Raw genomic sequence first — 56693 nt, forward strand, 5'->3', positions numbered from 1 at the left:
CCCCTCCTGCAGGCGCTGCCCCACGGCGACGGTCACCCCGTCCTCGTCCTGCCCGGCCTCCTGGCCGACGACAGTTCCACCCGCACGCTGCGGGCGACCCTGCGCCGGCTGGACTACCGGGTGCACGGCTGGCGGCTGGGTCGCAACATCGGCCCGACGCCGACCTGCGTCGACGGCCTGGGCCGGCGGCTGGACGACCTCGCCGACCGCTACGGCCGCCCGGTCAGCCTGATCGGCTGGTCGCTGGGCGGGATCTTCGCCCGGGAGCTCAGCCGGGCGACGCCCGACTCGGTCCGCCAGGTGATCACCCTCGGCAGCCCGTTCCGGCTCACCTGCGAGTCGCAGACCCGCGCCGCGAAGGTGTTCGCCCGCTTCTCCCACCTGCACGTGGACTCCGTGTCGTTCCCGCTGGAGAGCGAGTGCACGCCGCTGCCGGTGCCGGCCACCTCGATCTACTCCCACGCCGACGGGATCGTGCACTGGCAGACCTGCCTGGAGACTCCCGGTCCGCGGGCGGAGAACATCGCCGTGCACGCCAGCCACCTCGGCCTGGGACATCACCCCGCGGCCATCTACGCCGTCGCCGACCGGCTCGCCCAGCCGGAGGGCACGTGGTCGCCGTTCTCCGCCCCGCCGGTCCTGCGCCCGGTCTTCCCCCGGCCCGACGTGCCCGCGCCGACCGACCCCCTGGCCGTCACCGCCGCCTGACCTACTTGAGGTAGATCTCCTGCACGATCGAGGCGACGTGCCGGCCCTCGCTGTCGTAGGCGGAGCCGAGCGCGACGCCCCGGCCGTGCGCCGTGGACAGCGGCTGCGAGGTCAGCACGAACCACTCGTCGGCGCGCAGCGGCCGGTGGAACCACATCGTGTGGTTGACGCTCGTCGTCGCGACCGTGCCCGGCCCGCCCTCGCCGTCCGGTCCGCCGGCGTGCAGCCCGGCGGCCGTGATCGCGACCGTGGGCACCGCCATGTCGGAGACCAGCGTCAGGACCGCCGCGTGCCAGACCGGGTCGGCCGGCAGCGGATCGCCCGCCCGGTACCAGGCCTGGACGTCGGTGGACGTCGTGCCGTTGGCACTGCCGGTGGCGTCGACGAACTCGATCCCGAAGCCGCCGTCGCGGTGGACCCGAAGGTCGCCGCTGCCGACCGCGTCGGCCGGGAAGCGGAGCTCTACCGGCCGGTGGAACTCCTGCCCCGCCTCGCGGGTCCGCTGGAACGAGGCCTCCAGCGTCACGACGGTGCGTTCGCCCTGCCGGCCGACGACGCGGCGGCTGGTCAGGGCGCGGCCGTCCTTCACCCGGTCGACGGCGAACTCGATCGGCTCGCCGGCCCGGCCGCGCTGCGGGAACTCGCCGTGCAGGTGGTGCACCGCGTAGTCCTCGGGGACCGTCGCGTCGGCCGACAGCAGCGCCTGGACCAGCAGCGCCCCGCCGAAGAGGGTCTCGCGAGCCAGCGGGGAGGCGCCGGAGACGGCGAACCGGTCCCCGCCGAGCGGCTCGACCCCCAGGGCACCGACCACCGCGGACACCGCCTGATCCACCGCACACCTCGCACGTCGACGTCGGAACTGCTCCGGCGCCGACACCGGGCGGTGTGGGCGGGACCGGGGGTGGGCGCGGCCGGGATCGAACCGGCGACCGCTCGCTTGTAAGGCGAGAGCTCTCCCGCTGAGCTACGCGCCCCGGACACCCAGGCTAGAGGTCACACCCGGGTGGCCTCACCTCACAGCGCGGCGACCGCGTCCTTCCAGCCGGTCTGCGCCCGCGCGTCGCCGGGCTGGTTCACCTCGGCGAAGCGGACGACGCCCTCGGCGTCGACGAGGAAGGTGCCGCGCACGGCCATGCCGGCCTTCTCGTTGAACACCCCGTAGGCCTGCGCCGTGGTGCCGTGCGGCCAGAAGTCCGACAGCAGCGGGAAGGGCAGGCCCTGCTGGTCCTTGAAGGCCTTGAGGCTGAACACCGGGTCGGTGCTGATGGCCACGACCTGGACCCCGGCGTCGGTGTAGGTGGCGAGCTCGTCGCGGAGCTGGCACAGCTCACCGGTGCAGATGCCGGAGAAGGCGAACGGGTAGAAGACGACCAGCACGGGCTTCCCGCGCAGCTCGGCGAGGGAGACGACCTGCTTGTCCTGGTCGGGGAGGCTGAACTCGGGCGCGCGGTCACCGACGGAGAGGCTCATGCCCCCGATCGTGCCGCACGCCCGGGACGTGCTGGAACGGCCCCCTCGCAGGGGCCCGCCGCGAGCTCGCGAGCGGTGGGGGGCGAGGGGGTCCTTCGACTATCGGCGGGAACGGGCCGCCTTCGGGGTGACCAGGCGGATGCCCGACCACTCCTTTGCGGCGGAGATGCTGCTGGTCTGCTGCAGGCCCGCGGTCGGCGCCACCTCGGTGACGTCGCCGGGCTCCACGTGCCCCGGCCGGCCGGACTTGGGCACCAGCAGCCAGACGACGCCCTCGTCGGCCAGCGAGGTGAGGGCGTCGGTGAGGGCGTCGAACAGGTCGCCGTCGTCCTCGCGCCACCACAGCAGGACGACGTCGGCCACCTCGTCGGTGTCCTCGTCGACCATCTCGCCCGAGACCTCGACGATGGAGTCGCGCAGGTCCTCGTCGGCGTCCTCGTCCCAGCCGAGCTCCTGCACGACCATGCCCGGCTTGATGCCCAGCCGGGCCGCCATGCCGGCGCTGCCCGAGTCGACGCTCATCCCTGCTGTTCCTCCATGGGTGTGGTGACGACCCTCCGGCCGCCGGTGAGGTGACGCCCGGGCGTGGGCCGGGACGACGAGGCGTGGGGGCCGGGGGCCCGCCGCGCGGCGGCCGGGCGCGACAGGACGGACACGACCGGCGGGAAGGTCACCCGCTGCCTGGTCATGTCACCCCCCTGTCGTCCTCCGGTGCGTCGTGGCTCCGGTGTTCGGGCCACGTGGGCGGAAGCGTAGGGCATGCCAGGTCAAGCGCAAGGTCAGGTGCGGGCGCTCCCCGGCGGGTGCGGCCCGGCGACGCCGGCGCGACACGGCGGCGTCCCGTCAGGTGGGCCGGTGCGTGACGGCGATGCCCGCGCAGCGGGAGGATGGGGACATGAGCGCACCGCAGCAGACGGGCGGCGACCCCGCCCGCGATGCAGGCCCCACCCCCGGAAGCGCCCGCGCGGTCATCACCGACGGGCTCCCCAGCCAGCTGGTCGACACCGACCCGGACGAGACGCAGGAGTGGCTGGAGTCCCTCGACGCCGTCGTCGACCACGCCGGGCGCAACCGGGCCCGCTACCTGATGCTCCGGATGCTGGAGCGCAGCCGGGAGCAGCAGGTGGGCGTGCCCGCCCTGCGCAGCACCGACTACATCAACACGATCCCGCCCGAGCGGGAGCCCTGGTTCCCCGGCGACGAGCACGTGGAGCGGCGCATCCGCGCCTACATCCGCTGGAACGCCGCGATCATGGTCCACCGGGCGCAGCGGCCCGGGATCGGCGTCGGCGGCCACATCTCCTCGTACGCCTCCTCCGCCTCGCTCTACGAGGTCGGCTTCAACCACTTCTTCCGCGGCAAGGACCACCCCGGCGGCGGCGACCAGATCTGGTTCCAGGGCCACGCCTCCCCCGGCATCTACGCCCGCGCCTTCCTCGAGGGCCGGCTGTCCGAGCAGCAGCTGGACGGCTTCCGCCAGGAGGTCAGCCACCCCGGCGGCGGGCTGTCGTCCTACCCGCACCCGCGGCTGATGCCCGAGTTCTGGGAGTTCCCCAGCGTCTCGATGGGCCTGGGCCCGATGAACGCCGTCTACCAGGCGCGGTTCAACCGCTACCTGCACGCGCGCGGCGTCAAGGACACCTCCGACCAGCACGTGTGGGCGTTCCTCGGCGACGGCGAGATGGACGAGCCGGAGTCGCTGGGCGTGATCGGTCTGGCCGCCCGCGAGGAGCTCGACAACCTCACCTTCGTCGTCAACTGCAACCTGCAGCGCCTCGACGGCCCGGTCCGCGGCAACGGCAAGGTCATCCAGGAGCTGGAGTCGTTCTTCCGCGGCGCCGGCTGGAACGTCATCAAGGTGATCTGGGGCCGCGAGTGGGACGCCCTGCTGGCCGCCGACCGCGACGGCGCCCTGGTCAACCTGATGAACACCACGCCGGACGGTGACTACCAGACCTACAAGGCCGAGGACGGCGCCTTCGTCCGCGAGCACTTCTTCGGCCGGGACCCGCGCACCCGCAAGCTCGTGGAGAACATGAGCGACAAGGAGGTCTGGGACCTCTCCCGCGGCGGGCACGACTACCGGAAGATGTACGCGGCCTACAAGGCGGCCATGGAGCACAAGGGCCAGCCGACGGTCATCCTCGCCAAGACCATCAAGGGCTGGACCCTGGGCAGCCACTTCGAGGGCCGCAACTCCACCCACCAGATGAAGAAGCTGACCGCCGAGGACCTGGCCGGCTTCCGCGACCGCCTCTACCTGCCGATCCCGGACGAGGCGCTGGACAAGACCCTGCCGCCCTACTACCGCCCCGACCCGGACTCCGACGAGATGCAGTACATGCTCGAGCGGCGCCGGGCCCTGGGTGGCGCGGTCCCGCGGCGCCGGTCGGAGTTCAAGACCCTCAAGGCCCCCGAGGACAAGGCGCTCGACGTCCTGCGCCGCGGCTCCGGCAAGCAGGAGGTGGCGACGACGATGGCGTTCGTCCGCCTGCTCAAGGAGCTGCTCAAGGACGACGAGCTGGGCCCGCGGTTCGTGCCGATCATCCCGGACGAGGCCCGCACCTTCGGGCTGGACTCCCTCTTCTCGTCGCACAAGATCTACAACCCGGCCGGCCAGCGGTACACCTCGGTCGACCGGGAGCTGATGCTGGCGTACAAGGAGTCCGAGCAGGGCGTGATCCTGCACGAGGGCATCAACGAGGCCGGGTCGACCGCCTCGTTCACCGCCGTCGGCACCTCGTACGCCACGCACGGCGAGCCGATGATCCCGATCTACATCTTCTACTCGATGTTCGGGTTCCAGCGGACCGGTGACGGGTTCTGGGCGGCCGCCGACCAGATGACCCGCGGGTTCGTGCTCGGCGCGACCGCCGGCCGCACGACGCTCAACGGCGAGGGCCTGCAGCACGAGGACGGCCACTCCATCCTGCTGGCGCACACCAACCCGGCGGTCGTGAGCTACGACCCGGCGTTCTCCTACGAGGTCGCCCACATCACCCGGGACGCGCTCGTGCGGATGTACGGCACCGACCCGGGCGCACCGCTGGGCGGGCACCGCTCGCCGGACGTCATGTACTACCTGACGGTCTACAACGAGCCGTTCGTCCAGCCGGCCGAGCCGGAGGGCCTCGACGTCCAGGGGCTGCTGGCGGGCATGTACCGCTACGCCGAGGGGTCGGGGAACGGCCCGCGGGCGCAGCTGCTGGCCTCCGGCGTCGCGATGCCGTGGGCGCTGCGGGCCCAGGAGCTGCTGGCGCAGGACTGGGGGGTCTCGGCCGACGTGTGGTCGGTGACCTCGTGGACCGAGCTGCGCCGGCAGGCCGACGAGTGCGAGGAGTGGAACCTCCTGCACCCCGGCGAGGAGGTGCGCGTCCCCTACGTCACCTCCCGGCTGCAGGACGCCCCCGGCCCGGTCGTGGCGGTCTCGGACTGGATGAAGTCGGTCCCCGACCTCATCGCGCCCTACGTCCCCGGCGGGATGTCCACCCTCGGCACCGACGGGTTCGGTCTCTCCGACACCCGGCCGGCGCTGCGGCGGCACTTCCACGTGGACGCCGAGTCGGTCGTCGTCCGCACGCTGGCGTCGCTGGCCCGGCGCGGCGAGGTGGACGGCGACGTCGTCCGCCAGGCGGTGGAGAAGTACCAGGTCCGCGACGTGCAGGCCGCCCCCGCCGAGGAGCGCAGCGACCCCTCCCCCGCCACCTGAGTGGAGTGCGGGAGCGCAGGTTTCCTGCGCTCCCGCACTCCATCACGGGGCCAGTGCGCGCAGGGCCATCGCGGCGTGCAGGGCGGCGCCGGCCGACAGCGGGGCCTCGTCGAAGACGGCGAGGTTCGAGTGGTTCGGCGGCGCCTCGTCGGGGTCGACCCCGGCCGGGCGGGCACCGATCCACGCCATCGCGCCGGGCACCCGCTCGAGCACGTAGGAGAAGTCCTCCGCGCCCATGAGCGGCTCGGCCATCGGCGGCACCGCGTCGGCCCCGAGCAGCTCCACCGCGGTCGCCGTCACGCGTGCGGCGACGTCGGCGGCGTTGACGGTCACCGGGTAGCCCGGCTCGTGCACGAACTCCGCCGGGATGTCGTGCGCGGCTGCCACCAGCTCGGCCACCCGCCGCACCGACTCGACGACGTCGGCCCTACGCCCGGCCGACAGCGTGCGGATCGTCCCCTCCATGAAGGCACTGTCGGGGATGACGTTGGTGGTCGACCCAGCGCTGATGTGCGCGACGGTGACGACGGCGGGATCGGTCACCGGCACCCGGCGGGTGACCATCGACTGCAGCGCGAGCACGATCTCCGCGGCCACCGGGACGGGGTCCCGGGTGCGCGACGGCTCGGAGGCGTGCCCACCGCGGCCGTGCAGGGTGAGCCGCCACTGGTCGGCGGCGGCCATGACCGGGCCGGGCCGCACGTGCACCGTCCCGGCGGTCAGCGCCGACGAGGAGTGCAGCGCGAACGCCCCGGACACCGGCGCCTGCGGGACGACGTCCAGGAGCCCCTCCTCGAGCATGTACCGCGCGCCGTGGAAGCCCTCCTCGCCCGGTTGCACCATGAACACGACCTGCCCGGCGAACTCGTCGCGCCGCTCGGCGAGCAGCCGGGCCGCGCCGACGAGCATCGCCACGTGGGTGTCGTGCCCGCAGGCGTGCATGACCCCGGGCACCTCGGAGGCGAACGGCAGCCCGGTGTCCTCCTGGACGGGCAGGGCGTCCATGTCGCCGCGCAGCAGGAAGGTCGGCCCGGGCCGTGCACCGCGCAGGACGCCGACCACGGAGGTGGTGCTGCGGCCGACGGTCAGCTCGACCGGCAGCTCGCCGAGCGCCTCCAGCACCGTGGCCTGCGTGCGCGGCAGGTGCAGCCCGATCTCGGGGAGGCGGTGCAGCCGACGGCGCAGGTCGATCGTGCGGTCGGCGTCGGCCTCGGCGGCGGCCAGGAGCTCGGCGGGAGTCGACATGCGGTCACTCTGCCCAGGAGGGGCGGCCGGCATCCAGCCGCCAGACGACGCAGGCGCCGCCGTCCGTGCCGTCGACGGTGGCCGGCTCCTGCCCCACCCCGATCCGCAGACCGCCGGGCCCGGGCCCGGTGCCGATCCACAGCTGCGCGTCCGGCCGGCCGAGCTCCACCCAGCCCGCGGCCGCGGCGACGACCTCGTGCGCCGGCGGGTCGCCCGGGGCGGCCGTGCGCAGGTAGCACTGCAGCACCCGCGCCCCGCCGTCCCCGGCGACCTCGTCGTGCGCCAGGCCGTCCCCGGCCCGCAGGACGGCGACGTCCCCGGCGACCAGCTCCGCCCCGTCGCCCCACCGGTGCCGCAGGGAGCCGGCGAGGACGACGGCCACGACGTCGACCGCGCGGTGCTCGTGGACGCCGTAGCCGGTGCCGGGGCCCAGCCGGTCGTCGGCGATCCGCAGCAGCGGCCCGAGCGACCCGTCGGTGTTCTCCAGCAGCACCCGGGAGTCCAGCGCGGTCACGACCGCCGTCCCAGGGCCGCCGGACCGCCCGGCAGCCCGCCCAGCAGCAGCGCGACGCCGAGCGACCAGCCGATCCCGAGCGCCCATCCGCCCACGACGTCGGAGAGGAAGTGCACGCCCAGCCACATCCGGGTCAGCCCGACGAGGACGACCAGGCACGCCCCGGCGACCAGCGCCGTCCGGCGGGCGACCGGTCCCAGCCGCGGCCACGCCAGCACCAGGGCCACGGTCACCAGCGTGGCGATACCCGACGAGTGGCCGCTGGGGTAGCTCAGCCCGCCGTACTCCAGCCCACCCGCCTCGAACGCCGGCCGGGCCCGGCCGATGAGCTCCTTCAGCCCCTGGTTCAGCGGCCCGATCAGGAGGATCGCCGTCAGCACCCAGGCCAGCGGCCGCCACCGCCGCTGCATCACCAGCCAGATCACGACCGGCGCGAACACCGCGACTCGGAACCACATCACGCCCGGTGTGGTGAGCACGTGCAGCAGCCGGTCGAGGCCGGCGGACCGGTCGTCCCCGGCGTACAGCGCCCGGCTGACGGCGGCGTCGAGCCGGACCTGCGGGTCGAGGTCCACCAGCACACCGACCCCCAGCGCGAGGACCACCGCGGCGCAGGCGCCGACGACCGCGAGCACCCGGGAGCGGGTCCGCTGCGGGACGCCGGCAGGGAGCGTGTGCACCGCCCCACTCTCCCCGACACCCCGCACCGTGACACGCTGACCGACGTGGACGACCGCGCCGCAGCGCCCCGCCCCTCGGCCGGCACGCTGCGCCGGCTGGAGCGCGCGTCGGGCGCCATCGCCACCAAGGCCGTGTCGCGGATGGACGAGCAGCTCCCCTGGTTCCGCACCATGCCGGCCGACCAGCGCTCGTGGGTGATGCTCGTGGCCCAGGCCGGCATCGCGTCGCTGGTCGACTGGTGCCGCACGCCGGAGCGCGCCCCGCGGCTGACCGGCGAGGTGTTCGGCGCCGCCCCCCGGGAACTCGTGCGGGCGGTGCCGCTGAAGCAGACGGTGGACCTCGTCAAGGTCGTCGTCGAGGTGCTCGACGACCACGTGCAGGAGGTCGCCGAGCCCGGCGACGTCGACGCGCTGCGCACGGCGGTGCTCCTGTTCAGCCGCGAGGTCGCCTTCGCCACCGCGCACGTCTACGCCACGTTCGCCGAGGACCGCGGCGCCTGGGACGCCCGGCTGGAGGCCCTCGTGGTCGACGCCCTCGTCCGCGGCGAGCGGTCGGAGGAGCTGCCCGGCCGGGCCGCCGCCCTCGGCTGGACGACGACGACGCCGGTGACCGTGCTGGTCGGCGGCGCACCCTCCGACCGGGACGCGCACGCCTCGGCGCGGCGGGCCGGGCGGTCGATGCGGGCCGAGGTGCTGGTCGGGGTGCACGCCGAGCAGCTGGTCGTCGTCCTCGGTGGCGTCGAGGACCTCACCGCGGTGGCCGCCCGGGTGGCCGAGGAGTTCGGGCCGGGGCCGGTGGTCGTCGGCCCGGTCGTGGAGGGGCTGGGCCGGGCGCCGGAGTCCGCCGCGGCGGCACTGGCCGGGCTGCGCGCGGCCCCGGCCTGGCCGGGGGCTCCCCGGCCGGTCGCCGCCGACGCGCTGCTGCCCGAGCGGGCCCTCGACGGCGACCCGCTCGCCCGGATGGCGCTCGAGGAGCGGATCGCCCTCCCGCTGCAGGCCGCGGGCGGGGAGGTCCTGGAGACCGTCGGGGCGGTGCTCGCCAGCGGCGGCAACCTGGAGGCCAGCGCCCGGGCGCTGTTCGTGCACCCGAACACCGTCCGGTACCGGCTCAAGCGGGCCGCCGACCTCACCGGCTTCTGGGCGACCGACCCGCGCGGCGGCTGGACGCTCCAGGTGGCGCTGGCGCTCTCCCGGCTCGGTGGTGAGCGCTCGCTCTGGATGTGAGGCCGCAGTGTGGTCCCCACCACTGTCGAGCGCCACCCGGGGCCTGTCGGGAGCTGGAGTTGGAGGGTTCCTACAGAGAACAGCGGTGTGCTTTCGTGCCCCTCCGCACCGGCACCGAGGTCCCGCGGCTGGCACGGTGGACGACGTGCTCGCCGTACTCGCCCCCGGACAGGGTGCCCAGAAGCCCGGGATGCTGACCGAGTGGCTGGAGCTCCCCGGCGCCGAGTCCTTCTTCCGGTGGGCCGGCGCCATCGCCGACGCCGACCTCCTCACCCTCGGCACGACCGGGGACGCCGAGGCGATCAAGGACACCGCGGTCACCCAGCCGCTGGTCGTGGCGATGAGCCTGTTCATCGCCCGCGAGCTGGGCGGGCTGCCGGGCCCGGTGCAGCACACGCCGCAGGCCGGCCGGGACGTCGTCATCGCCGGGCACAGCGTCGGCGAGCTGACCGCGGCCGCGCTCGCCGGGGTGCTGAGCGTCGAGGCGGCGATCGCGCTCACCGCCGTCCGCGGTCGGGCGATGGCCGCCGCGTGCGCGCTGACCCCGACCGGCATGTCCGCCGTCCTCGGCGGCGACCCCGACGAGCTGGCCGCGGCGCTGGAGCGGCACGGCCTGGTCGCGGCCAACATCAACGGCGGCGGGCAGACGGTCGTCGCCGGTCCGCTGGACGCGCTGGCCGCACTCAAGGACGACCCGCCGGGCAAGGCACGGGTGATGCCGCTGTCGGTCGCCGGCGCCTTCCACACCGACTTCATGGCCCCGGCCCGAGAGCAGCTGGAGGGCCTGGTCGGCGGCCTGCGCCCCGCGGAGCCCAGCCGGCTGCTGCTGAGCAACGCCGACGGCGCGGCGGTGTCCACGGGGGCCGCGGCGCTCGCCCGGCTGGTCAGCCAGATCACCAGCCCGGTGCGCTTCGACGCGTGCCTGGCGACCATGCGCGACCTCGGGGTGACCGCCGCGATCGAGCTGCCGCCCGCCGGCGCCCTGTCGGGCCTCGCGAAGCGGGAGTGGAAGGGCACCGGCATCGAGGTGCTGGCGGTCAGCGGCCCCGGCGACCTCGACCGCGCGCGCCAGCTGATCGAGGCCGAGCGCGGCCGCGCCGAGGCCCAGTACTCACCCGACTGGCGGGTCGTCGTCGCCCCCGCCCGCGGCACCGTCGCGCCGGCCGAGCTCGCCGAGGGCACGCACGTGCCGGCCGGCGCACCGCTGGGGTGCATCCGCAGCCGCCGCGAGGAGGTGGGGGTGTCCGCGGCCTACGCCGGTGTCCTCGCCGAGTGGCTGGTGCAGGACGGCGACCTCGTCGACGCCGGTGACCCGATCGCCCGTCTCTACCCGGAGGTCTCCGTATGACTCCCATCCAGCTGAAGACGGGTGCGCCGGGCGCGCGCATCCTCGGGTTCGGGTCCTACCGGCCGCGCCGGCGGGTCACCAACGCCGAGCTGTCGGAGGTGATGGAGACCAACGACGAGTGGATCCAGAGCCGCGTCGGCATCGCCGAGCGCCGCTGGGCGTCGGAGGACGAGACGCTGGTCGAGATGGCGGTGGCCGCCGGCGGCAAGGCCCTGGCGGCGAGCGGCCTCGCGCCCGACGAGGTCGACCTGGTCGTGCTCGCCACCGCGAGCCTGCAGTACCCCATCCCCGGCATCGGCCCGCAGGTCGCCCACCGGTTGGGCATCCCCCGGCCGGGCGCCTTCGACCTCAACGCGGGCTGCGCCGGGTTCTGCTACTCGCTGGAGATGGCGAGCAACGCCGTGCGCTCCGGCTCCGCGCGCAACGTGCTGGTCGTCGGCGCCGAGCGCCTGACCGACGTCACCGACCAGTCCGACCGGGCGACCGCGGTGATCTTCGCCGACGGCGCCGGCGCGGTCGTGGTCGGCGCTGCCGACGAGCCGGGCATCGGACCGGTCGTCTGGGGCAGCGACGGCGACCAGCACTCCGCGATCGAGATGGTCGCCGGCAACGACGGCAAGATGATCATGGCCGGTCAGACGGTCTACCGGTGGGCGACGACGAAGCTCACCGCGACGCTCGAGCAGGCCATGGCGGCCGCCGGCGTCGGCCCCGACGACATCGACGTCTTCGCCCCCCACCAGGCGAACCTGCGGATCATCGAGTCGATGCACAAGAAGGTCGGCTTCCCCGAGCGCACCGTCGTCGCCCGCGACATCGTCACCACCGGCAACACGTCGGCCGCCTCGATCCCGCTGGCGTTGTCGGCGCTGCTGGAGTCCGGCGAGGCCAAGAGCGGTGACCTGGCGCTGGTGCTCGGCTACGGCGCGGGGCTCACCTTCGCCGGCCAGGTGCTGCGGCTCCCCTGAACGACGCCCCACAGACCCGGCTCCGGGAACCGACCCGGAGCCGCCGCACGAACGAGAGAGAGGACCTCAGCGTGAGCGAGGACATCCAGGCTGGTCTTGCCGAGATCCTGGAGGAGGTCGCCGGGGTCGCCCCCGCCGACGCCACCCCCGAGAAGTCGTTCACCGAGGACCTCGACGTCGACTCGCTGTCGATGGTCGAGATCGCCACGGAGGTCGAGAACAAGTTCGGCGTCGCGATCCCGGACGACGAGCTCGCCAACATCAAGACCGTCGGCGACGCCATCACCTACATCACCGCCAACCGCGGCTGAGCCGGTTCCCCGGCCGCCCGGTCCCGCACGCCTCCAGGAAGGACCCGTCATGAGCACGAACGACGACGTCGTCGTCACCGGCCTCGGCGCCACCACGCCGCTCGGTGGCGACGTGCCCAGCACCTGGGAGGCACTGCTGGCCGGGCGGTCGGGGGTCCGCCGCATCACCGACGACTGGATCACCGAGTTCCCGGCCCAGCTCGTCGCCACGCTGGCCGAGGACCCGGCCGAGAAGATCGACCGGGTCCGCGCCCGCCGGCTCGACCGCAGCCAGCAGGTCGCGGTCGTCGCCGCCGAGGAGGCCTGGCGCACCTCCGGGGCGGCCGACTCCGGCGTCGACCCCGAGCGGATCGCCGTCGTGTTCGGCACCGGCATCGGCGGTGCGCTGACGCTGCTCGGCCAGGACGACGTCCTGGAGCAGAAGGGCCCCAAGCGGGTCTCCCCCTTCACCATCCCGATGCTCATGCCCAACGGCCCGGCCGCGGCCGTCGGTCTCGCGATCGGCGCCAAGGCCGGCGTGCACGCCCCGGTGAGCGCCTGCGCCTCGGGCGCCGAGGCCATCCGCTGGGGTCTGGACCTCATCCGGTTCAACCGGGCCGACATCGTGCTGGTCGGCGGCGCCGAGGCCTGCGTGCACCCGCTGCCCATGGCCGGGTTCGCCGCCATGCGGGCCATGTCGACCCGCAACGACGAGCCCGAGCGCGCGTCGCGGCCGTTCGACAAGGGCCGGGACGGTTTCGTGCTCGCCGAGGGCGCTGCGGCTCTGGTGCTCGAGCGTGGCGACGCCGCCCGCGCCCGGGGCGCCACGATCCACGCCCGGCTGGCCGGCGCCGGTGCCACCGCCGACGGCTACGACCTCGTCGCCCCCCACCCGGAGGGCGAGGGTGCCGGGCGGGCCATCACCGCGGCCCTCCGTGACGCGGGCATCTCCGCCACCGACGTCGGCCACGTGAACGCCCACGCCACCTCCACGCCGGTCGGCGACACCGCCGAGGCCGCGGCCATCCGCAGCTCCATCGGCGAGCACGTGCTGGTGACCGCCACCAAGAGCCTGACCGGCCACCTGCTGGGTGCCGCCGGCGCCCTGGAGTCGGTGTTCACGATCCTCGCCCTGCGCGACCAGATCGTGCCCGCCACCGCCAACCTCGACGACCCGGACGACGACGCGGCCGTCCAGGCCCTCGACATCGTCCGCCGCGAACCGCGGAAGGCGCAGCTCACCGCCGCGGTCAACGACTCCTTCGGCTTCGGCGGCCACAACATCGCCCTGGTCTTCACCACTGCCTGACGTCCCTGGGGGACCCGTGACGACGCTCTCCGCCGCACCGACCCTGCCCGCCCCCGACCCGCGCGACCCGGAGGACCGGCTGGCGCGGTTCTTCGACCCGGGGTCCCTCCGACCGCTGGCCGCCCGCGACACCTCCGGGGTGATGGCGGCCCGCGGCACCGTGGAGGGCTCCCCCGCCATCGCGTTCTGCACCGACGCCACCGTCATGGGCGGCGCGATGGGCCTGGACGGCTGCCGGCACGTGGTGGACGCGATCGACACGGCCCTCCGGGAGCGGGTGCCCGTGGTCGGGATCTGGCACTCCGGCGGCGCGCGGCTGGCCGAGGGCGTCACCGCGCTGCACGCCGTCGGCGAGGTCTTCGCCGCGATGGTCCGCGCGTCGGGGCGGATCCCGCAGATCTCGGTGGTGCTCGGCCCCGCGGCCGGCGGCGCCGCGTACGGGCCGGCGCTGACCGACATCGTGATCATGGGGCCGGCCGGCCGGGTGTTCGTCACCGGTCCGGACGTCGTCCGCTCGGTCACCGGTGAGGACGTCGACCAGGAGAAGCTGGGCGGCCCCGACACCCACGGCCGGCGCAGCGGCGTCGTGCACGTGGTCACCGACACCGAGCCGGCGGCCCTGGCCACCGCGCGCCGGGCGGTCGACCTGTTCGCCGCGCAGGGCACCTTCGCCGGGGTGGAGGGCGAGACCGACGAGGACCTCGGCGCCCTCCTGCCCGAGCAGCGTCAGCGGGCCTACGACGTGAAGCCGCTGATCGGGGCGGTGCTCGACGAGCCCGGCCTGGAGCTGCACCCGCGGTGGGCACCGAACGTGGTCACCGTCCTCGGCCGGCTCGCCGGGCGGACCGTCGGCGTCATCGCCAACAACCCGCTGCGCCTCGGCGGCTGCCTGGACTCCGCCTCGGCGGAGAAGGCGGCCCGGTTCGTGCGGATGTGCGACGCCTTCGGGGTGCCGCTGGTGGTGCTGGTCGACGTGCCCGGCTACCTGCCCGGCGTCGGCCAGGAGTGGGACGGCGTGGTGCGCCGCGGCGCGAAGCTGCTGCACGCCTTCGCCGAGGCGGTGGTGCCGCGGGTGACGCTGGTGACCCGGAAGTCCTACGGCGGCGCCTACATCGCGATGAACTCCCGCTCGCTGGGCGCCACCGCCGTCTTCGCCTGGCCCGGGGCGGAGGTCGCCGTCATGGGTGCCAAGGCCGCGGTCGGGATCCTGCACCGCAAGAAGCTGGCGGCCGTCCCGCCGGCCGAGCGCGACGCCCTGCACGCCGAGCTGGCCGCCGAGCACGAGCGGATCGCCGGCGGCGTGGACCGGGCCATCGAGATCGGCGTGGTGGACGAGGTCGTGGAGCCCGCGCAGACCCGGCGGCGGCTGATCGGCGCGCTCGCCGATGCCCGGCCCGGCCGTGGGGCGCACGGCAACATCCCGCTGTAACCCCGGACGCCCGCGCCACGATCAGGTCACCTGATCATCGCGCGTCCTCCCTCACGGCAGACGGTGAGGGAGGACGCGCTGTGGTGAGGGAGGAGGTCGGGGCGCGGCGAACGGCCCCGGACGAACGAAGATCGCCCGGGCGCCGCTTCCCCGACGGCGCCCGGACGATCTGTTCTGAGCCTACGACTGCGGGCCGGGACCCTCAGCCCGTCGTGACCGGATCGGGACCCGGCCGGCGACCGGTCACACGACCTGGTGCAGCCAGGTGATGGGGCTGCCGTCGCCGGCGTGGCGGTACACCTCGAGGTCGGCGTCCCAGGCCGCCCCCAGGAGCTGGTCGACGCCGTGCCGGAAGGCCTCGGACGAGGTGGCGGTCGCCGCGAGGTGCCGCAGCTGCTGCTCGGTGACGATGAGGTCCCCGTTGGCGCTGGTGGGCGCGCGGAAGACACCGTGCCCGGGAACGTAGGACATCCGCTCGCCGTCGTTGCCGTGGCTGGCCTCTTCAGTCACCTCGAAGCGCAGCATCGGCCACGCGCGCAGCGCGGCGACCAGCTTGGCCCCCGTGCCCGGAGAACCGGACCAGGCGACCTCGGCACGGTAGGAACCGTGCGCCGCGGGCTGGTCGGCCCACGACAAGGAGACCGGCGCGCCGACGACGCGCTCGAGCGCCCATTCGACGTGCTGGCAGAGCGCCTTCGGGCACGCGTGCACGAAGACGACACCCTGGGTAGACCGTCGCTGCACGAGGCACCTCCATCGACTCGATCTGTCTCGTCTTCCCCAACGGACTGATCAATTCGGTGACGCGCTGTGTTCGCGAGCGGAGACTCAGGGCTCTGGCAACCAGTGTGCCCGATGGTCCCGGGGTCGCGCCAGTGGGGGCGGGGCGGATGAGTCACATGTGACTGTTCGTGACCGGTGCGCGCACTCGTCGCAGGTCAGAGGCCTTAGCACGGGTCGGCGGTGTCGTCCACCGGTCTGGCGCTGCGGGTACGACGACCACCGTGCCATCGGTACGGCGTGTTCCCGGAACGACACGCCGTGTGGCACACTCCGGAAGCGATGTCACGCTGAGTGATCGGCACCCGTGGTGAACGGAGCCCACAGCTCAGGAGCGGTCAGCTCGCCGCCCACCGCGTTCCCGCCGGTGGCCTTCACGCGGTACATGGCCTGGTCGGCCCGCAGCAGCACCTCGTGGTCGTCGTCCCCCGCGCGGACCACGGTGAGCCCGACGCTGGCCGTCACCCCCACGCCCCGGCCCACCCGGGCGATGCCCTCGCGGATGCGCTCGGCCAGCGCCCCGGCGTCGTCGGCCTCCGGAACTGCGCAGAGGACGGCGAACTCGTCGCCGCCGAGGCGGGCGACGGTGTCGGTCTCCCGGACGGCCGAGGCGAGGGCGGAGGTGACCGCGCGCAGGACGGCGTCACCGGCCGCGTGGCCGTCCCGGTCGTTGACGGCCTTGAAGCCGTCGAGGTCGATCAGGCAGACCACGGTCGGGTCCGCCGTCCCGCGGATGGCGGTGTGCAGGCGCTCGAGGAAGGCACGCCGGTTCAGGCAGCCGGTCAGCGGGTCGGTGGCCGCGAGGGTCTCGTGCGTGCGCAGGAGCAGGACCTGGCGGTCCCAGGACTCCCAGAGGTTGGCCGAGGCCAGGGCGCACAGCGTCGTGAACGCAGCCATGACGACGGCCACGAACATGCCCGAGGTCCGCGGCTCGGGCAGGACGTCGACAGCGAGGTAGGAGGTGACCATGAAGCCGCCCATCACCACCACGCCGGCGGGCTGGAACGCCGCGGACATGAAGCCGAGGGTCAGGAAGAGCAGGCAGATCAGGGCGCTGTCCGCGCCGCCGTCGATGCGGGTGCCGATGACGACGAGGACCGTGGTCCCGGCACTCCAGCCGTAGAACATCACCGGCCCGCGGGCGTCGCGCATCATCGCCGGGAGCGGCAGGAGCAACAGCAGCGGCGCACCGAGAATTGCCAGGCCGCAGACGGCGAACAGCACCGGGTGCAGGCGGGCCGCCGTCGGCGTCAGGAACGTGTAGCCCAGGGCCGCCAAGCCGCCGAACTCGGTGAGCAGCACCCCGAGGCGCACGTGGTGGACCCAGTAGGCGACGCGGTCCTCGTCCTCGGCCAGCGGCCGGTAGAGGGCGCGCCGCAGAGCGGCGGCCAGCCGCTGCCGCGCGTCCGGGTCCGCAGCGCGGCGTCGTCGCCCACTGGGTGGAGTCACACCATCGAGGTCGGCCCGGGCGGTCGCCACCTTGACGCCCGTCTGCCCCCTTCGAGCGAGAGAGCCACGCCACGCCTTGCCGCCGTTGCGGCCGGGTACCGCTCCCCCATGGCGCGACGCGGGAAAACCCCGACCACGCACGGGATGGCCGACGCCGGCCGCGCGGAGGTCGGCGGCATGGTGCTGGGCGCCTGGGACGCCTTCATCGCCTCGGCCGGGACCGTCGACCTCGACCGGCCCACCCGGCTCCCGGGCTGGCGGGCGCACGAGGTGTGCGTGCACCTGGGCTGCTGGGACGACCACACCGCGCTGGCCGACCTGATCGCCTCGGCGCGGGCCGGCGGCACGGGCACGCCACCGGACGTCGACGGCACCAACGCCCGGGTGACCGCGGCCCACCGCGACGCCTCGCGCGAGGAGGTGCTCGCCGCCCTCCGCCGCAACCGGGCGGCGACCGCCGCCTACCTCGCCGAGGATCCGACCGAGCTCGACACCGCGCCGACGGTGGCCACGGTCGGCACCCTCCCGCTGCTGTCGGTCGTCCTCGGGCAGGCCTACGAGCTCGCGGTCCACGGTCTGGACCTGGTACCTCTCGGCGCTCCCCCGGTGCCCGCCGAGGTGCTCCAGTCCGGGCTGGCCGCACTCGCGGACGTGACCGGCGCGCTGGCGTCGTCCTGCGGGATCACCGGCGGCGTCACGCTGACCACCCCGGACGGCGGCTGGGCGTTCGCCGCGGACGACGACGGCTGGACCGTGCGCCGGGTCGGCCCCGGCGATCCGCCCGGCACCGCCGTCGAGGCCGATGCCGCCCTGCTGCTGGAGGCGGCGTCGGGCCGGGTCAACCCCGTCGCGGCAGTCGCCCGCCGGCGGCTGAAGGTGCACGACATCGGCGGGCTGCTCCAGCTCGCGCCGATCGTCTCCGCCGCCCCCGGGATCCCCGGCGGCCCGATCCTGTCGCTGGCCGCCCGCACCCTCGGCGGGGCGGGCGGCCTGCTGGGCCGGCTGCGCGGACGGGGCTAGCAGGCGCCGCCGAGCGAGATACCGACCGCCGACAGCCACGGCACCGGGTCCACGCGGCTCGCGTAGAGCCCGCCCTGGTGCACCTCGAAGTGCAGGTGCGGGCCGGTCGACTGGCCACGGTTACCGACCTCGGCGATCTGCTGGCCGGCGGAGACGACGTCGCCCGCGGCGACGAAGTACTGGTTCACGTGCCCGTAGACCGTGATCGACCCGTCGGGGTGCTGGAGGTAGACGGCCAGCCCGAACCCGCTGGCCGGCCCGGCCTGCAGGACGACGCCACCGACCGGGGCGAACACCGGGGTGCCGATGGGGGCGGCGATGTCGACGCCGTAGTGCGTGGTGCCCCAGCGGCCGCCGTAGCAGGAGCTGACCCGGCCGTTCGCCGGCGCGACCGCGCCTCCGCTGACCGACAGGCTGCTCGCGCCCGCGGCGGCGGCGGCCTGTGCGGCGTAGGCGGCCTCGGCGTCGGCCGCACCCTGCAGCCGGAGCAGCTCGACCTGGGCGTCGCGCAGGCGGGCGTCCAGCTCTGCCTTGCGGGCGCTCGCGGCGTCGAACTCCGCCTGGGCGGAGGCGAGGTGCTGGTCGGCGGCGGACAGGGCCGCGTCCGCGGCCTGCCGCGCCTGGTCGAGCTGGGTCACGGCGGCACGGGCGGCGGCGTCGGCCTCCGCGACCTGGACCTGGACGGCCTCGTGCTGCTGGAGGACGCCGGCACGCTGGTCGCCCAGGAAGTCCAGGGTGGCGGCCCGCTGGAGCAGCTCCTCGGGACTGCCGGCGGCCAGCAGGACCGCGGCCGAGCCGTAGGCGTCGCCGCCGCCCATGAAGACCTCCCGGCCGACGTCGGCCACCTCGCCCTCGGCGACCGCGACCGCGTACTGGGCGAGGGCGAGGTTGGCGGCCGTCTCGCCGGCGGCGGCCTGGGCCCGGGCGAGCTCGGTCTGCGCGACCAGGGCGGCGTCGGCGGCGGCCTCGGCCTCCACGGTCATCCGCTGCAACTGCTCCTCGGCGGCCCGCACCTCGGTGGAGATGGCCTCGACCTCGGCGGCGACCGCGTCCTGGGCGGCGCGGGCGCCGGCGAGGTCGTCGGCGGGTGCAGCGGCCGCGGGTCCGGCCGGCCAGGCGATGACGACAGTGGCCGCGGCCACGGCGAGCAGGGCGGCGCCGAGACGGCGGTACAGGAAGGGGCGGTGCGGGCGGTGCAGGGTCGCCAAAGCGGCGGCTCTCCGTTCATCGGTCCGCCGGTCGGGAGGACGTCGTCCTCTCCACGTGCCGCAGCCCCCGCGTGCACGCTCGACCCCGGGACGGCAGGTCCCGGCCGTCCCGGCAGGCAGCCGGGGACGGTTCGACGGGGCCCACCGAGGTCCTCGAGGTGCGAGGAGCGAGACCCGGCCGAGCCTCCGACGACGGTACGCGAGTGACGGTTGAGAGGTCACGGAAAGGTAACGAGAGACACGCCTCGGACCATGGTCGGCCCGCGCCCCTCGTCGTCGCCGTCCGGCCGGTGCGTGGCAGGCTGTCGGCGCGACCGGCCCGGGTCGCAGGGGGCGGTAGCTCAGCCGGTCAGAGCATGGGACTCATAATCCCTGGGTCGTGGGTTCGAGCCCCACCCGCCCCACCGTCGCAGCTCCGTCGAGCACCGACCGGAGTCGGAACCGCTGACGTCGACCGGTCAGCTGTCCGAGCGCAGCAGCAGAGCTCCGCTGGGCGTCAAGCCGCCACTGCTCACCGCGGCGACCCTGGCGTCCGCGACCTGCCGTTCACCGCCTTCCCCCCGCAGCTGCACGACCGCCTCGTGGATCAGCCCCATGCCGTGGGTCCGGCCGTGCGACAGCTGCCCGCCGTGGGTGTTCAGCGGCAGGATGCCGTCGCGGGCGATGTTCTTGCCGCCGTCGAGGAAGTCCTTCGCCTCGCCGATGCCGCAGAACCCGAGGCCCTCCAACCAGGACAGGCAGTTGAACGTGAAGCCGTCGTAGAGCAGCGCCACGTCGACGTCGTCCGGGCGCAGATCGGTCCGCGTCCACAGGTGCGCGGCCGGCCCGAAGACCTGCGGCTCGTGGGTCGAGGTGCTCTGGTCCCACTCCGGCCGTTCGATCATCTGGGTGCCCGCGGCCTCGACGCGCACGGGCGGCTTGGCCAGGTCCCCGGCCGTGTCCGCGGCGGACACCACGATGGCGATCGCTGCGTCGACGGGGACGTCGTTGTCGTAGAGACCGAAGGGCGTCGTCGTCAGCCGGGCCCCGAGGTAGTCGTCCATCGTGAGCGGGTCCCGGTACACCGCGGTCGGGTTGAGCGCCGCGTTGGCCCTCTGGTTGAGCGCGATCCAGCCGAGGGTCTCCCGCGTCGCGCCGTACCGGTGCATGTACCGCTGCGCCGTCTGGGCGAGCAGGTGGGCCGCCGACGTCGCACCGAAGGGGATCTGCCAGCCCAGGTCGCCACCGATCCGGCCACCGCCGGGCTGGAGGTACCCCTGCCGCACGAGCGTCTCGTTGCTGGACAGCCAGACGGTGCGGAAGCAGAGCACGTGGCGGACGAGCCCGGACGAGACCGCCTGGATCGCGGCGATGACCGAGCCGCCCGGGCCGAAGGTCTCCATGCCGCCGTTGAACCAGGTCGGCCGGATGCGCAGCGCCGACTCCACGGCGGTGACGCCACCCTCGCCGATGCCGTGCTCGAGTCCGCCCCCGGGATAGGTGGACAGGCCGTCGATGTCGTCCATCGTGAGGCCGGCGTCGGCCACCGCCTCCCGGCACGCGTCGACGGTCAGCGAGAGGGGGTCGACCATGAGCCGGCGGCCGAGGTGGGACATGCCGATCCCGGAGAGGACGGCATCGTCCTCGTACTTGCGGGTGGTGGGCATCGGCCGGACGAGAGAGGCGATCCGCTCGACGGGGAGCTCGTCCTCGGGCAGCGGGACGGGCTCGGGCTGCTCGACCGTCGGCCGGAAGAGCGGCAGCCAGACGTCCTCGACCTGCTGGAAGACCACCTCCACCCGCATGCCCAGGTGTAGCTCGTCGGCGTCGGCCTCGACGATCCGCGTCGTGAGCCGGACGCGGGGGTCCTCCTCGAGCGCGACCGTGGCGACGACGTACGGGTTGGGGACTCCCGGGAACGGATAGTGGTGGCTGACGGTCCAGCCCACGAGCGTCGCCCTGCCGGACACCTCGCGGACGGCCAGATCCGTACCCCGACACGACGGGCACACGGGCTTCGGTGGGTGGATCAGCCCCGAGCATGCGCTGCACTCCTGGACGCGCAACCGGCCCGACTCGCCGGACCGCCAGAAGAACTCGGTCCACGGTGTGACGAACGGCAGCGGTTGGCGGGGTGCGGTCACGGCGGCCTCCGAGGGCTCGGCGAGGGACGGCGCACGGCCGGACGGCCGCGAGACACAAGTGGAAGCCTATCCCCCCACTTCTATTGTGAGTGACTCGACTCTCAGTTACGGTCCCGCCTGCGTCGATCCGTCGTCCGATCGCACCGGCCCCCCGCCCGTGGGCGCCGGGCGCGGCCGGGTCGTGCGCGCGCCGGCATCTCGCCCGGTTCGGTTCCCCACTACAGATGGAGTCCAGGACATGCGCAGGACAAGAGGCACTGCAGCCATGGGGGCGGCGTGCGCCGTGGCACTCCTGCTCACCGCGTGCGGGAGCGACGACGAGGCGTCAGGGAACGGCGGAGATGCCGGGGACGGTGGCAACGGCGGGTCCATCGACGTCGGGATCCTCACCTCCCTGAGCGGACCCGGCGCGGCCGCCGCCGCCGGCTCCATCCGCGGAGCGCAGGCACGACTCGACGCCTACGAGGGAGCCGGGGACGGCTGCGCCCCGGACCTCGACTTCTCCCTCGTCGAGGCCGACGACACGTCCAGCGCACAGGGGGCGCTGGCCGGGGCCCAGAAGCTGGTCCAGCAGGACGACGTCGACGCCCTGATCAACGTGAGCGCCTTCTTCTACGGCGCCGCCCCCTTCCTCACCACTCAGGCGAGCACCGTCCCGGTCATCGGTGGCGCATGGGACGGCGCCCAGGAGTGGAAGGACACCGACGACAACCTGTTCGCGTCGAGCGCGGTCCCCGCGGCGGACGTCGCCTATGCGACGCCAGGCGAGTTCCTGGAGTCGCAGGACGCGAGCACCGTCGCCTTCATCGGCTACACGACTCCCAGTTCCCAGGCCGGCGTGGCGAACGCGATCGAGGCGACCGAGGCAGTGGGGCTGGAGACCGGCTACACGAACACCAGCGTCCAGATCGGCAGCACCGACGTGGGTCCGCTGGTCCTGGGCATCCTCGACTCCGGCGCCGACGCCGTGTACACGACCATCAACTTCGACACGTCCCTGGCACTCGTCGCCGGGCTGAAGCAATCGGGCTGGGACGGCACCTTCGTCTCGCCGACCGGCTACGGCGCGGACCTGCTCGCGTCCGAGCCCGCCGTCCAGATCGGCCAGGGCGTCGTCTTCCAGTCGCTGTTCACCCCTGTCGAGCAGGGCACCGAGGCGACCGAGATGCTGAAGACGGCACTGCAGGCTTCGGGCAACGAGTCGGGCGTCCCGGGCTTCTACGAGAGCCAGGGCTGGTTCGCCGCGGATCTGCTCCTGTACGGGTTCGAGCAGGCCGGTTGCGACGCCGGGCGGGAACAGGTGATCGCCACGCTGCAGGACACCGACGACTGGGACGCCGGCGGCCTGTACCCGGCTCCGGTTCCCCAGACCACGACCGAGTACGACGAGCAGTGCACCTTCTTCGTACGGCTGGAGGGCGACGGCTTCGTGCCCATCGAGGGTGCCGACCCGGTCTGTGGCGGGACGCTGAGCTGATCGTTCGCCCTCGACGGTCCGGTCGGTCCACCGTGGACCGACCGGACCGTTCACCCCGCCGAGCGACAGGTGACGCCGCACCGGCGGCTAGGATCGGCCGGCTGCAGACCGAGAGGCAGGTCACCGAAGTGGACTCAACGGACCTGGACGGTCTGATCGTCGCCCCGGGCATCGACTCGCCCGGCAAGCGGGCGCCGCGGCGGGATGCCATCGAGAACCGGCACCGGCTCATCCAGGCGGCCTCGGAGGTCTTCGGCGAGCACGGCACCGACGTCACCCTGGAACTGGTCGCCTCCCACGCCGGCCTGGGCATGGCGACCCTCTACCGCCGATTCCCGACCAAGAACGACCTCGTCGCAGAGCTGACCCACCAGCTCCTCAACTACCTCGTCGACGTCGCGGCCGAGGAGGCCACCACCGACGACGGCCTCGGGCTCGAACGCTGGCTCACCGAGTACGCCGACCTGCAGTCGCGCAAGCGCGGCATGCTGGGCCACCTGTGGGCCACCGATCCCAGCACCGCCCCCCTCCGGGACAAGTTCACCGAGCTGCTGGGCAGCCTCCTGCGCCAGGCCCAGGACGCCGGCCACATCCGCTCCGACGCCACCCTCGACGACGTCCTGCTGCTCATCTACGCCCTGCGCGGCATCGCGGCGTCCACCGCCTACGACGACACCGACGCCTGGCGTCGCCACCTGGCCGTCACCCTCGCCGGTCTCCGCACCACCGACATCCCCCTCGACGCACCTCCCTGGTCCCCGCACAAAGCGGAGTCCTGAACCCTCACAACGCTTGTGAGAGTCAGGACTCTCGGATAACGTAACCTCATCCGCCGGATGCCGCCCCCCGCGGCAACGGAGCCGCTGTCCGGCGGAGACGAGGAGGACCGTGACCGTGCCCATCGATCCGCTGGACCTGGCCGGCAAGACCGCGATCGTCACTGGTGGCGGGACCGGGATCGGCGCGGAGACCGCGCGGATCTTCGTCCGCAACGGCATCGACGGAGTCGTCCTCGCGGCACGGACCGAGGCGGACCTCCAGAAGGTGAAGGTGGAACTCGAGGACCTGGGACGGGACGTCGGCAACCCGGGTGTCCAGGTCCTGGCCGTGCGGACGGACGTGAAGAGCGAAGAGTCGGTCGCCGCCATGGTCGCGGCCACCGTGGCCGAGTTCGGGCGCATCGACATCCTCGTGAACAACGCCGGCGGCACGCGCATGGGCCCGCTCGAGCAGACGCCCACCAAGGCCTGGGACTCCGTCTTCGACCTCAACGCCAAGGGCCCGTTCCTGTGCACCCGTGAGGCGGGGAAGCACATGATCGCCGCGGGTCGCGGCACCATCGTCAACCTCTCCTCAGGCGCCGGGGTGACCGGCGTCCGCTACGGGGCGGGGTACAGCGCGGCCAAGGCGGCACTGCAGATGTTCACCCGCGTCACCGCAGCCGAGTGGGGTCGGCACGGGATCCGTGCCAACTGCATCGCCGTCGGCGGGATCGCCTCCGAGCGCGCATCCGCCGCCTGGGAGGTCGCCGGCCTCGACCAGGAGGCGCTGGGCAAGCACACCGCGCTCGGCCGGATCGGCGTCCCCTCCGACATCGGCCACGCGATCCTCTTCCTGGCCAGCGACATGTCGTCCTACGTGAGCGGCCAGACCTTCTCGGTCGACGGCGGCCCCCTCCTCGGTGGCCCCTCCGACGACTGACCAGCACCCCGCACCGGCAGTCCCAGCATCCCGATCGGAGGACCCATGAACGTCGAAGACATGATCATGATCAGCATCGACGACCACGTCGTCGAGCCGCCCGACATGTTCGCCAACCACACGCCCGACAAGTGGAAGGACCAGGCACCGAAGTCGATCGTCGACGAGAACGGCTACGCCAAGTGGTGGTTCCAGGGCAACTCGCTCGGGAGCATCGGGCTCAACGCCGTCGTCGGCTGGCCGAACGAGGAGTGGGGCCTGAACCCCGCGACGTTCGCCGAGATGCGCCCGGGCGCCTATGACATCCACGAGCGGATCAAGGACATGGACCGCAACGGGATCCTGTCCTCGATGTGCTTCCCGTCCTTCGCCGGCTTCAGCGCCCGGTACTTCCAGGAGGCCAAGGACAAGGACCTGGCCCTCGTCTTCCTGAAGGCCTACAACGACTGGCACATCGACGAGTGGTGCACGGCCTACCCGGGCCGCATGATCCCCTGCGCCATCCTGCCGGTCTGGGACCCGGTCGAGCTGGTGAACGAGGTCAAGCGGGTCGCCGCCAAGGGCGTCAAGGCCGTGACCATGCCGGAGCTGCCGCACATCCAAGGCCTGCCGAGCTACCACGACCTGGAGTACTGGGGCCCGTTCTTCCAGACGATCTCCGAGCTCGAGATCGTGATGTGCCTGCACATCGGCCAGGGCTTCGGCGCCATCAACGGCGCACCCGACGCCCCGATCGACAACTTCATCATCCTGGCGACCCAGGTCTCCACCTTCGCCGCGCAGGACCTGCTCTGGGGCGGGGCGATGACCACGTACCCCGACCTGAAGATCGCGTGGTCGGAGGCCGGCATCGGCTGGATCCCGTTCTACTTGGACCGCTGCGACCGGCACTACACCAACCAGCGCTGGCTCGGGCACGACTTCGGCGGCAAGCTCCCCAGCGACATCTTCAAGGAGCACTCGCTGGCCTGCTACGTCACCGACCCGACCGCGCTCAAGGTCCGCCACGACATCGGGCTGGACATCATCGCGTGGGAGTGCGACTACCCCCACTCCGACGCCATCTGGCCCAACGCGCCCGAGTTCGTCAACGCCGAGATGAAGGGGTCCGGCGTGCCGGACGACGAGATGCACCAGATCCTCTGGCAGAACACCACCCGGTTCTTCGGCCTGGACCCGTTCAAGCACATCGCCAAGGAGGACGCCACGGTCGGCGCGCTCCGGGCCCGCAGCCCCGAGGTCGACACCACGATCCGGTCCAAGCACGAGTGGCGGAAGCTCTACGACCTCCGCCAGCGGGCCGGGACCGCCTGACCCGGGTCCCACCCCCGGAGGATGCGAGAACAGCCATGACCTCGAGCACCGAACTGCCCGGGCACCGGTCACCGGCCGACATCGTCGCCGATCGCCCGCCGGTCGATACCGCCGAGGCGTTCGGCGTCCTGGCCGACCCGACCCGCTGGCGACTCGTCCGATCACTCCCTGACCACGGGGAGATCTCCTACGCGACGCTGCGACGAGTCCTCGACGTCACCAAGCCCACGTTGACCTACCACACCAGGATCCTGGCCCGGGCGGGGCTCATCGACGTGCACCGGCGGGGTCGCCGGGTCTCCTGCAGCCTCCGCCAGCAGGTGGTGCTGAGTCTCGTGGGACGGCTGGCCGATCTCACCTCCGCTCCGGGAACCGCCGCCGCGGCGCCGGCCGACCCTCCGCGCCGGCTGCGCCCGGTGGCGGACCGGGACGATCCCCGACCCTCCTGAAGGCACTGGCTCGCAAGGTCCAGACGGCTCCGCCCCGAGTCGATCACGTCGACCGGGGCGGAGCCGTCTCGAGGGTGCGACGTAGCGCCACCGCACTGGGGAAACCCGTCAGGGCCGGTGCCGAGAGCGTCTGCCCCGGCACCGGCCCTGCAGGATCAACCGGCGCTGCGAGCCGCGTCTCTACGGACGGTCACCGGCTCGGCGAGCCGCTGCTCCACCACGACGTGCTGCAGCCGCTCGATCGTCTCGGCCAAGCCGGGGCCGAGACGGCGACCGGGCGTGAAGGTCGCCGGGAGGTGCCGCATGCCGTTGATCACCTGGGTGGTCTCGTAGTAGACCGCCCCCTCCGGGTCGCAGACGTAGTCCGGCATGCGGTCCAGGACTGCCTTGAGCATCGTCTTGAACCCCGCCCGCGCCAGGTTGGACCCGATGCAGCGGTGGATGCCCAGGCCGAAGCTGGAATGGCGGTTGTTGCGCCGGTCCAGCTTCACCGTGTGCGGGTCGTCGAAGACAGTGGCGTCGCGGTTGGCCATGGCCCACGACAGCCACAACCGGTCGCCCTCGCGGAGCTGGACGCCGTTGATCTCGACGTCCTCGGCGACCGTGCGGCCGTCTCCCTGGGAGGGGCTGACGTAGCGGAGGAACTCCTCGGTGGCCGAGTCGCGCAGCTCGTCCCACTCCCGGATCAGCCGCTCGCGCTGGTCCGGGTTCGCCGACAACCACTCCAGCGAGTGCGCGGTCAGGGCGGTCGTGGTGTCGAAACCGCCGCCGATCAGCAGCATGGCGACCCCGATGAGCTCCATGTCGTCCTGCTGGTGGTCGCCCAGGTCGGCGGTGATGATGGCGTCGAGCAGCCCGGGGCGCGGCTGGGCCTTGATCTCGTGGATGCTCTGCAGCATCCGCATGCCCGCCTCGCCGTTCATCTGCCGCACCCGCGGGTAGTCGGGCGAGTGCACCGGCGTGTAGACGGTGGCGTGCGCGGGCTCGTTGTAGTGGACCCAGTCCACCAGGGGCAGCCCGAGCATGGCCATGGTGAGCACAGCGGGGACGATGTTGGCCAGGTCCTCGACGAAGTCGATCCGCCCGCTCTCGATCTTCTCGTCGATGGCCGCCCGGGTGAGCTCGTCGAGCACCGGCTGCCAGCGCGCCACCGCGGCCGGCGACAGGTAGGGGTTGAGCGCGTTCCGGTAGAACCGCTGGATCGGTGGGTCCATCTCGAGGAACCCACCGATCACGCCGCCCCGCTCCTCTGGGTTCGGCGCCGGGATCTCGATGCCGGTGTAGCCCCGCCGCTGCCGGTGGACGTCGGCGTCGTTCGACAGGGTCTGGGCGCCTCGTCGGGTGACCTCGAAGACGTCCTTGTTGCCGTTGACGAACCAGTACCCGCCGTGGGTGTCGTTCCAGGCCAGCGGGGCTTCGGCGTGCAGCCGGTCGACCCACTGCACGAAGTCGGTCCGGTAGCCGGGGCCGTGCCGGTCGAGCTGGATGCGGGGCTGCTTGCGGGCCTCGTCCTCGGCGGTGACGACCGTCTCGTCGATACTCATGCTGCTCTCCTCGTCGGTGTCGTCACTCGGTGACGGTGATCGCCTGCTCGGGGCACGAGCGGGCCGCCTCACGGGCGGCCTCCTCGCGACCGGGCGGGACGTTCTTGGACAGCGCCTGCGCGTGCCCGTCCTCGTCGCTGAGGACGAACAGGTCCGGCGCCGACATCGCGCACAGCGTGTGCCCCTGGCAGACGGTCGGGTCCACCCACACCTGCGTCGAGGTGGCGATCGACTCAGACATGGAAGTCCTGGAACTTCAGGTAGGAGCCACCGTCGATCCGCAGCTGCAGCCCCGTCACGTACCGCGACTCGTCCGACGCCAGGTAGACGACGGCGTTGGAGATGTCGACCGGCTCGACGAACGGGATGGGCATCGCCTGCTGCGCCGGGAACGCCGGCAGCGCGTCCTCACGGGTGGGGTTCTCCAGGTCCGGCCGGAACGACCGGTACATCGAGTCGCTGTTCAGCATGTCGGTGTTGCAGTTCGTCGGGTGCACCACGTTGGCCCGGATCATGCGAGGGGCGACGTTGCGCGCGATCTCGTGCATGAACTCGGCCACCTGCAGCTTGGCGTACTGGTACCCGGCGCCACCCGGGTTCTCCCCCGCCTGCCCGGTCGAGATCCCGGTCATGAAGGCCGCCGCCGAACCGGTGGCGATGATCGAGGCACCGTCGGGCAGGTGCGGCAGCGCCGCGTGGACGGCGTTGACGATGCCGAGGAAGTTGGTGTCGACCACGTCGGTCCACGCCTGCAGCTTCGGCTCGCCGAACGCCGGCATGATGCCGGCGTTGGCGACGACGACGTCCACCTTCCCGAGCTGGGCGATCCCCTGCTCGAGCGCGGCGGCCAGCTGCGTACGGTCGCGGACGTCGGCCTGCACGGCCACGATCCGACGATCGTGGCGCTCCACGAGCCGCGCTGTCTCCTTCAGGTCCTCCGGAGTCGACAGCGGATACAGGTTGGTGGCGATGTCCTCGCAGATGTCGACCGCGATGATGTCGGCGCCTTCCTCTGCCAGCCGAACCGCGTGGCTGCGGCCCTGGCCGCGCGCCGCTCCGGTGACGAAGGCGACCTTGCCCTCACAACGTCCCACGGGTGCCTCTTCTCTGTCGGCGCCCGCGGTCAGCCGGTGACCGCGGTGCGCTGGGGTTCCTCGGGGATGTCCTCGAGGACTTCTGTCTCGCCGGCATGGGCAGGGAGCGCCGCTAGGCGGTTGGAGCCGACCCGGCGGCGGCGACTCTGGTGGTCACCGGTCCCATGACCCCGTCCCCTGCCAGGGCGATGGGAGTCCGGTCCTCGTGCACCGTGGCCCAGTGGGCGTGGTTGAGCTCGTGCAGCGTGAAGCAGGCGTTGAGGGCGTTCGAGAAGCCCATCTGGTCGACCGTCTGGTTCACCGACTCCTTGACCAGCAGGGCACTCATCGTCGGGAGCCGGGCGATCTGGCGGGCGAGGTCCAACGTCCGGTCCGCCAACTGGTCGGGCGCGAAGACCTTGCTGACCATGCCCAGGCGGTGGGCCTCAGCCGCGTCGATCGAGTCGCCGGTCAGCATGAGCTCCTTGGCCTTGCGCGGACCGAACTCCCACGGGTGCGCGAAGTACTCGACCCCGCACATACCGAGCCGGGTGCCGACGACGTCGGAGAACTGTGTGCCGTCGGCCGCGGTGATGAGGTCGCAGGCCCAGGCCAGCATGAGCCCCGCAGAGATCACGTTCCCCTGGACCTGGGCGATGGTGATCTTCCGCAGGTCACGCCAGCGCTTGGTGTTCTGGAAGTAGTAGTGCCACTCCTGCAGGAAGAGGCGCTCCGCGCCGTTCCTGGTCCCGCCGTCCACGCGGATGCTGGGGTGCTGCTCGGGCCCCGGCGTCCATTCCGCGAGCGTCTGACGGGAACCCATGTCGTGCCCGGCCGAGAACACCGGGCCGTGGCCGCCGAGGATGACGACCCGGACCTGGTCGTCCTCCTCCGCGGCACGAAAGGCGGCGTCGAGCTCGACGAGCAGTCCGCGGTTCTGCGCATTCCGGGCGTCCGGCCGGTCGAGCATGATCCGGACGATCTGGCCGTCGTCCAACGACTCCACGGTGAGGAACCGGTACTCCGGCATGTCGGCTCACATCTCTCGTCAGGTGGGGTCGGCCGGACCGAGCACTGTCGTGACGGCGGAGCACGAGCGATCCGCAGGGCCTCCGTCGGCCGGCCGGTCGTCCCGTCGATGGCGACGGGAATAGGGTCGATTATGTGAGTGACATGGCTCTCACACAAGCCCAAGTGATAGTTCGGCGTATCTCTTAGGTTGAGGGCGCGCCTTTGCGTCAGCTCTGAACGTGGACGAGGACCCCGCCGTCCCGCGCCGACCGACGGATCGCATCGAGCACGCCCGTGACGGCGACCCCATCGGCGAAGGTCGCCGGCTTGACCGCCTGGTATCGGACCTCGCGACCGGCGACCAGGTCGTCGAACACGGACATCTGCACGGCGGCCGGCCCGAGTTCGAGGTGGGTGAACCGGTGTCGGGGGTCGTCGCTCGTGCCGACTGCAACCGGCACCGGAGGACCAGCCGGGTCGAGCACGCGACTCCCGTCCGCGGTGGACAGCAGCACGTCGCCGTCGATGATCTCCGCACTGCCGACGGGGCCCGATATCCGCACGAGCTGGACCGGAGGGCCCCAGACGGCAGCACTCTGCTGCAGCGCGACCTCGCAGCCCGAGCGCATCCGGAGACGGGCGGACACGGAGTCCTCGGCGTGGGTCGAGGGGTCTCGCTCGGAGACCATCGGGAGCACGGCGCTGACCGACTCGACCTCCCCCAGCCAGCAGCGGACGGCGTCGACGAGATGGGAGACCGCGGCACCCAGCCAGCCGCCGCCCCGGCTCGGGTCGAACCACCAGTCCGGGGCTCGCATGTCCACCGGAGCGGCCAGCGGCATGTGGCCGACGAGCGTCGCCATCCTCGGCACGCCGAGCAGCCCGGTCCGGACGACGTGCTGCATCGTCACGCGCTCGGGCGCGAAGCGGAACTCGTGACCGACCAGGGCCACAACCCCGGCCGCACGGGCCGCCGCCTCGAGACGTCGCGCCTCCTCCACATCGAGCGCGAACGGCTTCTCCACCAGCACCGGACGGCCGGCGGCGATCGCCTCTTCCGCCAGGGCCGCATGTGTCGCCGGGGGCGTGGCGATCACGACCACGTCGGACCGGGGCAGGCATAGCGCCTCCTCCAGCGAAGAACACGCGGCACCGATCCCCAGCCGATCGGCGCGGCGGCGGGTGCGCTCCGGGTCCCGGCCGACCAGCGCCACGACCTCGAGCCCGGCGAGCCGCGCCGCCGGGACGTGGATCCGCGCACCGAAGCCGGTCCCCACGACGACGACGCCGGGTCTGATGTTCCCCATGTCGGATCCTCTCGGGCAGCCTCCGGTCGACGACGTCGACCCGGATGCGCGGGACCGTAGCTGGGAGTCTTGACCTCCACAACGCTTGTGAGAGTCATGACTCTCGGATAGTGTCGGATGTGTCGGCGGCCACAGACCGCCCGGGGCTCCGATCCGGAGCCCCTCCCCCAGCGAAGCGCCCGGCTCGAGCCCGGGTGCGCCCGAGGAGATCCCCATGAGTCGACCCATGGAGGGCGTGCGGATCGTCGAGCTCGCCCAGTTCACGTTCGTGCCGGCGTCCGGCGCCGTGCTCGCCGACTGGGGCGCCGACGTCATCAAGATCGAGCACGCCCAGACCGGCGACGCCCAGCGCGGCCTGGTCAGCATCCTGGGCCTGGACCAGGGCGTGGCTTCCAAGACGTTCTTCCCGATCATGGAGGGCCCCAACAGGGGCAAGCGCTCCATCGGGTTGGACCTGGAGACCGAGGGCGGCCGGAAGGTCTTCGAGGAGCTGATCCGCGGCGCCGACGTCTTCGTCACCAACTTCCGCGAGCCGACCCGCAAGAAGCTCGGCGTCGACGTGGACGACGTCCGCGCGATCAACCCCAAGGTCATCTACATGCGCGGGACCGGCATGGGTCCCAAGGGCGACGAGGGGCCCAACGGCGGCTACGACCAGACCGCCTTCTGGGCCCGCTCCGGGCACGCCGACGCGGTCACCCCCGACCAGATCGACGCGCTGCTGCCCATGCCCACCGGCGCCTATGGCGACAACATCGGCGGCATGACCATCGCCGGCGGCATCGCCGCCGCGCTCTACAAGCGCGCCGCCACCGGCGAGCCGTCGGTCATCGACGTGTCCCTGCTCGGCGTGGGTCTGTGGACTGCCTCGTTCGGCATCAACGCCTCGCTGCTGGCCGGCGGCCCGCTGCCCAAGATCCCGCCGATCCGCAACGGCTCGCCCCGCAATCCGCTCTCCGGCGGCGCCTACCGCACCGCCGACGGCCGCTACATCCAGCTCGGCATGCTGCAGCCGGGCCGCTACTGGCCCGAGATCTGCCAGCGGCTGGGCCGCCCGGAGCTCATCACCGACGAGCGGTTCGACACCGGTCAGAAGGTCATCGACAACGCCGTCGTCGCCGCCGGGTACGTGGCGGAGATGATCGGCGCGCTGACCCTGGAGGAGTTCCGCACCCGGATGAAGGGTGCGCAGGGCCAGTGGGCGCTCGTGCAGAACTACCACGAGGCCGGGCTGGACCCGCAGGCCCGCGCCAACGGCTACGTCGGCTCCGTCACCGACGTCGACGGCATCGAGCGCGAGCTCGTCCTTGCGCCGGTGCAGTTCGACGAGACCCCACCCGAGATCCGGCGGGCCCCGCAGCACGCCGAGCACACCGACGAGATCCTCCGCGAGCTCGGCATCGACGACGACCGGCTCATCGCCCTGAAGATCGAGGGCGCGGTCACGTGACCGCGGTCCCGCGCAGCCCGGGACTCGCGCCAGGTCGGGAGGATGCCACCGGAGGCACGGTGCGCCGCCGGCCATCCACCCCCCGGGCCTGGCGAACCGCTCGGCGGGCCCTCGGCGGGCTCCGCTTCCGGTGGTCGGCCGTCGACCGCCCCATCTCGGTCGACGGATACCGGGAGCGGGCTCGTCGTGCCCTGCCGGACATGGTGTGGTCCTACGTCGACCACGGTGCGGAGGACGAGGCGACCCTGCGGGGTAACCGCGAGGCCTTCGCGCGCTACCGGCTCGAGTCCCGGGTGCTGCGCGGGCAGCCGCCCGAGTCCCTGGAGACGACGGTGGCCGGCCGCACGGTCAGCCTCCCGGTCCTCTTGGCGCCGACCGGGCTCACCGGACTCGCTCACTGGTCCGGCGAACTGGGGGCGGCCCGGGGAGCGGAGGGTGCCGGGACGCTCTCGGTGCTCAGCACCTCGAGCACCTGGACGATCGAGGAGGTCGCGGCCGGCACGGAGCAGGACCACGTCTTCCAGCTGTATCCCTTCGCCGACGCCGGCGGCGTGCGCGGGGGGTCGGCCGAGCTCCTGTCGAGGGCGGCGCGCGCCGGCTTCGGCGCCTGCTTCGTGACCGTCGACGTCCCCGTGCTCGGAAACCGCGAGACCGAACGGTTGCGCGGCATGGGCGCGCCGCCGACCATCACGCCTGGTCGCGCGCTCGACGCCGCTCGGCACGGCCGGTGGACCTACCGGTACCTGCGCCACCAGCGGGTGTCGTTGCGCAACCTCGTGCCGGAAGGCGGGAGCGTGGCCGCGGTGGAGTCGGTCGCCCGCATGGCCGGCCTCATGAACCCCCGGCTCGGCTGGGACGACGTGGCCTGGATGCGTGACCACTGGGACGGCCCCTTCTACGTCAAGGGGATCCTGCACCCCGACGACGCCGACCTGGCGATCCGCCTGGGGGCGGATGGTGTCGTGGTCTCCAACCACGGTGGCCGGCAGCTCGACCAGGCCCGCGCGTCCCTGGACGCTCTGCCCGCCGTGGCCGCGGCCGTGGGTTCCCGCGGTGAGGTCCTTCTGGACGGCGGCGTCCGCCGAGGCGCCGACGTGGTCAAAGCCCTGTGCCTGGGCGCGACGGCGGTGTGCATCGGGCGCCCGTTCCTCTACGGGCTGGCCGTCGACGGGGAGGACGGCGTCCGGTCGGTCCTCGAAATCTTCCGCGAGGAGATCTACCGGACGCTCACCCTGATGGGCGTGTCCACGCTGGCCCAGCTCGGACCGCAGTGGCTCGCGCCCGCCGACGGCGCCGTCTCACCGTTCCCCCTCCTCGCCGCCGACGCGGCCGACCCCCTGCCCCGGCGGTGATCCCCGTGCCCGTCGAGCTCGCCCTCACCCCCGACAACCGCTGGTCGGCCGGTGTCCCCGAGGTGGCCGCCGCCGCAGCGGCCGCCGGCTTCACGGCCGTCGGTCTGAGCGCCGACCAGGTGGAAACGGCCGGCCCGGAGGTGCTCTCCGAGGCAGGGATCCGGTGCCACGACGTGCTGGCCCTGATGGTCTCCCGGAACGAGGAGCGGACCCTCGACAGCGCGCGACGGCTGGCGGAGGCGGCCGCGGTGGTCGGCGCCCGGTGGGTGCTCACCGTGCCGATGACACCGCCCTCCCCCGCCGCCGGCGCACTCCTGGCACGCTGCGCCGACGTCCTCGCCGAGGCCGGTGCCCGGCCGGCGATCGAGTTCAGCCCGCTGGGCGTCGTCACCTCGATCGCCGCAGCCCGGGAGCTCGCCGCAGCGGCCGGCCCGGATCGGGCCGGGGTCATGATCGACACCTGGCACTTCTCCCGGGGCGACAGCACCTGGGAGCAACTGGAGACGATCCCGCTCGAGGAGATCGCCTACCTGCAGTTCAACGACGCCCCCGCGCCGGTGAGCGAGGACGGCTTCGACGAGACGATGAACCGCCGGCTCTGGCCCGGCGAGGGCACCTTCGAACTCGAGCGCTTCGCCACCACCCTGCTCGACCGCGGCTGGACCGGCACCGTCAGCGTCGAGGTGCTCAACGCCGAACTGGCCCGGCTGCCCGTCGCCCAGTTCGCTTCGGCCGCATACGCCAGCACCGCCCGCTACTGGCGCTGACAGACGTCTCGAGAGGACTCCCCGACATGGACTTCGGCGTACACCTGGGCACGGTCAACCCCCGGCTGTGGGTGCAGGTCGCGGAGGAGGCCGACCGGCTGGGTTACGAGTCGGTGTGGGTGCCCGAGCACCTCGTCATCCCCGTCGGCGCGCAGGGCAGCCCGCACCACGGCGCGGAGCACCCGCCGATCCCGGCGACCGTGCCGGTGTTCGACGCGATGGGTGTGCTCTGCCACCTCGCCGCGAAGACAGAGCGGATCCGGCTGGGCACCCAGGTCTACAACATCGGTCTGCGCCACCCGTTCGTCACCGCGCGGGCGGCGGCCACCGTCGACGTCCTCTCCGGCGGCCGGCTGGCGTTCGGCATCGGCGCGAGCTGGCTGCGGGAGGAGTGGGAGGCCGTCGGGCTGGACTTCGACCGCCGCGGCCCGCTCGTCGACGAGGCCATCGACGTGTGCCGGCGGCTCTGGAGCGAGGACGTCGTCGAGCACACCGGCGAGTTCTTCTCCTTCGCCCCGGTCGCCTTCGAGCCCAAGCCGGTCCAGCGGCCCGGCCCGGCGCTGCACATCGGCGGCGACGGCGCGGCGGCCCTGCGGCGGGCGGCGACGGTCGGCACCGGCTGGATGCCGATGAACCACACGCTCGCCGACCTGCCGGCGTCCCTGGCGACGCTCGCCGAGCTGGCCGACCGCGCCGGTCGGGAGACGCCGGTCGAGGTCACATTGAGCGGCGATCCGGCCGACTCCGCTGACGTCGAGCCGTACGCCGCCGCCGGCGTGACCCGGCTGATCGTGCGGCCATGGCAGCGGTCCAGCGAGGCGCTGGAGGGACTCCGCCGGTTCGCCGACGACGTCATGGCCCCCCACGCCGGCGCCTGAGCGCCGGTGGAGGACGCACCGGCCGCCGACCGCAGGCGACTCGTCACGGCCGCTCTGCTGATCGGCCTGTTCACCACGACGTTCCCCGCGACCATCCTCACGATCGCGGTCCGGCCGATCGCCGAGGACCTGGACTCGCTGCCCTCGACGATCGTCTGGGTGACGACCGCGCCCCTGCTCGCGGCCGCGGTCGCCACGCCACTGCTCGGCCGGCTCGGGGACCTCTTCGGCCACCGCCGCCTGTACGTCACGGGGGTCGCGGTCGCGCTCCTCTTCGCCGTCGGCAGCGCGCTGGCGTGGGACGCGGCGAGCCTGATCGCCACCCGGACGATCGCCCAGGTCGGCGCGGCAGCCACCCTGCCGGCGGCCGTCGCCCTGGTCTTCCGCCTGAGTCCGCCCGGCGACCGGGTCCGCGGCACGGGGTGGATCGGCGCCACGGCCTCGACCGCGACCGTCACCGGCGTCGTCGTCGGCGGGCCGCTGGTCGATCTCGTCGGCTGGCGCTCCATCTTCTGGGCCCAGGCCGGGCTGTGCCTGGTGGCCCTGGTCGTCGCCCTGGTCGTGGTCCCCGCTGACCGGCGGGGTCGGGGGCGCGCGACCCTCGACGTGTCCGGGGCGGTCGTCCTGGCCATCGCGACCTCCGCCCTGACGTTCGGCGTCAACCGGCTGACCGTCTGGGGCTGGTCGCCCGTACCGGTCGTCTGCCTGGCGGTCGCCCCTCTCGCGACCTGGGCCCTCGTGATCGTGGAGCGGCGCGCGACCTCACCCCTGCTCCCGATCCGGGTGCTCTCCTCCGCCGACGTCCGGGTCATCACCGGAGCCAGCGCGCTGCTGGGCGCCGGATACATGGGCAACTTCGTCGTCGCGCCCCTCTTCATGCAGGGCGTCCTCGGCCTGACCGCCGCTGCCACCTCCGCGCTCAGCGTCCCGCGGGCCCTCGGCAACACGCTCGGGTCCATCAGCGCCGCCCGGCTCAGCGACCGGTTCGGCGAGCGCAGGATGGTGCTGGGCGCCGTGTTCGCCTTGACCGCGGTGCTGGCATCGATGGCGGTCGGTGCGTGGGCGCAGTCGGTCGTCGTCATCGCCCTCGCTCTCGCGCTCAGTGGTGTCGCCTTCGGGCAGCTCAACACCGGGCTCCTCGCCGTGCAGGGCGCGGCCGTGGACGAGGGGGACGTCGGCCTGGCGACCTCGCTGCAGCAGACCGCGTTCCAGATCGGCGCGGTCATCGGCATCGGCTCGTTCACCGCCCTGGCCGGTGACGCGACGACCGAGGGCCCCTACGCACTGGTCTTCCTGCTGACGGCGGGCTGCGCGCTGCTCGCCGCCCTGGTCCTCGTCCGCATACGCGCGACCCGGGCAACGGCCACCTCGACCGTGGAGCTCGCCACCCCTGGTGCCGCGGCCTCCGCGTGACGTGGTGCTGGGGTCGCACCACGTGCGCGGACCCCGGGAGCAGCCGAACGAGCAGCCGAACGCTGTTCTATCCAGGCGCCACGCGCGATCGCGGGCTGAGGACCTCGTCGATCAGGCCCGCCACGGCCTGCATCCCCGCGGCGTTGGGGTGGTACGCGACGACTCCTCGACCGAAGCGGAACCCGTGGCTCCACGGGTCGGTCGACCACGCGTGGTGGTCGCGGCTCGCGGTCGACGCGGTCACGAGCAGGCACCCTGCTCGCGCCGCGGCCGACGCCGTCTCGTCGGCGAGCCGCTGTGCCGTACGGCGCCCCCAGTCCGTGATCTCGTCCGGCAGTGGCGGGGCGGACACGCCCTCCGGCGGCAGCAGCGTCGGGTAGTCGACGACCACGACGAGTGCCTCCGGTGCCCGGCTGCGCACATCGGCCAGCAACCGGTCGAAGGTCGCGGGCAACTGGTCGAAGCGCGTGTCCGTGGCGGCCACGTACCCCTCCACGAGCCGCCGCAGCCGGGGAACGGCGCGCACCGTGCGGCGCAGGCTCGACAGGCCGAGGACGGGGATGTAGCCGACGTCGTTGCCGCCGCAGGTCAGGGTGACGAGCTTGGCGTCCGGGGTGAGCGCCGCGACCTGGGCCGGCTGCCGGCGGGTGCCGTCGACCAGCTGCGCGGCGGTGACCCCGGAGTGGCTGACGTCCGTGAGCCGCAGACCCAGCCGGTCGGCCACCAGGGAGGCGTAGTTCGCCGCGGAGCGTCGAGCGCTCCGCGGAGCGTCCGTACTGCGCGGCGGGATGCCCGGTCCGGCGGCGAAGGAACTGCCCATGGCGACATAGCGGTCACCTCTGGAGAGCACGGCCGGCACCTCAGAGCTCGACGGTGATCAGCGACTCGACGTACCGACGGAGCGCGGCCGGCATGTCGACGGCGTCCCGGTTCAGCAACCACTGCACCTGCAGCCCGTCCGTCGCCGCGACGAGCATGCGGGCCGCCTGCTCGGGATCGACGTCCGGCCGGAGTTCTCCCCGGGCGGCGGCCACCCGCAGCGCACCCGACAGCAGCTCCACGACCCGGTCGTAGCGCTCGATGAAGTAGTCGCGGAGGGGGTGGTCGGGGGACGTGCCCTCCGCGGAGAGGGTCACGTGCAGGTCGACCAGCTCGGGGGTGCTCTGGTTGCGCCCCACCTCGTCCAGCCACGCACGGACGACGTCGAGCCCCTTCGGCTGCCGCGCCCCCAGACGCTCCAGCGCGTCCGCGTCACGCCAGGCGAGCACGGCCTGCAGGAGGTCGATCTTGGTCGGGAAGTGGTGCATGACGCCGGCGTGCGTGAGCCCGGCGCGCTCGGCGACGTCGCGGACGGACCCGTCGCGGAAGCCCGACGCCGAGAAGACGGCGACCGCGGCCGCGACGATCTCCTGTCGCCGCGCGGCGGTCTTCGCGTACTCACCACGGGGCTTCCGGGTCGCCTGGGACACGACCGAAAGCTAACCGACGAGGCGTCCAAATCAAACCCTTCCATCTGGAAGGTTTTGGCTCTACCTTGTGGTCCACGCCACCCCGACGGGGGGTGCGACGTCTGGAGGATCACCGTGCTCGGTAGGAAGTCAGCGCGCCTCGCGGCCGCCGGCGTGGCGATGGCCCTGGCGCTGTCGGCGTGCGGCGGAAGCGACGGCGACAGCGGGAACGCCGGCGGGAGTGGCTCCGGGGGGACGCTGACCCTCGGCTCGATCGTGGCGCCCCCCTCGCTCGCGGCAGCCGAGTCCAGCTGGGCGAACGGCTCCCCGTACGTCCAGGCGGTCTACGACTCGCTGCTGCGGCAGGCACCGGACGGATCCGTCGAGCCGTGGCTGGCCACCGAGTGGTCCTACGACGACGCGCGCACCGTGCTCACGATGACGCTGCGGGACGACGTGACGTTCACCGACGGCACGCCCTTCACCGCCGACGTGGCCGCACAGAACGTCCTGCGGTTCCGCGACGGCACCTCGGCGCAGGCGAGCAAGCTCGCCAACGTCGCCGACGCGACGGCGGTCGACGACACCACGCTCCAGATCACCCTGACGGCCCCCGACCCCGGCCTGCTGACCTACCTCGCCCAGGCGGGCGGCGCGCAGGCCAGCCCGGCGAGCTTCGACGCCGCCGAGGCGGCGACCGCCCCGGTCGGCTCGGGGCCCTATGTCCTCGACGCCGACCGCACGGTCATCGGCTCGACCTACGTCTTCACGAAGAACCCCGAGTACTGGGCGCCGGATGAGCAGCACTACGACGAGCTCGTCATCAACGTCTTCACGACGGCCCAGACACAGGTGAACGCCATCCAGGGCGGCCAGGTGGACGCCACGAACCTGATCGACAACCAGTCCGGCCCGCAGATCGAGGGTGCCGGCTACACGATCCAGACCGTCGAGCTCAACTGGGCCGGGCTGATCCTCTTCGACCGGGCGGGCCAGCTGAACCCGGCCCTGGGCGACGTCCGCGTCCGCCAGGCGATCGCGCACGCCATCGACCGCGACGCGCTGCTGGAGGGGGCCGCCGGCGGCCTCGGCACCGTGACCGGACAGGTCTTCCGCGAGGGGAGCGACGCCTACGACCCCGAGCTCGACGACCGGTACGACTACGACCCGGACGCGGCGCGGGACCTGCTCGCCGAAGCCGGCTACCCCGACGGCTTCACCCTGGAGATGCCGTTCTTCGACATCGGCCTGGACCCGGCGTTCGACCTGACGGCGCAGTACCTCTCCGACGTCGGCATCACGGTGGAGTACACGACCATCGCGCTCGCCGACGCGTTCACGCAGGTGCTCGGTGGGTCCTTCCCGGCGACGCTCTTCTACCTGTCCGAGGACTCCACCACCTGGCAGACCGCCCAGGTCTCGATCGCCCAGGGCTCCACGTTCAACGTCTTCCACCAGCCCGACGAGACCGTCGCCGGACTCCTCTCGACGATCCAGACCGGCAGCGAGGACGAGGCGGCCGCAGCGGCCACGGAACTCAACGAGTACGTGGTCGAGCAGGCGTGGTTCGTCCCGTACTACCGGGCCCAGCTCGGGTTCGCGTCCGGCCCCGACACCGACGTCGTGCTGCAGAGCGACAACGCCTATCCGCTGCTGCAGAACATCACCCCCGCGGCCTGACCCGGGTCGGTCCACCCGGTGGGCCGCCGGCCCGCGCCGGCGGTCCACCGCCCCCTCCCCTCGGCTCGAGGAGCCCCCGTGTTGTGGTTCGTCCTCCGCCGGCTGGCCGCCGGCGTCGTCCTGATCGTCGCCATCGCCGTCCTGGCGTTCTTCCTCCTGTACGCCACCGGAGGGGACGTCGGCCGCCGCATCCTGGGCCCCACGGCGAGCGCGGACACCGTGGCGCAGAAGAACACCCAGCTCGGGCTCGACAAGCCGGCGCTGAGCCAGTTCGCCGACTGGGCCTCGGGCGCCGTCCGCGGGGACTTCGGCCGGTCGTGGTTCACCGGCCAGTCCGTCTCCGACGCGGTGACCGGACGCCTGGCCGTGACCCTGTCGCTGGTCATCGGCGCCACCGTGCTGACCGCGGTCGTCGCCGTCGTGCTGGGGGTGCTCGCCGCCCGCCGCGGTGGCTGGGTCGACACCGCCGTGCAGTTCCTCTCGGTCCTCGGGTTCGCCGTCCCCGGCTTCCTGGTCGCGATCCTGCTGGTGCTGGTGTTCGCCATCAACCTGGACCTGGTCGACCCCACCGGGTACACGCGGTTCGCCGACTCCCCCAGCGGCTGGCTCTCCTCGATCCTGCTGCCGGTCATCGCACTGTCGATCGCCAGCATCGTCGGCGTCGCCCAGCAGGTCCGCGGCTCGATGCTGGACACCCTGCGACTGGACTACGTCCGCACCCTGCGCAGCCGCGGCCTGTCCGAACGCCGGGTCGTCTACGGCCACGTGCTGCGCAACGCCGCAGGCCCGGCGCTGTCGATCCTCGGCGTGCAGTTCGTGGGCCTGCTCGGTGGCGCGGTCCTCGTCGAGCAGATCTTCGCCATCCCCGGCATCGGCCAGACCGCGGTCTCGGCGACCGTCGGCGGCGACGTCCCGCTCGTGCTTGGAGTCGTGATCGCCACCGCCGTCCTGGTGGTCCTCCTCAACCTCGCCGTCGACCTGCTCCAGGGATGGCTGAACCCGAAGGTGCGCCGCGCATGACCACGACCGCCGCCCCCACCGACCTCCCCGCGGTGCGGACGCTCGAACGGACCGCCCGCGTCTCGCTGGTGCGCCGTGTGCTGCGCAGCCCGGTTGGCGCCGTCTCGCTCGTGTTCCTGCTCCTCGTCGTGCTCGCCGCGGTGTTCGCACCCCTGCTCGCCCCGCAGGACCCGGACTTCGCCTCGGCGCGGGACGTCCTCGCTCCTCCCGGCGGGGACCACCTGCTCGGTACCGACGGGTCAGGCAGGGACATCCTGTCCCGGCTGCTGTACGCCTCGCGGCTGAGCCTGTCGGGAGCCGCGACCGCCGTGGGCGTCGCCGCGGCGATCGGCATCACCGCAGGTCTGCTCGCCGGGTACTACGGCCGGTGGTCCGAGTCGGTGGCCTCGTCGGTCTCGAGCGTCTTCATGGCCCTGCCCGCGATCGTCGTCCTGCTCGCCGCCCGCACGGTGCTCGGCCCGAGTCCCTACACCACGATGATCGTCCTCGGCGTTCTGGTGTCCCCTGCGTTCTACCGGGTGGTCTCGGCGGCCGTCGCCGGGGTCCGGCAGGAGCTCTACGTCGACGCCGCGCGGGTCTCCGGGCTCTCCGACGGGCGGATCATCGCCCGGCACATCCTCACCGTCGTCCGCGCCCCGGCGATCATCCTGGCGGCCGGCATGGCCGGGATCGCGATCACTCTCCAGGCCGGGTTGGACTTCCTCGGCCTCGGCGATCCTCAGCGGCCGAGCTGGGGGGGCATGCTCAGCGACGCCTTCGCCGCCATCTACCGCGAGCCGCTGACGCTGCTGTGGCCGAGCCTGGCGATCGGGCTGACCTGCATCGCCCTCGTCCTGCTGGGCAGCGCCGTCCGCGACGCACTCGAGCGCAGCGGCCGGCCGCGGCGACGCCGTCGGCGCGACGCCGCACCGCCCGCCGCGTCCCTCGCGGAGTCAGTCGTCGTCCACGACGAGCCGACCGGCGCCCGCGCCGAGGAGCTGTTGCATGTCCGCGACCTGGCCGTCGGCTACGACCAGCCCGACGGATCAACCACCGAGGTGGTGCACGGCGTCGAGCTGAGCGTGCACCGCGGGGAGATCCACGGCCTCATCGGCGAGTCCGGATCAGGCAAGACCCAGACCGCCTTCGCCGTGATGCGGCTGCTCGCGGCCGGCGGTCGCATCGTCCGCGGCAGCATCGAGTTCGAAGGCGCCGACCTGGCCACCCTGTCGGAGAAGGAGATGACCCGGCTGCGCGGACGGCGGATCGCCTACGTCCCGCAGGAGCCGATGAGCAACCTGGACCCGGTGTTCACCGTCGGCCACCAGCTCACCGAACCCATGCGCGTCGCTCTCGGCCTCAGCCGCACGGCAGCGCGCACCCGGGCGCTGGACCTGCTCGCCCGCGTCGGCATCCCCGACCCGCAGCGCACCTTCGCGGCCTATCCGCACCAGATCTCCGGCGGCATGGCCCAGCGCGTCCTGATCGCCGGCGCCGTCTCCTGCGGGCCGGACCTGCTGATCGCCGACGAGCCCACCACCGCTCTCGACGTCACCGTCCAGGCCGAGGTCCTCGACCTGCTCCGCGACCTCCAGCGCGAGTCGTCCATGGGCGTGCTGCTGGTCACCCACAACTTCGGCGTCGTCGCCGACCTCTGCGACCGGGTGTCGGTCATGCGCGCCGGCCGGATCGTCGAGACCGGCCCCACCCGCGCCGTCTTCGCCACGCCGCGGCACGAGTACACGCGATCCCTGTTCGACGCCGTGCTCGAGGACACCGCACCCCGCGGGCCGCTCGTCCCCACCACCCAGGGAGCACAGGCATGACCGACCGGCTGCTCGGCGTCGAGGACCTCGTAGTGGAGTACCCCGCCCGCGGGTTCGGCAAGAAGCCCTTCCGCGCCCTGTCCGGCCTCTCCCTCGACATCCGCCTCGGCGAGACCGTCGGACTGGTCGGCGAGTCGGGCTCCGGCAAGACGACCCTCGGCCGCGCCGTTCTCGGCCTCGCCCCGGTGACCGGCGGGAGCATCCGTTACGCCGGCCGCGACATCTCGCGGCTCGGCCGCAAGGAACGCCGCGCCCTGGCCAGCGACATCCAGGTCGTCTTCCAGGACCCCTACACGTCGCTCAACCCGGCTCTGACGATCGAGCAGATCCTCACCGAGCCGCTCACCGTGCGGAAGGTGGCCCGCCCGGAGGCCGCCCGCCGGGTCCGCGACCTGCTCGACCAGGTCCACCTGCCCGCAGACGCCGGCAGCCGGCTCCCCCGCGAGTTCAGCGGCGGCCAACGGCAGCGCATCGCCATCGCCCGCGCGCTCGCACTGGAGCCCCGGCTGATCGTCTGCGACGAGCCCGTCTCCGCCCTCGACCTCTCCACCCAGGCCCGCGTGCTCGACCTCTTCCGCGAGGTGCAGGACAGCACCGGCGTCGCCTACCTCTTCATCAGCCACGACCTCGCCGTCGTGCGCCACCTCTCCCACCGCGTGGCCGTGATGTACCGCGGCGAGATCGTCGAGTCCGGCGACGGCGACCAGGTCACCAGCCGGCCCCAGCACCCCTACACCCAGCGCCTCTTCCTGGCCGCACCGCTGCCCGATCCCGACCTGCAGGAGCAGCGCCGCGCCGAGCGCCGCCGCCTCGCCCGGGCCGCCGCAGCTCCCTCCGTCTCCTGACCTCCCCCGTCTCCGAGAGGACGCCATGACCTCGCACGCCACCGGCGCACCCGCGCCGGCGCTCGATCCCGCCGACCTGCCGCTGGAGCTCAAGGCGGCGCTGCTCTGCGGCCGCGACTTCTGGTCCACCCACCCCGTCGAGGAGGCAGGGGTGCCGTCGATCGTGCTGACCGACGGCCCCCACGGCGTCCGCCGGCAGCGCGACGGCTTCGACCACCTCGGGATCGCCGCCAGCGCGCCGGCGACCTGCTTCCCGCCCGCGGTCGCCGTCGGCAGCAGCTGGGACCCCACCGTCGCGCAGCGGATCGGCGAGGCGGTCGGCCGGGAGGCCCGGGCGCTCGGCGTGCACGTGGTCCTCGGACCCGGGGTGAACATCAAGCGCTCCCCCCTGTGCGGCCGGAACTTCGAGTACTACTCCGAGGACCCACTGCTGTCCGGCGTGCTCGGTGCCGCGCACGTGCGCGGCCAGCAGGCGCAGGGGGTGGGCGCCTCGGTCAAGCACTTCGCGGCCAACAACCAGGAGACCGACCGGATGCGGATCAGCGCCGACGTCGACGAGCGCACCCTCCGCGAGATCTACCTGCCCGCCTTCGAGCGAGTCGTCACCGAGGCGGCCCCCGCCACCGTGATGTGCGCCTACAACCAGGTCAACGGCGTCTTCGCCGCCGAGAACCACTGGTTGCTCACCGAGGTGCTGCGCGAGCAATGGGGCTTCGACGGTCTGGTCGTGTCCGACTGGGGCGCGGTCCAGGACCCCGTCGCGTCGGTCCGCGCCGGACTCGACCTCCAGATGCCCGGCAGCGCCAAGGGACGTGGTGCTGCAGCGATCGTCTCCGCCGTCCGTGCCGGAGAGCTGGACGAGGGCCTCGTCGACGCAGCGGTCGCACGCGTCGTCCGGCTGGCCCGGACCGCCGGCGAGCCCACCGACGGGTTCGACGCCGCCGCGCACCATGCCCTCGCCCGCGAGCTGGCCGCTGAATGCGCCGTGCTGCTCAAGAACGACGCCGCCGTACTGCCGTTGGATCCCGGGGCCTCCGTCGCCGTCATCGGCGAGTTCGCACGGACACCCCGCTTCCAGGGCGGCGGCAGCTCGCGCGTCGCCCCGACCTCCGTCGACTCCGCGCTCGACGGCATCCAGGCGCTGACCGCGGGACAGGTCGTGTTCGCGCCCGGCTTCGTCCTCGAGGGCCAAGAGGACCCCGGCGACCTGCTCGACGAGGCCGTGACCGCGGCCCGGTCCGCGGACGTCGCCGTCGTCTTCGCCGGCCTGCGCGACGACCAGGAGTCCGAGGGCGTCGACCGGCCGACGCTCGACCTCCCGGCGGACCAGGTGACGCTGATCAGGGCCGTCGCCGCGGCCGCCCGGCAGACCGTGGTCGTGCTCTCGCACGGTGGTGTCGTGTCCCTCGAGGGCTGGTGCGACGACGTCGACGCCGTCCTCGACGGCTTCCTCCTCGGCCAGGCCGGCGGCGCGGCGCTGGCCGACCTCCTGTTCGGCGTCGTCGACCCCTCGGGACGGCTCGCCGAGAGCATCCCCGTCCGGCTGTCCGACACCGCCGCCCACCTGAACTTCCCCGGCGAGCAGGGACACGTCCGCTACGGCGAGGGCGTGATGGTCGGCTACCGCTGGTACGGGACGGCGCAGCGCCCCGTCCGCTACCCGTTCGGGCACGGTCTGGGCTACACCACCTTCGCCACGGGCGCGCTGACCGTCGAGGCCACCGGGGACGACACCGCGCGAGCGATCGTGACCGTCACCAACACCGGCCGGCGCACGGGCAAGCACGTCGTCCAGGTCTACGTCGCCACCGGGGCCGGCCCGGTCCGCCGTCCGGTCCGCGAGCTGCGGGCCTTCGCCAAGGTCGAGGTCGATCCCGGCGAGTCGCGCACGGTCTCCTTCGACCTGGACCGCCGCGCCTTCGCGTACTGGGACGTCGAGCGCGACGGCTGGGTGGTCGCCCCCGGTAGCTACCGCGTGCAGGTGGCGCAGGACGCCGCCACCGTCCTCGCCGAGGAGGCGCTCACGCTCGCCGGCGACGACCTGACGCAGGAGCTGACGCTCGACTCCACGGTCGAGGAGTGGTTCACCCACCCCGTCGTCGGTCCGACACTTCTGGACGACCTCACCGGCGGGGGTTCGGACGGTCCTCCCGTCGAGTTGCCCGCGGCGCTCCTCCCGATGATCTTCTCCATGCCGTTCCGCAAGGTCGTCGACCTGCTGCCGGTCGAGGTCCCCGAGGCGACCCTGAGCCACCTCATGGCGCGCAGCAGGGAGCTCGGCTGATGGCCCGGTCGACCGCGGGACCGAGCCTGGCGATGCGGGTCGTCGGAGCACTGCTCGGAGCGCGGGCACGTCGGCAGGAGGGCCGGCCCGTCGACCTGGAGCGCGAGCGGCGGCTGAACGACCGGATCACCGCGCGGCTGCGGGTCCCCGCCGGGGTCACCCTGACCGAGGAGGTCCTCGGCGGCGTCCCGGTGGTCCGGCTGTCGTCCGGCGGGGGCGCCCGCGGCACGGTGCTGTACCTCCACGGGGGCGCCTACGTCCTCGGCTCGGCCCGGCAGGCCCTCGCCTCGGTCGGCGTCTGCACGGACGGCGGCCCGGACATCGTCAGCGTCGAGTACCGACTCGCGCCCGAGCACCCGTACCCCGCGGCCGTGGACGACGCGATCGCCGTCTACCGGGCACTCCTGGACTCCCCCGGCGCCGGCCGGCTGGTCGTCGCAGGCGAGTCCGCGGGCGGTGGGCTGCTCCTCCTGCTGCTCCAGCGCGCTCACGACGAGGGGTTGGCGATGCCCGCCGTCGCGGTCCCCGCCTACCCGTGGGCCGACCTGTCGACGAGCGGCCCGAGCGCGACCGCGAACATGGGCAGGGACCTGCTGACCCGCTCCCAGCTCCTGGAGGAGGCAGCGTGGTTCGCCGGGGACCGCGACCTGCGCGACGCCGCCGTCTCACCGCTCTCCGGGTCCTTCCGCGGCTTCCCGCGCACCTACCTGCCGGTCGGCACCCGTGACCTGTTGCTCGACGACGCCCGCCGGGTCGCTGCCGCCATGGCCGCGGACGGGGTCGACGTCGAGCTGGAGGAGTGGCCGGGCGCCGTCCACGCGTTCACCGCCCTGCCCCTGCCGGAGGGCCGCCGGTACCGGCAGCGGCTCCGGGAACTCGTCCACGCCGCACTGCCACCCGTCGAAGAGGAGACGCTGTGACCGCCACGCCGCTGGAGAAGCCATTGCCCCCGGGACGCGGACGACGCCGCTTCGCCGCCCTCGGCTACGCCCTGCGCGGGATCAAGGCGCTGCCGACCCCGCTGCGCGAACGCCTCCTCGCCAGCGCCAGCGGCGGCGTCAGCGGCAACCTCCCGCCGTTCCCCGACGTCCTGCGCCTGGTCCAGGCCGCCGGGGGCATCCCCGACGGGACACGCTGGCAGCAGGAGCTGGCCGCGGATCGGCCCGACCTACGGGCGGTGCGCACCCGCGACCTCAGCGAGGACACCGGCGGCCGGCTGCGCGCACGGCTCTATCTGCCGCCGGCCGACGCGCCGGCACCCACGGCGGCGCTCGTGTGGGTGCACGGCGGCGCGTTCGTGATCGGCAGCCTCGAGCAGAAGGAGGCGCACTGGCCAGCAGTCGAGCTGGCCGCCGCCGGCATCCCCGTGGTCTCGGTCGACTACCGCATGTGCATCGGCGGGGTCCACTACCCCGAGCCGCAGGACGACGTCCTGACCGCCTGGCGCTGGGCCGTCGAGCACGCCGACGAGCTGGGCGTGGACCCGGCGCAGCTGCACCTCGGTGGCGGGAGCGCCGGCGGCTGCCTCGTCGCGGGTGCGACCCTGCGGTTGCGCGACGAGGGCGGACCGCTGCCCGCTTCGCTCTTCCTGGCCTACCCGGTGCTGCAGGGCGAACTACCGGCGGCTTCTCCTGAGCTCGCCGCCGAGCTCGCTTCGGTCAAGCTCCCGGCGGACGGCTGGATGCGGGACATGTTCGCCAACTGGGCGGGGACAGCTCCGTGGGACGACCCGTACGTCTCCCCCGGTCTCGCCGATCCAGCCGGGATGCCGCCCACCTACGTCCTCACCTGCGGGCGGGACTCGCTCCGCCGCGCCAGCGAGCCCTACGTCGACCGCCTGCGCGAGGCCGGCGTACCCGTCTGGCAGGACGTCTTCGCGGAGTCCGAGCACGCCCCCCTCGACCGGCCAGGGACACCGGACGGCGAACGGGCCGTCCAGCGGTTGCGCACCTGGCTGACCGGTGGCGTCTCTGCGATGGACGACTGACACCAGTTGTCCGGACCGACGGGCCCTGGCCGTCACTGGCAACCGTTCGAGCCAACCAGCCAGAGAGGACCTGCGATGAAGGCCGCCCGGCTACTCGCACACGGCGACTTCGCCGTCACGGAGATCCCCCAACCCACACCCGGCCCCGGCCAGGTGTTGCTCAGAGTCGCAGCCGCCGGCATGTGCCACTCCGACCTGCACCTGGTCGAGGGAGGCGGCCTCGCGTCTGCACTCCCGCTCCCGCTCACCCTGGGCCACGAGACGTCCGCGCGACGGTCAACGTTCAATGCGCAGGTCAGAGCCAGAGCGCGTCGCAAGACGCTGGTCACGACAGGGGCCCGGACGGGCCATAGTCCCTGGGTCGCGGGTTCAAGCCCCACCCGCCCCACCTCGCACGCTGCACTGGCACTCCTGGAACCGTCCCGAGTCTGAGGACGCCGTCCCGGGCCGACGGGCCGCGGGCGCCGTTTCACGGGTGGGTCGACGAGCCCGACGGTGGTGGGCGGCGTCCTGCCGGACGGCGCGCGGCCGGTCCGGCAGGACGGACGCTCAGACCAGCGCCTTGCTCTTCAGCGCCTCGTACTCCGGCTGCGAGATCGCGCCGGCGTCGTAGAGGGCCCGCGCCTGGGCGATCTGGTCGGTCGGGCTGGACGCGCCGGTCTGGCCGGCGACCTGGCGGATGTAGTCGTCCTGCTGCTTCTGCTGGGCCGCCGCGCGCTCGAGTCCCCGCGCCGCCATCCCCTTGCCGCGGGCGATCACGTAGACGAGGACGGTGAGGAAGGGCAAGAAGATCAGTGCGAACACCCACACGGCTTTGGCGAAGCCGCCGACGTCCGGGTCCCGGAAGAGGTCCCCGATGACGTGGAAGAGCAGCATGATGTATGCGATGAACACGTAACTGATGAAGATGAACCACACGACGTCCCAGAACGACATCTCGGCACCTCTCGACGAACCGGACGGATTGGTTCGCAGCGTGGGCGCCGGAATGAGCGTCCACCTCATCCAGCTCGGATGAGCTCACCGCCGGGTCTCCACCCGCTCGTCGCGATCTCGTGCCCACGACCTGGCCACACCTCGGCCGCGAAACGACCGGCGAGGACCATCCGGGGTCGACCGCGGTCGACGTCGAGTGTGCTGGTGCGGCAACCGACCCGGCCGAAGGTGCAGGTCGGGCCGGAGTCAGGAAAGAGCTCGTGATCCCTGGGCTCCGCGGACGCCGTTCAGGTCTGCTGGACGCGACGGCGGCCGAGCGGCAGCACCAGCACGTCCGCGAGCCCCGTCCCGGGGCGCGGCGACGGTGCGGCGTCCACCATCGGGGCCGCCCCGGTCGTCCCGTCCACCAGCCCCTCCACGAGGCAGGAGAGCTGGTCGACCGTGTCCCGCCGGAGGGCGTAGAACACCTGCCGGCCACGCCGGCGGACGTCGATGAGACCCGCCTCGGCGAGGATCCGCGTCTGGCGGCTGAGCACGCCCTTGCCCAGCGGCAGCACCCGCTCGAGGACACTGCGGGCCAGCTCCGGCTCCTGGGAGATCCGTACGAGGATCTGCCAGCGCACCGGGTCCCCCATCGCCCGGAGGACGTGTGTCGAGGCGATCACCGGCGTGCCGCGGGGGCGTGGATCCGGCTCACGTGGCGTCCTCGGGAAGTCACACGCGGAACCGTACATGGATGTACGGATCCCGCCCAGGGGCCTTGGGCCCGACCCCCGCCTCAGCCCGGCGCGGTCGCGAACAACGCCCGGTGGACCATCCGGCGCGCCCTCCGGGACGCCTCCTCCGAGCCGAGGGAGAACCCGGCCGCTGCCATGGGGAAGGCGAGCATGACGTCCTCGACATCGACCTCCGGGCGGAGGACGCCGGCCCGTCGGCCGACCTCCAGCAGGGGCTCGAGGGCGGCCCGGAAGCGCCCGCCGAGGGCCAGGGCGAGGGCGCGGTCGCTGCCGGGGATCATCACGCGGGCGAGCCCCTGGTTGCCGCTCAGCTGGATGTCGAGGACGAAGTCCACGAGGGCGACCAGCCCGTCCGGCCGGCCGGCGAGCTCGGCCGCACGGTGCACGATCCGGTCCATGTTGTCTGTGTAGATCTCCGCCGCGAGCTGCTCGCGGGTCTCGAAGTTCCGGTAGAGCGTGGTGCGGCTGACTCCCGCGGCACGGGCGATCTCCTCGAGCGGGACGTCGGGTCCGGAGTCGGCGAAGGCGCGCCGTGCCGCCGCGATGAGGCGCTCACGATTCCGCGCGGCGTCCTGCCGGAGAGGCCGCTCGGACTCCGTCGACATGATCGCGGACAGTACCGACCGATCGGGCGCCTCCGGGCTCACGAGGCCTCTTGGCGGCGCACCATCTCGGTGACCCAGATCGGCACGTAGGGCGAGGTGCAGCCCGGGGACGTCGGGTAGTCCTCGAGCACCCGCAGGCGCTCCCCGATCGCCAGCACCCGGGCGCGGTGCTCCGCGTGCTGGATGCCGATCGTGCCGAGACACTCGTTCATCGCCCACTGCAGCTGGTCCGGGGCGTCTCTCATCCGGGCCTCGATGACGTCGAGCAGTCCGTCGAGGTCGAGGCCCTCGGGTCGCTTCCCCACCCGCTCGGTGGTCAGCGCCCAGCCGGCACTGGCCACGACCGGGTCCGGGTCGGCGAACCAGGACTTCCGCAGTTCCTCGGCGTGCGGGCTCTTCTTCACCACGTAGTTCACGAGCCAGTCCTGGACCTTCGGCACCCTGGCCTCGCGCAGCATCGCGTCGAGCTGGTCCCGGTCGAACGCCTTGGGCCGGCAGATCAGCAGAGCCAGCAGCCGGGCCGCGGTGTCGCCGGTCGCCCAGAGTCCGACCGCGAGGTCCTGCTGGGTCCGCAGCCGCTTGGCGACGGCCCGCAGGTCACCGAGCTTCACCCCGTGGTCGTCGCCGTGCCGCTCGTTCACCTCGCGGACCCGCGGGTCCTCGAGCCCGGCCAGCTCCGCCGTCACCTCGGCCACCGTCGTGCCCGCCATGTGCACCCCTCCCGTCGTCCGCGTCGGCAGCGTAGGGGCGGGGGGTGTCGGTACCGGCGGCGATGATGCGGGCATGAGCGCCTTCTTCCTCCCCCGCGCCGCCGACGACGAGCAGGCGGAGCGGCTCTACGAGGCGCTGGCCGAGTTCGCCGGGTGCGAGCCGGCCCCGCGCGGGCAGCGGGTGCGGTCGATCGCCTTCCAGCAGGACGGCGCCCGGTGGACGGCGGCGGTCGGCGAGCAGCTCTCCGGGGTGCGGACGACGCAGCTGCTCCGCCGGGGCGAGCTGATCGAACGCACCGAGACCCTGACCTCGCCCACCCGTGTGCTGGCCGTCTACCCCGGCACGCCGTTCGTCGTGGTCACCGACGCCCAGCCGATCACCGGCGCCTCCTCGGAGTGGGCCAACCCGTTCACCGCGAGCCCCGACGAGGTCGTCCTCTTCACCGCCGGTTGATCGCCACGACCGGCGGACGGCGCGGTCCGACCTGACGATGGGGCGTGCCCATCGACGTCACGACCGTCCACCCCGCAGATCCCGCCACCGTGCACGCCGTCCTCACCGACGAGGCGTTCCTGAGGGAGACGACCGCCGCGCTCGGCGCGCAACTGCAGGCGGTGTCCAGCGACGGGACGACGACCCGGGTGGAGATGCTCGCCCCCACGGCCGGGATCCCCGCGGTCTTCGCGCGGTTCGTCGCCCGGGAGGTGGCCGTGACCGACGTCCGCCGGTGGCATCCCGACGGGGACGGGTGGCGCTGCGACGTCGAGGTCCGCACGGAGGTCTTCGGCCGCACCGTCGAGGTGCTCGGCGAGCGGCGGCTGGCCGGCGACGGCCACGGTGGCACCCGCTCGACGCTCACCGCCGAGGCACGCGTGGACGCACCGCTGGTCGGCCGTCAGGCCGAGGGCGCGGTGCGCCAGCTGATCGAGGTGGTCCTGCGCCGCGAGGCCGACCAGCTCGACACCCGGCTGGCCGGGGGCTGACCGAGCGCCGGGACAGCGACGGGCCCGGCCGGCGACGTGCGCCGACCGGGTCCGGAGCAGGAGGACTAGTCGACGTACTCGGTGCAGTACACCGTGCCCTCGGCGTCGGAGTCCCCGGTCTCGCCGTACCAGAGCTGGAACTCGGTCCCGGGGACACCGGTGCAGGTGCTGTCGTCGGAGTAGAACTCCGACGACGTCAGCTTCTCGTCGTGCTCGCCGATGATGCGCAGCACCGCCGACGAGTCGTCGCACTCGACGATCTCCGGGTCACCGGAGTCGCTGTCCAGGCAGTCGCCCACCTCGGGCGTGTTGTTGCCGAAGAAGGCGAACAGCGCGAGCGCCGCGGCCACCAGCACCACACCGCCGATCACCGGGATGAGCCACTTCGGCGGACCGGACTTCTTCTGCGGGAACGGCTGCCCGGCGCCGAACTGCGGCGGGTAGGGCGCGCCGCCCTGGGGCGGGTAGGGGGCACCGCCCTGCGGCGGGTACGGCGCGCCGCCCTGGGGCGGGTACGGCGCCCCGCCCGGCTGCGGTTGGTACGGCGCCCCGCCCGGCTGCGGCTGGTACTGGCCCGGGGTCGCGCCACCCGGCGGCGGAGGCGGCGGCGAGTAGCCACCCGGCGGGCCGGCCGGCGGCTGGCCCCACCCGGGGCCTCCGGCACCCGGCTGCTGGTCGGGGCCGTTCGAGCCCGGCGGCGTGGTCATGCGGTACCTCCTGGTCGGTGTGCGGCGCGCCGCTGCGTGCGGCGGCGCGTCCGGAGCCCGGCCGCGGAGGGCCGGGCACGTCCGGAGCAGCATCCCAGCAACCCGGGGCGACGTCGGCGAGGGCGTCCGCGCGCGCGTCGCGACGGCGCGCCGCACCGGCGGGACGGGCGTAGCGTCCCTGATCATGTCGGCCGACGCAGAGCGCGCGGGCCGCCTGCTCGGTGGCCGCTACGACCTGACCAGCGTGATCGCCCGCGGTGGCATGGGCGTCGTCTGGGAGGCGACCGACCGCGTGCTGGATCGGCCGGTCGCGGTCAAGGAGGTCACCTACCCCGTCCACGTGACCGAGCACGAGCGCGAGGTGCTGCGTGAGCGCACCCTCCGCGAGGGCCGCAACGCCGCCAGCCTCGACCACCCGCACGTGACGACGGTCTTCGACGTGGTCGAGGAGGACGGCCGGCCCTGGCTGGTCATGGAGCACATCCCCTCGCGCAGCCTGCAGCAGCTGGTCGAGGAGACCGGCCCGCTGCCGTGGCAGGCGGTCGCGCGGATCGGCCTCGACGTCCTCGACGGGCTGGTCGCCGCCCACCGGGCCGGGATCGTGCACCGCGACGTCAAGCCCGGCAACGTCCTCGTCGACACCGCGGGGCGGGGGTACCTCACCGACTTCGGCATCGCGACGGCCACCGGCGACTCCTCGCTGACCACCACCGGGACGATGATCGGCTCGCCGTCCTACATGTCGCCCGAGCGCGCCCACGGGGAACAGCCGGGACCGCCGTCGGACCTGTGGTCGCTCGGCGCGACGCTCTACACCGCGCTGGAGGGCCGTCCCGCGTTCGCCAAGGACGAGCCCATGGCGACGCTGATGGCCGTGGTGTCCGAGCACCCGCCGCCCATGCTGCACGCGGGCCCGCTGGAGCCCCTGGTCCGGGGACTCCTCACGAAGGACCCGGCGCTGCGGACGACGCCCGGCCAGGCGCGGACCGAGCTCCAGTCGGCGCTCTCGGGCGCCCCGGCGGCGCAGGCCTGGCCTCCGCCGCAGAGCTCGGCCCCGCCGCCCACCCGGTCGGCCGACGCCGCGGCCGCCGCGGGTGGCGACCAGGTGGAGCGGATCAGCGCCGAGGACCTCAAGGCGCTGGCACTGGGCTCGGCCGCGCTCATCGGGTCGGTGGCCCGCGACGCCGCCGACCAGGCCCGGCACCTCGCCGACAAGCGCCGCGCCCGGCGCGCGGACCGCGCGGACCGCGCCGCGCCACCGCCACCCCGGCGGCCCGCCGCCACCCCGGCCCGGCCGGCCCGACGGCGGTTCCGGTTCCGGCGGCGCTGGGTGGTGGTCCCGGTCGTCGTCCTGCTCCTGGCGCTCTCGATCGTGGTGATCGGCGTCGTCGCGCTGCTCGGGTCGGCGTTCGGCTGGTTCTGACCGGCCGGTGCCCGCGCGCTCCGAGGACGGCTGCGGCAGGCTCGCTCACGTGACCACACCCGAGCCCGAGACGCCACAGCCGCGCGACATCGCCCTCGAACAGCCCACCCCCGACCAGCTGGAGTCACTCGAGGCGGCCAGCGAGCCCGACGACGCCGAGGGGCAGGCCCGTGCAGAGCCGTGACGTCCTGCGCTACGCCTTCTCCCAGGTGGAGGAGACCCTGCGCGGCAGCCTCGACGGGCTGACCGCCGAGCAGCTGGACACCCGGGTCGGCCCCGACGCCAACCCGATCGGCTGGCTCGCCTGGCACCTGCTCCGCGTGCAGGACGACCACGTGGCCGACGTCGCCGGCAGCGACCAGGTCTGGACGGCGCAGGGGTTCGCGCGGCGCTTCGACCTCCCGGTCGAGGCCTCCGCGATCGGCTACGGCATGTCCAGCGAGGAGGTCGCCGCCGTCCGCATCGAGGACCCGGCGCTCCTCGTCGAGTACTCGACCGCCGTCCACGCCCGGACGGCGGAGTTCCTGGCCGGCCTCGGCGACGGCGACCTCGACCGTGTCGTCGACACCCGCTGGGATCCGCCGGTCACCCTCGGCGTCCGGCTGGTCAGCGTCCTCGGCGACGACCTGCAGCACCTCGGTCAGATCGGCTACGTCCGCGGCCTGCTCGGCTCCTGACCTGCGGGCCGGGCGGTTCGGCCCTAGCGTCCACGGCGTGGCCAGCCCTGACTTCTACGCCCTGGACGAGCTGCTCGAGCCGGCGGAGATCGAGATCCGCGACCGGGTGCGGGCCTTCGGCGAGCGCGAGGTCACCCCGATCGTCAACGACTACTGGGAGCGCGCCGAGTTCCCCCGCGTCCTGGTGCCGAAGCTGGCCGGGCTGGGCATCGCGGGCGGGACCATCGAGGGCTACGGCTGCCCGGGGATGAGCGCGGTCTCGGCCGGCCTGGTCGCCGCGGAGCTGGCCCGCGCCGACGGCAGCGTCGGGACCTTCAACGGCGTGCACAGCTTCCTGGCCATGCAGTCGATCGCGATGCTGGGCTCGGAGGAGCAGCGCCAGCGGTGGCTGCCGGCCATGGCCCGGATGGAGCTGATCGGTGCCTTCGGGCTGACCGAGCCCCGGCACGGCTCCGACGCCGTCGGCCTGGAGACCTCCGCCCGCCGCGACGGCGACGTGTTCGTGCTCGACGGGCAGAAGAAGTGGATCGGCAACGGGTCGATCGCCGACCTCGTGCTGATCTGGGCGCGCGACGAGGACGGGAACGTCGGCGGGTACGTCGTCGAGCAGGGCACGCCGGGCTTCGAGGCGACCGTCATGACCGGGAAGACGGCGCTCCGGGCGGTCTGGCAGGCCGAGATCACGCTGACCGGCGTCCGGGTGCCGGCGGAGAACAGGCTCGCGGAGTGCTCGTCCTTCAAGGACGTCTCGAAGGTCCTGGACCGCACCCGCTACACGGTCGCCTGGCGGGCGCTGGGCCTGGCCACCGCGTCCTACGAGCTCGCCCTGGCGCACGCCCTGCAGCGGGAGCAGTTCGGCCAGCCGATCGCCGGCTACCAGCTCGTGCAGGACAAGCTGGCCCGGATGCTCGCCGAGATCACCTCGATGCAGCTGATGTGCTGGCGGCTGTCGAGGTTGGCCGACGCCGACCGGATGACCCCGGCGATGGCCTCGCTGGCCAAGATGAACCACGCGGCCAAGGCGCGGGCGATCGTGGCCGACGCCCGCGACATCCTCGGCGGCGACGGGATCCTGCTGGAGCACCACATCGCCCGGCACCACGCGGACATGGAGGCCGTCTTCACCTTCGAGGGCACCGACTCCGTGCAGGCCCTCATCGTCGGCCGGGAGATCACCGGCCTGTCGGCCATCAGCGGCCGGCGCGACGACCGGCGCTGACCCGACTCAGACCGCGCGGAGCAACCGCCCCGGCGCCGAGGGCATCGCCGGCGCGGGAGCGGCCGAGCTGAGCCGGACGCACTCGGGGCAGGCCGTGCGGCCGACGCCCATCCGCTCCCACCGCTGCGAACCCCAGATCTGCACGATCGCCCCGCAGAGGGCCAGGTCGACGACGCCGTCGAGATCCCGGGCGGGCCGGTCGACCGTCACGGCGTGCCAGGGCGTCTGGTCCGACGTCCCGTGCCAGGTCCATCGATCCGGACGTGAGAACCCGACGGCGTAGGACTGCACGCCCGCAATGTGCCCCGGCTCACGTCCCGGCAAACACGTCGCACCAACCGAATTGTGGGCGACCGTTGTGGGCGTGCGCGGTGAGGGCTCGGCGCCCCGCCGGACCCCGAACCGGCGTTACCGTC

56 protein-coding genes, 2 tRNA genes and 1 pseudogene (1 of these 59 cut by a window edge) are annotated in these 56693 nt (G+C 73.2%); 34 read left to right on the forward strand and 25 right to left on the reverse strand.

Annotation, left to right across the window (positions count from 1 at the left end; all coding sequences use genetic code 11):
* A protein-coding gene (locus N555_RS0123230) for an esterase/lipase family protein (RefSeq protein WP_029433887.1) crosses the window boundary here: on the forward strand, positions 1–708 show its 3' portion. 96 nt of this gene lie to the left of the window's left edge; only the last 708 of its 804 coding nucleotides appear in the window; its start codon lies beyond the left edge, outside the window; its stop codon occupies positions 706–708.
* A 1-nt stretch (position 709) separates the two neighbouring features.
* On the opposite strand, the gene N555_RS0123235 is transcribed toward N555_RS0123230, so the two are convergent.
* From N555_RS0123235 to N555_RS0123250, 4 genes are all read right to left on the reverse strand, one after another.
* Positions 710–1528 carry an acyl-CoA thioesterase gene (locus N555_RS0123235; RefSeq protein ID WP_197029124.1) on the reverse strand — a complete coding sequence of 273 codons (819 nt, stop codon included), beginning with the start codon at positions 1526–1528 and terminating at the stop codon, positions 710–712.
* Positions 1529–1610: 82 nt separating this feature from the next.
* A tRNA-Val gene (locus N555_RS0123240) sits at positions 1611–1682 on the reverse strand.
* A gap of 40 nt (positions 1683–1722) precedes the next feature.
* Positions 1723–2178, reverse strand: a complete 456-nt coding sequence (locus N555_RS0123245) for a peroxiredoxin (protein WP_029433889.1) — start codon at positions 2176–2178, stop codon at positions 1723–1725.
* Positions 2179–2277: 99 nt separating this feature from the next.
* Positions 2278–2700 (reverse strand): DUF3052 domain-containing protein, encoded by a 423-nt coding sequence (locus N555_RS0123250; RefSeq protein ID WP_029433890.1) that lies wholly within the window; start codon positions 2698–2700, stop codon positions 2278–2280.
* 373 nt (positions 2701–3073) lie between these two features.
* Between N555_RS0123250 and aceE the strand changes: the two genes are divergently transcribed.
* Complete coding sequence (aceE, locus tag N555_RS0123260) at positions 3074–5887, forward strand: pyruvate dehydrogenase (acetyl-transferring), homodimeric type (protein ID WP_197029125.1); 2814 nt, start codon at positions 3074–3076, stop codon at positions 5885–5887.
* A gap of 42 nt (positions 5888–5929) precedes the next feature.
* Here aceE and N555_RS0123265 read toward each other — a convergent pair whose 3' ends face one another.
* Genes N555_RS0123265 through N555_RS0123275 form a run of 3 tightly spaced genes read right to left on the reverse strand, consistent with a single transcriptional unit; the run spans position 5930 to position 8326 of the window.
* Positions 5930–7132, reverse strand: a complete 1203-nt coding sequence (locus N555_RS0123265) for a M20 metallopeptidase family protein (protein ID WP_029433892.1) — start codon at positions 7130–7132, stop codon at positions 5930–5932.
* A 4-nt stretch (positions 7133–7136) separates the two neighbouring features.
* The gene (locus N555_RS0123270; protein ID WP_029433893.1) at positions 7137–7646 is read right to left on the reverse strand and encodes a pirin family protein; all 510 of its coding nucleotides are present in this window, start codon (positions 7644–7646) and stop codon (positions 7137–7139) included.
* Positions 7643–8326 (reverse strand): phosphatase PAP2 family protein, encoded by a 684-nt coding sequence (locus N555_RS0123275; protein ID WP_051684396.1) that lies wholly within the window; start codon positions 8324–8326, stop codon positions 7643–7645. The genes N555_RS0123270 and N555_RS0123275 overlap by 4 nt, the downstream gene beginning before the upstream one ends.
* Before the next feature lie 45 nt (positions 8327–8371).
* On the opposite strand from N555_RS0123275, the gene N555_RS0123280 reads away from it, so the two are divergent.
* The 6 genes from N555_RS0123280 (at position 8372) to N555_RS0123305 (ending at position 14894) form a co-directional block, all read left to right on the forward strand.
* Positions 8372–9550 carry a PucR family transcriptional regulator gene (locus N555_RS0123280; protein ID WP_029433895.1) on the forward strand — a complete coding sequence of 393 codons (1179 nt, stop codon included), beginning with the start codon at positions 8372–8374 and terminating at the stop codon, positions 9548–9550.
* A 145-nt stretch (positions 9551–9695) separates the two neighbouring features.
* Entirely contained in the window at positions 9696–10898 is a 1203-nt protein-coding gene (locus N555_RS0123285; RefSeq protein WP_029433896.1) for an acyltransferase domain-containing protein, read from the forward strand.
* Positions 10895–11866 carry a beta-ketoacyl-ACP synthase III gene (locus tag N555_RS0123290; RefSeq protein ID WP_029433897.1) on the forward strand — a complete coding sequence of 324 codons (972 nt, stop codon included), beginning with the start codon at positions 10895–10897 and terminating at the stop codon, positions 11864–11866. Before N555_RS0123285 ends, N555_RS0123290 begins: the two co-directional genes overlap by 4 nt.
* A 71-nt stretch (positions 11867–11937) precedes the next feature.
* Positions 11938–12177, forward strand: coding sequence for an acyl carrier protein (locus tag N555_RS0123295; protein ID WP_029433898.1), 240 nt, complete (start codon positions 11938–11940; stop codon positions 12175–12177).
* 49 nt (positions 12178–12226) lie between these two features.
* Entirely contained in the window at positions 12227–13465 is a 1239-nt protein-coding gene (locus N555_RS0123300) for a beta-ketoacyl-[acyl-carrier-protein] synthase family protein (RefSeq protein WP_029433899.1), read from the forward strand.
* 16 nt (positions 13466–13481) lie between these two features.
* Positions 13482–14894 carry an acyl-CoA carboxylase subunit beta gene (locus tag N555_RS0123305; RefSeq protein WP_051684397.1) on the forward strand — a complete coding sequence of 471 codons (1413 nt, stop codon included), beginning with the start codon at positions 13482–13484 and terminating at the stop codon, positions 14892–14894.
* Positions 14895–15137: 243 nt separating this feature from the next.
* On the opposite strand, the gene N555_RS0123310 is transcribed toward N555_RS0123305, so the two are convergent.
* Together N555_RS0123310 and N555_RS29190 are read right to left on the reverse strand one after the other, a co-directional pair.
* Positions 15138–15638, reverse strand: coding sequence for a DUF3145 domain-containing protein (locus N555_RS0123310; RefSeq protein ID WP_029433901.1), 501 nt, complete (start codon positions 15636–15638; stop codon positions 15138–15140).
* A 321-nt stretch (positions 15639–15959) separates the two neighbouring features.
* Entirely contained in the window at positions 15960–17123 is a 1164-nt protein-coding gene (locus N555_RS29190) for a GGDEF domain-containing protein (protein ID WP_156036502.1), read from the reverse strand.
* 108 nt (positions 17124–17231) lie between these two features.
* Here N555_RS29190 and N555_RS0123320 point away from each other — a divergent pair, with 108 nt between their 5' ends.
* Entirely contained in the window at positions 17232–18143 is a 912-nt protein-coding gene (locus N555_RS0123320) for a maleylpyruvate isomerase N-terminal domain-containing protein (RefSeq protein WP_029433903.1), read from the forward strand.
* Here N555_RS0123320 and N555_RS0123325 read toward each other — a convergent pair.
* The gene (locus tag N555_RS0123325; RefSeq protein ID WP_231503109.1) at positions 18140–19351 is read right to left on the reverse strand and encodes a M23 family metallopeptidase; all 1212 of its coding nucleotides are present in this window, start codon (positions 19349–19351) and stop codon (positions 18140–18142) included. The two genes, N555_RS0123320 and N555_RS0123325, sit on opposite strands and share 4 nt — an antisense overlap.
* Before the next feature lie 330 nt (positions 19352–19681).
* Between N555_RS0123325 and N555_RS0123330 the strand changes: the two genes are divergently transcribed.
* Positions 19682–19755, forward strand: a tRNA-Ile gene (locus tag N555_RS0123330).
* A gap of 54 nt (positions 19756–19809) precedes the next feature.
* On the opposite strand, the gene N555_RS0123335 is transcribed toward N555_RS0123330, so the two are convergent.
* Positions 19810–21300 carry a thiolase C-terminal domain-containing protein gene (locus N555_RS0123335; protein ID WP_231503111.1) on the reverse strand — a complete coding sequence of 497 codons (1491 nt, stop codon included), beginning with the start codon at positions 21298–21300 and terminating at the stop codon, positions 19810–19812.
* A 24-nt stretch (positions 21301–21324) separates the two neighbouring features.
* Positions 21325–21474 (reverse strand): annotated as a pseudogene (locus N555_RS29295) (zinc ribbon domain-containing protein); the annotation flags it as partial.
* 283 nt (positions 21475–21757) lie between these two features.
* Here N555_RS29295 and N555_RS0123340 point away from each other — a divergent pair.
* From N555_RS0123340 to N555_RS26370, 5 genes are all read left to right on the forward strand, one after another.
* Positions 21758–22951, forward strand: a complete 1194-nt coding sequence (locus N555_RS0123340) for an ABC transporter substrate-binding protein (protein WP_197029126.1) — start codon at positions 21758–21760, stop codon at positions 22949–22951.
* A gap of 128 nt (positions 22952–23079) precedes the next feature.
* Positions 23080–23730 (forward strand): TetR/AcrR family transcriptional regulator, encoded by a 651-nt coding sequence (locus N555_RS28490; protein WP_051684400.1) that lies wholly within the window; start codon positions 23080–23082, stop codon positions 23728–23730.
* Between the two features lie 109 nt (positions 23731–23839).
* Positions 23840–24652: an SDR family NAD(P)-dependent oxidoreductase gene (locus tag N555_RS0123350; protein WP_051684401.1), complete on the forward strand. Its 813-nt coding sequence runs from the start codon at positions 23840–23842 to the stop codon at positions 24650–24652.
* 45 nt (positions 24653–24697) lie between these two features.
* On the forward strand, positions 24698–25966 hold the full coding sequence (locus N555_RS0123355) for an amidohydrolase family protein (protein WP_029433909.1): 1269 nt from the start codon (positions 24698–24700) through the stop codon (positions 25964–25966).
* Between the two features lie 35 nt (positions 25967–26001).
* Positions 26002–26415: an ArsR/SmtB family transcription factor gene (locus N555_RS26370; protein WP_034512155.1), complete on the forward strand. Its 414-nt coding sequence runs from the start codon at positions 26002–26004 to the stop codon at positions 26413–26415.
* 155 nt (positions 26416–26570) lie between these two features.
* Here the strand turns inward: N555_RS26370 and N555_RS0123365 are convergent, their stop codons facing one another.
* The 5 genes from N555_RS0123365 to N555_RS0123385 form a co-directional block, all read right to left on the reverse strand.
* Complete coding sequence (locus tag N555_RS0123365; protein ID WP_029433911.1) at positions 26571–27959, reverse strand: cytochrome P450; 1389 nt, start codon at positions 27957–27959, stop codon at positions 26571–26573.
* A 22-nt stretch (positions 27960–27981) separates the two neighbouring features.
* Positions 27982–28200: a ferredoxin gene (locus N555_RS0123370; protein WP_029433912.1), complete on the reverse strand. Its 219-nt coding sequence runs from the start codon at positions 28198–28200 to the stop codon at positions 27982–27984.
* Positions 28193–29053 (reverse strand): mycofactocin-coupled SDR family oxidoreductase, encoded by an 861-nt coding sequence (locus tag N555_RS0123375; RefSeq protein ID WP_029433913.1) that lies wholly within the window; start codon positions 29051–29053, stop codon positions 28193–28195. The genes N555_RS0123370 and N555_RS0123375 overlap by 8 nt, the downstream gene beginning before the upstream one ends.
* Before the next feature lie 112 nt (positions 29054–29165).
* Positions 29166–30062: an enoyl-CoA hydratase gene (locus N555_RS0123380; RefSeq protein WP_029433914.1), complete on the reverse strand. Its 897-nt coding sequence runs from the start codon at positions 30060–30062 to the stop codon at positions 29166–29168.
* Positions 30063–30270: 208 nt separating this feature from the next.
* On the reverse strand, positions 30271–31350 hold the full coding sequence (locus tag N555_RS0123385) for a Gfo/Idh/MocA family protein (RefSeq protein ID WP_029433915.1): 1080 nt from the start codon (positions 31348–31350) through the stop codon (positions 30271–30273).
* Between the two features lie 214 nt (positions 31351–31564).
* On the opposite strand from N555_RS0123385, the gene N555_RS0123390 reads away from it, so the two are divergent.
* Genes N555_RS0123390 through N555_RS0123410 form a run of 5 tightly spaced genes read left to right on the forward strand, consistent with a single transcriptional unit; the run spans position 31565 to position 37210 of the window.
* Entirely contained in the window at positions 31565–32800 is a 1236-nt protein-coding gene (locus N555_RS0123390) for a CaiB/BaiF CoA transferase family protein (RefSeq protein WP_029433916.1), read from the forward strand.
* 59 nt (positions 32801–32859) lie between these two features.
* Positions 32860–34152 (forward strand): alpha-hydroxy acid oxidase, encoded by a 1293-nt coding sequence (locus tag N555_RS0123395; protein ID WP_255347376.1) that lies wholly within the window; start codon positions 32860–32862, stop codon positions 34150–34152.
* A 5-nt stretch (positions 34153–34157) separates the two neighbouring features.
* Positions 34158–34919 carry a sugar phosphate isomerase/epimerase family protein gene (locus N555_RS0123400; protein ID WP_029433918.1) on the forward strand — a complete coding sequence of 254 codons (762 nt, stop codon included), beginning with the start codon at positions 34158–34160 and terminating at the stop codon, positions 34917–34919.
* 26 nt (positions 34920–34945) lie between these two features.
* Entirely contained in the window at positions 34946–35797 is an 852-nt protein-coding gene (locus N555_RS0123405; protein WP_029433919.1) for a TIGR03619 family F420-dependent LLM class oxidoreductase, read from the forward strand.
* Positions 35798–35803: 6 nt separating this feature from the next.
* The gene (locus tag N555_RS0123410) at positions 35804–37210 is read left to right on the forward strand and encodes an MFS transporter (RefSeq protein WP_051684402.1); all 1407 of its coding nucleotides are present in this window, start codon (positions 35804–35806) and stop codon (positions 37208–37210) included.
* 67 nt (positions 37211–37277) lie between these two features.
* Here the strand turns inward: N555_RS0123410 and N555_RS0123415 are convergent, their stop codons facing one another.
* Positions 37278–38060, reverse strand: a complete 783-nt coding sequence (locus N555_RS0123415) for an SGNH/GDSL hydrolase family protein (protein WP_197029127.1) — start codon at positions 38058–38060, stop codon at positions 37278–37280.
* Between the two features lie 10 nt (positions 38061–38070).
* Positions 38071–38679 (reverse strand): TetR/AcrR family transcriptional regulator, encoded by a 609-nt coding sequence (locus tag N555_RS0123420; protein WP_029433922.1) that lies wholly within the window; start codon positions 38677–38679, stop codon positions 38071–38073.
* Positions 38680–38793: 114 nt separating this feature from the next.
* Here N555_RS0123420 and N555_RS0123425 point away from each other — a divergent pair, with 114 nt between their 5' ends.
* The 8 genes from N555_RS0123425 to N555_RS29300 all read left to right on the forward strand — a co-directional run bounded on the left by N555_RS0123425 (position 38794) and on the right by N555_RS29300 (position 48711).
* Complete coding sequence (locus N555_RS0123425) at positions 38794–40338, forward strand: ABC transporter substrate-binding protein (protein WP_231503112.1); 1545 nt, start codon at positions 38794–38796, stop codon at positions 40336–40338.
* 78 nt (positions 40339–40416) lie between these two features.
* Positions 40417–41358, forward strand: a complete 942-nt coding sequence (locus N555_RS0123430) for an ABC transporter permease (RefSeq protein ID WP_029433924.1) — start codon at positions 40417–40419, stop codon at positions 41356–41358.
* A complete protein-coding gene (locus tag N555_RS0123435; protein ID WP_029433925.1) occupies positions 41355–43163 on the forward strand; it encodes a dipeptide/oligopeptide/nickel ABC transporter permease/ATP-binding protein in 1809 nt (602 codons plus the stop codon). Before N555_RS0123430 ends, N555_RS0123435 begins: the two co-directional genes overlap by 4 nt.
* Positions 43160–44008 (forward strand): ATP-binding cassette domain-containing protein, encoded by an 849-nt coding sequence (locus tag N555_RS0123440; RefSeq protein ID WP_029433926.1) that lies wholly within the window; start codon positions 43160–43162, stop codon positions 44006–44008. The genes N555_RS0123435 and N555_RS0123440 overlap by 4 nt, the downstream gene beginning before the upstream one ends.
* Positions 44009–44033: 25 nt before the next feature.
* The gene (locus N555_RS0123445) at positions 44034–46292 is read left to right on the forward strand and encodes a glycoside hydrolase family 3 C-terminal domain-containing protein (RefSeq protein WP_029433927.1); all 2259 of its coding nucleotides are present in this window, start codon (positions 44034–44036) and stop codon (positions 46290–46292) included.
* Entirely contained in the window at positions 46292–47212 is a 921-nt protein-coding gene (locus tag N555_RS0123450) for an alpha/beta hydrolase fold domain-containing protein (protein ID WP_051684403.1), read from the forward strand. The genes N555_RS0123445 and N555_RS0123450 overlap by 1 nt, the downstream gene beginning before the upstream one ends.
* Positions 47209–48279, forward strand: coding sequence for an alpha/beta hydrolase (locus N555_RS0123455; protein ID WP_051684404.1), 1071 nt, complete (start codon positions 47209–47211; stop codon positions 48277–48279). Before N555_RS0123450 ends, N555_RS0123455 begins: the two co-directional genes overlap by 4 nt.
* Before the next feature lie 75 nt (positions 48280–48354).
* Entirely contained in the window at positions 48355–48711 is a 357-nt protein-coding gene (locus tag N555_RS29300; RefSeq protein ID WP_081866439.1) for an alcohol dehydrogenase catalytic domain-containing protein, read from the forward strand.
* A 117-nt stretch (positions 48712–48828) separates the two neighbouring features.
* Here N555_RS29300 and N555_RS0123465 read toward each other — a convergent pair whose 3' ends face one another.
* From N555_RS0123465 to N555_RS0123480, 4 genes are all read right to left on the reverse strand, one after another.
* Positions 48829–49215 carry an SHOCT domain-containing protein gene (locus N555_RS0123465; protein WP_029433930.1) on the reverse strand — a complete coding sequence of 129 codons (387 nt, stop codon included), beginning with the start codon at positions 49213–49215 and terminating at the stop codon, positions 48829–48831.
* A 287-nt stretch (positions 49216–49502) separates the two neighbouring features.
* Positions 49503–49880 (reverse strand): ArsR/SmtB family transcription factor, encoded by a 378-nt coding sequence (locus N555_RS26375; protein ID WP_034512160.1) that lies wholly within the window; start codon positions 49878–49880, stop codon positions 49503–49505.
* A gap of 113 nt (positions 49881–49993) precedes the next feature.
* The gene (locus N555_RS0123475) at positions 49994–50557 is read right to left on the reverse strand and encodes a TetR/AcrR family transcriptional regulator (RefSeq protein WP_051684405.1); all 564 of its coding nucleotides are present in this window, start codon (positions 50555–50557) and stop codon (positions 49994–49996) included.
* 38 nt (positions 50558–50595) lie between these two features.
* The gene (locus N555_RS0123480) at positions 50596–51267 is read right to left on the reverse strand and encodes a DNA alkylation repair protein (protein ID WP_029433932.1); all 672 of its coding nucleotides are present in this window, start codon (positions 51265–51267) and stop codon (positions 50596–50598) included.
* A 73-nt stretch (positions 51268–51340) separates the two neighbouring features.
* On the opposite strand from N555_RS0123480, the gene N555_RS0123485 reads away from it, so the two are divergent.
* On the forward strand, positions 51341–51721 hold the full coding sequence (locus tag N555_RS0123485) for a hypothetical protein (protein WP_029433933.1): 381 nt from the start codon (positions 51341–51343) through the stop codon (positions 51719–51721).
* Between the two features lie 44 nt (positions 51722–51765).
* Complete coding sequence (locus tag N555_RS0123490; protein WP_029433934.1) at positions 51766–52251, forward strand: DUF2505 domain-containing protein; 486 nt, start codon at positions 51766–51768, stop codon at positions 52249–52251.
* A gap of 65 nt (positions 52252–52316) precedes the next feature.
* Here N555_RS0123490 and N555_RS27155 read toward each other — a convergent pair whose 3' ends face one another.
* The gene (locus N555_RS27155) at positions 52317–52958 is read right to left on the reverse strand and encodes a hypothetical protein (RefSeq protein ID WP_029433935.1); all 642 of its coding nucleotides are present in this window, start codon (positions 52956–52958) and stop codon (positions 52317–52319) included.
* Between the two features lie 184 nt (positions 52959–53142).
* On the opposite strand from N555_RS27155, the gene N555_RS26385 reads away from it, so the two are divergent.
* Genes N555_RS26385 through N555_RS0123515 form a run of 4 tightly spaced genes read left to right on the forward strand, consistent with a single transcriptional unit; the run spans position 53143 to position 56277 of the window.
* The gene (locus N555_RS26385; RefSeq protein ID WP_034512300.1) at positions 53143–54381 is read left to right on the forward strand and encodes a serine/threonine-protein kinase; all 1239 of its coding nucleotides are present in this window, start codon (positions 53143–53145) and stop codon (positions 54379–54381) included.
* Positions 54382–54430: 49 nt separating this feature from the next.
* A complete protein-coding gene (locus N555_RS29020) occupies positions 54431–54565 on the forward strand; it encodes a hypothetical protein (protein ID WP_255347377.1) in 135 nt (44 codons plus the stop codon).
* Positions 54552–55058 (forward strand): mycothiol transferase, encoded by a 507-nt coding sequence (locus N555_RS0123510; protein WP_029433937.1) that lies wholly within the window; start codon positions 54552–54554, stop codon positions 55056–55058. The genes N555_RS29020 and N555_RS0123510 overlap by 14 nt, the downstream gene beginning before the upstream one ends.
* A gap of 37 nt (positions 55059–55095) precedes the next feature.
* The gene (locus N555_RS0123515; RefSeq protein ID WP_029433938.1) at positions 55096–56277 is read left to right on the forward strand and encodes an acyl-CoA dehydrogenase family protein; all 1182 of its coding nucleotides are present in this window, start codon (positions 55096–55098) and stop codon (positions 56275–56277) included.
* 6 nt (positions 56278–56283) lie between these two features.
* Here N555_RS0123515 and N555_RS0123520 read toward each other — a convergent pair whose 3' ends face one another.
* Entirely contained in the window at positions 56284–56487 is a 204-nt protein-coding gene (locus N555_RS0123520) for a hypothetical protein (protein ID WP_231503113.1), read from the reverse strand.
* Positions 56488–56693 lie beyond the last annotated feature (206 nt).

The sequence above is a fragment of the Blastococcus sp. URHD0036 genome (assembly GCF_000701365.1).
In the GTDB taxonomy this organism is placed as follows: Bacteria; Actinomycetota; Actinomycetes; order Mycobacteriales; family Geodermatophilaceae; genus Trujillonella.

Excerpts from the sequence above, each read along its gene's own strand:
- N555_RS0123245 (WP_029433889.1), bottom strand. The coding sequence starts at position 2,178 with ATGAGCCTCTCCGTCGGTGACCGCGCGCCCGAGTTCAGCCTCCCCGAC.
- N555_RS0123250 (WP_029433890.1), bottom strand. The coding sequence starts at position 2,700 with ATGAGCGTCGACTCGGGCAGCGCCGGCATGGCGGCCCGGCTGGGCATC.
- aceE (WP_197029125.1), top strand. The coding sequence starts at position 3,074 with ATGAGCGCACCGCAGCAGACGGGCGGCGACCCCGCCCGCGATGCAGGC.
- N555_RS0123265 (WP_029433892.1), bottom strand. The coding sequence starts at position 7,132 with ATGTCGACTCCCGCCGAGCTCCTGGCCGCCGCCGAGGCCGACGCCGAC.
- N555_RS0123290 (WP_029433897.1), top strand. The coding sequence starts at position 10,895 with ATGACTCCCATCCAGCTGAAGACGGGTGCGCCGGGCGCGCGCATCCTC.
- N555_RS0123300 (WP_029433899.1), top strand. The coding sequence starts at position 12,227 with ATGAGCACGAACGACGACGTCGTCGTCACCGGCCTCGGCGCCACCACG.
- N555_RS0123320 (WP_029433903.1), top strand. The coding sequence starts at position 17,232 with ATGGCGCGACGCGGGAAAACCCCGACCACGCACGGGATGGCCGACGCC.
- N555_RS0123355 (WP_029433909.1), top strand. The coding sequence starts at position 24,698 with ATGAACGTCGAAGACATGATCATGATCAGCATCGACGACCACGTCGTC.
- N555_RS26370 (WP_034512155.1), top strand. The coding sequence starts at position 26,002 with ATGACCTCGAGCACCGAACTGCCCGGGCACCGGTCACCGGCCGACATC.
- N555_RS0123365 (WP_029433911.1), bottom strand. The coding sequence starts at position 27,959 with ATGAGTATCGACGAGACGGTCGTCACCGCCGAGGACGAGGCCCGCAAG.
- N555_RS0123370 (WP_029433912.1), bottom strand. The coding sequence starts at position 28,200 with ATGTCTGAGTCGATCGCCACCTCGACGCAGGTGTGGGTGGACCCGACC.
- N555_RS0123380 (WP_029433914.1), bottom strand. The coding sequence starts at position 30,062 with ATGCCGGAGTACCGGTTCCTCACCGTGGAGTCGTTGGACGACGGCCAG.
- N555_RS0123385 (WP_029433915.1), bottom strand. The coding sequence starts at position 31,350 with ATGGGGAACATCAGACCCGGCGTCGTCGTCGTGGGGACCGGCTTCGGT.
- N555_RS0123390 (WP_029433916.1), top strand. The coding sequence starts at position 31,565 with ATGAGTCGACCCATGGAGGGCGTGCGGATCGTCGAGCTCGCCCAGTTC.
- N555_RS0123405 (WP_029433919.1), top strand. The coding sequence starts at position 34,946 with ATGGACTTCGGCGTACACCTGGGCACGGTCAACCCCCGGCTGTGGGTG.
- N555_RS0123435 (WP_029433925.1), top strand. The coding sequence starts at position 41,355 with ATGACCACGACCGCCGCCCCCACCGACCTCCCCGCGGTGCGGACGCTC.
- N555_RS0123440 (WP_029433926.1), top strand. The coding sequence starts at position 43,160 with ATGACCGACCGGCTGCTCGGCGTCGAGGACCTCGTAGTGGAGTACCCC.
- N555_RS0123445 (WP_029433927.1), top strand. The coding sequence starts at position 44,034 with ATGACCTCGCACGCCACCGGCGCACCCGCGCCGGCGCTCGATCCCGCC.
- N555_RS0123450 (WP_051684403.1), top strand. The coding sequence starts at position 46,292 with ATGGCCCGGTCGACCGCGGGACCGAGCCTGGCGATGCGGGTCGTCGGA.
- N555_RS29300 (WP_081866439.1), top strand. The coding sequence starts at position 48,355 with ATGAAGGCCGCCCGGCTACTCGCACACGGCGACTTCGCCGTCACGGAG.
- N555_RS0123465 (WP_029433930.1), bottom strand. The coding sequence starts at position 49,215 with ATGTCGTTCTGGGACGTCGTGTGGTTCATCTTCATCAGTTACGTGTTC.
- N555_RS0123475 (WP_051684405.1), bottom strand. The coding sequence starts at position 50,557 with ATGTCGACGGAGTCCGAGCGGCCTCTCCGGCAGGACGCCGCGCGGAAT.
- N555_RS0123480 (WP_029433932.1), bottom strand. The coding sequence starts at position 51,267 with ATGGCGGGCACGACGGTGGCCGAGGTGACGGCGGAGCTGGCCGGGCTC.
- N555_RS0123485 (WP_029433933.1), top strand. The coding sequence starts at position 51,341 with ATGAGCGCCTTCTTCCTCCCCCGCGCCGCCGACGACGAGCAGGCGGAG.
- N555_RS27155 (WP_029433935.1), bottom strand. The coding sequence starts at position 52,958 with ATGACCACGCCGCCGGGCTCGAACGGCCCCGACCAGCAGCCGGGTGCC.
- N555_RS26385 (WP_034512300.1), top strand. The coding sequence starts at position 53,143 with ATGTCGGCCGACGCAGAGCGCGCGGGCCGCCTGCTCGGTGGCCGCTAC.